The sequence below is a fragment of the Nonomuraea sp. NPDC049504 genome (assembly GCF_040676845.1).
GTDB classification, from domain to species: domain Bacteria; phylum Actinomycetota; class Actinomycetes; order Streptosporangiales; family Streptosporangiaceae; genus Nonomuraea; species Nonomuraea salmonea.
On sequence record NZ_JBFAPT010000050.1, the window covers coordinates 1 to 47,240 of the forward strand.

Sequence of the window (47,240 nt, forward strand, 5' to 3'; positions counted from 1 at the left end):
CTAATAACAAAACCCACCCCCCCTCTCTCCACAATAAAAAAAACCATATTTCTTTTTAATTTCGTTTTTCGGGGGGGGGGGGCCCCCCGGGGGGGGGGGGGGGGGGCGCCCCACCCCCCCCCCGCCGCCGCAGGTCAGTGCGTGTTCAGTGCACGTTCAGTACACGTACGGCCAGCCGGCCGAGTCCCAGCCGATGAGATTCACGCCCAGTTTCGGCGTGCCGTTGTCGTTGCGGTCGTAGTAGTGGTAGACGAGCAGGTCGCCGTCCACGTCCGACATGACGCTCTGCCCGCCGGGGCCGACGACCTGGTCATGGGTCTCCAGCACCATCGTGCCGCCGCCGCTCAGCATCGAGCGGCCTGAGCGGTCCACGTACGGGCCCGTGGGGCTGGTGGAGCGGCCCACCTTGATCTTGTACGTGCTGTCCAGGCCCGCGCAGCACCGGTCGTAGGAGGCGAACAGGTAGTAGTAGTCGCCGTGCCTGACGATGTCGGGCGCCTCCACCGCGTACGGCGCGTCCGGCCGGGTCGCCAGGTGGTAGAGCGTGCGGTCGGAGGAGTGGCGCTTGCCGGTCGAGGGTTCGAGTCTGATCATCCTGATGCCCGTCCAGTACGACCCGAAGCTCAGCCACCACCGGCCCGAGGCGTCCACGAGCAGGTTGGGGTCGATGGCGTTGTGGTCGGAGCTCGTCGTCGTGCTGTGGACGATGCCCTGGTCGCTCCACGAGCCGGGCTGGCCGGTGGGGCTGGTGGCCAGGCCGATCGCCGAGTTGTTCGAGCCGAAGCTGGAGACCGCGTAGTACATCAGGTATCTCCCGCCCTGCTGGGAGATGTCGGGCGCCCACGGGTCGTTGCCCGACGAGTACGTCCGCCACCACGACGGCGGCGTGCGGAAGGCGGAGCCGGACCTGGTGAAGTGGATGCGGTCGGTGGAGGTGCGGGCCTCCAGGTAGCCGTGGGTGGAGTAGAGCACGTAGTTGGACGAGGTGCGGATCATCGTGGGGTCGTGCACGACCACGTCGCCGGTCACCCGGCCGGGGCCGGGATAGGCGAACGCGGCTCCCATGAGCGTGAGCGCCGCCACGATGGCGGCGGCGGGACGGAACAGGCGGCGCAAGGGTCCTCCTTCGATCGGGAAAGGTGACCGCTTCGCTCCGCCGGACGCTGCGCCGGTTGCGTCGCAGGCAATGTAGGCGCGCTTTTCCGCGAGCGTCAACCCTCGGGTGGCCGGGCGTGAAACTTACACGTTCGCCGGTTCCGTGGCCCTGCTGTGAGCTCGGAAGATGCGGATGCCGGCGGGCTCGGCTCTTGACGGAGCGCCTTGACGTCCTTAGCGTTCGGGCCACTTTCGACCCGCGATGTTAGCGCTAACACAAGCTCTGGCATCAGCGCCGCCGGAAGCCGCGCCGCGTCACAGGAACCGGCCGGACGCCCCCGCGTCCGGCCGCGCTCCGCCATGTCCCATCGATCTCTAGTGGGGCGGGGGAGCGGTGGAGCGTCGGTGGATGAGCTCGATGGGGCCGGTCAGCACTTCGGCGACCGTCGCGTCCGGGTCGAGGCCGCCCAGCAGCCTCACTCCGCGCCGGCCCAGCTCGGCGAGCGGCATCCGCACGGTGGTGAGCGCCGGGTTGAGGTAGCCGGCCAGGTCGAGGTCGTGCACCGCGACGATGGACACGTCGCGCGGGATCTCCAGCCCGGCCGCCCGTACGCCCTCCATCGCGCCGATGGCGGAGGCCACGTTCGCCACGAACACCGCCGTCGGCCGCTCGCCCTCGGGCGCCTCGGCCAGCAGCCTGGCCATCGCCGCGGCCCCGCCGGCCGGCGTGTAGCCGGCCGCCGTGATCGGCCCCTCGGGCAGGCCGGCGTCGCGCATCGCCGCCGAGTAGCCGGCCGACCTGCGCGCGGCCGTGTCGGCGCGCGACGGTCCCGCGAGGTGCGCGATGCGGCGGTGGCCCAGGCGTACCAGGTGCTCGACGGCGAGCGCGGCGGCTCGCTGGTCGTCGAGGATGACGTAGCGCTTGACGCCCTGGCTGCGGTTGTTGAGCATCAGCCACGGGATCGCCGCCTGGTCGAGCTGCGCGGCCAGGTCCGCGTCCTCGCCCGTGCCGGCCAGCAGCAGCCCGTCGATGCGGCCCTGCCCGATGCGGTCCATGTACTCGCCGAGCCCGGCCCCCGTGGCGCTGCCGGTGACCAGCACGTAGCCCTGCGCGGCGGCCTCCGACTCGGCGCCCTTGATGATCTCGGCGTAGACGGGGTTGGCGAAGTCAGGGATGAACAGCCCGAACATGTGCGCCCGCGACGTGCGCAGGCTGCGCGCCGCCACGTTCGGCCGGTAGCCCAGCTCCTCGATCGCGGCCAGCACCCGCTCGCGCGTCTCCTGCCGGATGTTGAGCGTCGGATCCTTGTTGACGACGCGCGAGACGACGGCCCTGTCGACCCGCGCCATCGCGGCGACGTCGGCGAGCGTCACCCGGGCGCGCTTCATGCCGGTGATCCCGGGCGTACGCTCCGGCCGCTGTCCATCGACCGGTAGAGCGCGTCGAGCAGGCGCAGCGTGCCGAGGTTGTCGGCGCCCGACGTCTCGGGCTCGCCGCCCTCGGCGACAGCCCGCAGCAGCGACCCCATCGGCCCGGCCACCGCGTCGGGCAGCCAGCGCCGGGTCACCGGGTACGGCAGCCATCCGTCCGTCGGCAGCGCCCGGCTGCTCACCTCCAGGGTGTCGGGGCGGCCGTGCGGATAGTCGTACAGCAGGCCGAGCGTGCCCCTGATCGCGCCCTCGGCGCCGTCGATGCGGAAGGCCGCCTCGCCGTCGCCGGTGCGGTTCTCGTGGGTGGCGTGCACCAGCGCCCGCACCTCGCCGGGGTAGACCAGCGTGCTCATCGTGCGCGTCTCACCCTTGGCGACCTGGCCCGGCGTCCGGCTGCCGGTGCAGAAGACCAGCTCGGGGTCGCCCAGGACGGACCTGATCGCGTCGAGGTAGTGGATCGAGTGGTAGACGATCTCCAGCCGGTCGGTGGTGACCAGCCAGTCCCACGCGCTCCAGTCGGTGAAGATGTTCACGGTGAACGTCATCGCCGTCGGCTCGCCGATCCAGCCCCGCCGCACCATCGCGCGCGCGGCCGCGATGCCCTCGTCGAAGCGGAGCTGCTGGTTGACCGCGATCTTGCGGCCGGCCGCCGCAGCGAGGCCCACCAGCTCCTGGCCGGTGGCCACGTCGGGCGCGAACGGCTTCTGGCAGAGCAGGTGCTTGCCGGCCGCCAGCGCCTGCCGCGCGACGCCCGGCTGCGCGCCCGGCGCGACCGCGACGTCCACGACCTCGGCCCGCTCGTCGGCCAGCAGCTCCTCCAACGTCCCGTACACGCGCGGCACGCCGTGCCGGGCGGCGACCTCGGCGGCGCGGCCCGCGTCGAGGTCGAACAGCCCGGTCACCTCCAGCCCCGCCTGCCGGTAGGCGGGCAAGTGAGCCACGTCCACGATGGCCCCGGCGCCCACGATCGCGACCGGCCTGCGGTGCTCCGCCGGGATCGTCAGGTCGGCGGCGGCCGCGATGGGCGCGAACACGTCGATCACCGCTCCTCCATCCCGTAGCAGCGGGCGGCGGTGCCGCCGAGCACCTGCGCGCGGCCGGCCTCGTCCAGGCCCGACAGGGCGACCTGCGTCTCCCGCCACACCTTGGCGTAGTCGCCGGCCAGTGTGGCCACCGGCCAGTCGCTGCCGAACATCAGCCGCTCGGGGCCGAACAGCTCGATCGCGTGCTCGACGTACGGCCGCAGGTCCTCGCCGGTCCACGTCCCGGCGTCGGCCGCGGTGTTCAGCCCCGACACCTTCGCGTACACGTCAGGGCACTGCGCCGCCCGCGCCAGCAGCGACGCCCACGGCTCCCACCCCTTGTCCTTGATCGGCGGCTTGGCCAGGTGGTCGATCACCATGCGCAGCCCCGGCACCCGCTCGGCCAGCACCGGCACGTGCTCCAGATGCCGGGGGAGCACCGCCACCACGTCGAACGGCAGCCCGGCCGCCGCCAGCAGCCGCAGCCCCTCGATCACGGGCTCCTGGAGCACCCAGTCGGGGTCGGGCTCGTCGTGGATGAGGTGCCTGATCCCGGCGAACCTGGCGTGCCGCCGGTACCGCTCCAGCGCCTCGGCCGCCTCATCGGGCCGCGCCAGCGGCACCCAGCCGACGACCGCCCCGATCACGTCGTACGCGTCCGCCTGCGCCAGCATCGCGTCGGTGTCGGCGTAGGAGTCCATCGCCTGCACCAGCACCGTGCGGTCCACGCCCGCCGCGGCGAGCTGGGGCAGCAGCTCGGACGGCTCGAACGTACGGAAGATCGGCCCCGACTCCGGCGTCAGCCAGGGGTACGAACCCGTCTCCAGGTTCCAGAAGTGCTGGTGGGCGTCGATGACGGTCATCCAGCTTCCCTTCCCATGATCAATCGTTTGAGCGTCACAAGGTAGCAGGAGGTTGGACGAGTTCCAGCGTGATCTCGTCCGGGTCCAGGAAGTAACAGGCGTAACCGCCCTTGTTGACCCCCGCGGTGATCTCGGCGGGCGGGTTGACGAAGCGCACCCCGGCCGCCGACAGCCGGGCGTGCTCGGCCCGCGCGTCCTCGACGGTGAGCGCCAGGTGGGCGGCGCCGGGCAGGTGGCGGGCCGGGTCGCGGGCTTCGCCGCGCGGGCGTACGTACTCGACCAGCTCCAGGTCGTGCGTGGAGACGCCGCGCGGCTGCCCCGGCACGGCGAGCTGGGCCACCCGCAGCACCGCGCCGGGATGGCCGACCAGCCGCCGGGTGTAGGCGTTGTCCTGGGTCTGCGTGTGCACCAGCGTGAAGCAGAGCAGGTCGCGGTAGAAGGCCACGGACCTGTCGAGATCGGCCACCGTGAACGAGAAATGCCAGACGCCTCTCATCCCTTCACCAGCTCACGTACGCTCCCGGCGATCCGGGCGGCGTCCGGCACCAGCGACTCGGCCAGCACCGGCGCGGCCGGCATGCGCACGTCCGGCGTGCCGATCCTGATCGGCGGCGCGAGCAGCGGCGCCCCCGCCTCCGTGACGCGGGCGACGACCTCGGCGCCGAAGCCGCCGGTGACGTTCGCCTCGTGGACGACCGCGAGCCGGCCCGTCCGCCGGACGCCGCCGAGCACCGCGCCGACGTCGAACGGGTTGAGCCACGGCGTCTCCAGCACCTGCGCCTCGACACCCTCGGCGGCCAGCCGCTCGGCCGCCTCCAGCACCCGGTGCGTCATCGCCCCCCAGGTCACGATCGTCACGTCCGAGCCGTCGCGGCGGGTGCGCGCCCCGCCCATCGGCCTGACCGGGCCGTCGGTCTCGACCGGCTCCTTGGCGCCGGAGTACAGCGTGCGGTTCTCGATCACCAGGACCGGGTCGTCGCCGTGCACCGCCGTCACCAGCAGGTCGTACGCGTCCTGCGGCGTGCTCGGCATGCACACCCGCAGCCCCGGCACGTGCAGGAACAGCGCCTCCAGCGACTGCGAGTGCTGCGCGCACGCGCCGGGCGCGTTGCCCTGCTGGGTGCGGATCGTCAGCGGCGCCGTCAGCCGGCCGGCCGAGACGTACCGCACGTTGGCCGCCTGGTTGACGATCTGGTCCAGCGCGACCAGCGAGAAGTCGGCCCACATGATCTCCACGATCGGGCGGCGGCCGAACATCGCCGCCCCCACCGCGCTGCCGAGGATCGCCGACTCGCTGATCGGGGTGTCGAAGACCCGCTCGCCGTACTGCCTGCGCAGCCCCCGCGTCACCCCGAACACGCCGCCAGGCACGGCCACGTCCTCGCCGTAGACCAGCGTCTGCGGCAGCTCCTCCATCACCCGGTGCAGGGCCGCGTTCACGGCCTCGCCGTAGGTCAGCTCACGCATGAAGGTGCTCCCTCGCCGTCGCCGGGTCGGCGGGCGGCGCCGCCTGCGCGGCCGCCGCCGCGGCCTCCGTCTCCTCGCGGGCCCGCCGCTCCACCGCGTCGATCTCCCGCTCCGGCACGCCGTCGGCCAGCAGGCCCGCGCGCAGCCGCGCGATCGGCTCCCCGCGCCTGATCCGGTCCAGCTCGCCCGGCTGCCGGTAGGTCTCGGCGTCGCCGATGTAATGGCCCACCAGCCGCTCCGTCATGCACTCCAGCAGCGTCGGCCCGCCGCCCTCGCGGGCCACCTCCAGCGCGTCGCGCACGTGGAAGCGCACCGCCTCCGCGTCGTTGCCGTCCACACGGTGGCCCGGCATCCCGTACGCGGCGGCGCGGTCCGCGAGCCGCGGGTTGCCCACCATGCCGGCGATCGGCGTCAGCTCCGAGTAGCGGTTGTTCTCGCACACGAACACCACCGGCAGCTTGAAGGCCGCGGCGAAGTTCATCGCCTCGTGCACCGCGCCCTGGTTCATCGCGCCGTCGCCGAACACGCTCACCGCGACCCGGCCGGAGCCGTCGTGCCGGCCCGCCAGCGCCGCCCCGCAGGCCAGCGGCGCGCCCGCGCCGACGATCGAGTTCTCGCCGTGGAAGCCGTACTCGGCGGCCGTGAAGTACGCCGAACCGCCGCGCCCCCCGTTGACCCCGCTCGCCCGGCCCATCAGCTCCGCGAACAGCGGCTCCGCCGGGACCCCGCGCGCCAGCGCCCAGCCGTGCCCCCGGTAGGTCGCGAACAGCGCGTCCTGCTCCTCCAGCTCGCCGCACGCCCCGGCCGGGATCGCCTCCTGCCCGATGCACAAATGCACCGACCCGACGATCGGGCCCTGCGCCCGCAGGTCGCGCACCTTCTCCTCGAACGCGCGGATCCGCCACATGGCCAGCAGATCCGCCAGCCGCCGCTCACTCATGCCCGCTCCTCAGCACTCGTTCTTCAGGTGCTCGTTCTTCGGGTGCTCGTTCTTCGGGCGCTCGTTCCTCCTGCGCTCGCTTTCCGGGCGCCCGCTCCGGCGCCTGCCCTGCGGGCGCCTCCCTCCAGGCATTGAGCGCCGCGGCGCAGATCGCCCCGGCGTCGCCGACGTAGGACTCCGGCGGGATGGGCAGCGGGCCCAGGCTCTCCAGGTCGCCGGGCCCTGCCGTCCCGCGCAGCGCGTCGGCCAGCGCCAGGCCCTGCTCGCGCGCCTCGTGCGCCGCCCGGTAGACCAGGTCGTGCGCGCGCTCCCTGCCCAGCGCCGGCGCCAGGCGCATCATGTACGCCTCCGCCATGATCAGGCCGCCCTCCGCGTCCAGGTTGGCCCGCATCGCCTCCGGATAGACCCGCAGGCCCGCCGCCACGTCGGCGGCCGTGGCCAGCGCGCCCGCGGCCAGCTCCGCCAGCAGCGGCACCACGTACCACTCCACCTGCCACTCGCCGGCCGCCCGCTCGTGCCCCGCCTCCATCGCGCGGAACAGGCCAGAGCTGAGCGCGCCCGCCGTGCCCGACATGCCGATCACGGCCTCGCAGCCGATCGGGTTCGCCTTCTGCGGCATCGTCGAGGAGGCGCCCCTGTGGTGGCCGCCCGCCTCGCGCACCTCGCCCACCTCGGTCCTCGACAGGTCCACGACCTCCCGGGCGAAGCGGGCCGCCGTCGCCGCCAGCGACGCGCACGTCACGCCGAACTCCGCCACGCCGTCCCTCGCCACGTGCCAAGGCACCTCGGCCGTCCGCAGGCCCAGCTCGCGCGCCATGACCGCGCGGACGTCGGAGGAGCGCCCGCCCATGGCCGCCGAGGTGCCGCCCGCGCCGAACAGCGACACCACCCGCACCTGCCGCCCGGTCGCGGCCACCCGCTCGCGCTGCCGCGTCACCTCCGCCAGCAGCACCGCCATCTTCGCCCCGAACGTCGTCGGCACCGCCTGCTGCGCGTGCGTGCGGGCCGCGACGACCGTGCCCGCGTGCTCGCCCACCAGCCGCGCCACCGCGTCGCCGAACCCGCGCAGCAGCTCGGCCAGCCGGTCTAGCGCCTCGCCGAGCTGCAGGGACAGGCCGGTGTCCATGATGTCCTGGGTGGTCGCGCCGTAGTGCACGCGCCCGTCCGGCCCTTCGGGCAGCGCCGCCGCGATCATCCTGACGAGGGGGAGGATCGGGTAGCCCACGTTCACCGCCTCCGACCACAGGCGCGGCAGGTCCACCGTGGCGGGCACGCAGGCCGCGGCGATCGCCGCCGCGTCCTCTCGCGTGATCACGCCGGTCTCCGCCTGCGCCCTGGCCAGCGCCGCCTCCGTACGCAGCCAGGCCAGCACCGTGCGCTCGGCGGAGAAGATCTCGGCCATCGCGGGGTCACCGAACAGCTCGGGCAGCAGCTTGAACGTCTGCCGTGTCGGCTGCCGTGTCGTCTGGTGGGCCGTCTGGTGGGCCGTCTGGGGGATCGTCTGGGGGATCGTCTCCGGGGTCCTCCGGGGGGTCAAGTCAGTTCATCTCCAGTCCGCCGTCGACGTTGAGCGCCTGGCCGGTCACGAACGACGCCAGGTCGCTGGCCAGGAACAACACCGCCGCCGCCACCTCCTCGGGCCGCCCCACCCGCTTGAGCGGCGAGCGCTCGCCGACCTCCTTCAGGTAGCCCTCCCCGGCCCCTGGGCCGAAGTGGCGGTCGCGGTCGCTGATGATCTCCTCCCACATGGGGGTGAGGACAACGCCGGGGCAGACCGCGTTCACCCGTACGGGGGCCAGGGCCTCTGCCGCCGACCTGGTCAGCGACAGCAGCGCCGTCTTGCTCGCCGAGTAGTGGGCCGCGTTCGGCCGGCCCGAGCGGGCGGCCACCGAGGCCAGCGTCACGATCGAGCCGGCGCCCTGCCCGGCCATCCGCCGCCCGGCCGCCTGCGTCAGCCAGAAGGTGGCGTTGAGGTTGACGTCCACGACGCGCAGCCACTCGCCGGGCTCGATGTCGAGCAGCGGCGTGGTGCGCATGATGCCGGCGCAGTTGACCAGCACGTCGAGCCGGTCGAGCCCGTCCACCAGGGCTGCGGCCTGGGCGCGGTCGGTGAGGTCGGCCGGCCGCGCCGCCGCGCCCAGCTCCGCCGCCGCCCGGCTCAGGCGCGGGCTTTCGAGGTCGGAGAGCACGACATCGGCTCCCGCGTCGGCCAGGGCACGGGCGCAGGCGAACCCGAGACCGCCCGCGCCGCCGGTGACGAGCGCGGTGCGGCCGGTCAGGTCGATCGTGACAGGCATCCGTCTCCCTCTTCCGGGTCAAACGTTTGACCAGACCCTAACAAGGAGCCAGCAAACGGAACAAGGGATCGTTCAATCGTTTTTATCGGGATATTTCCCCGATTGACCAGACAGGTGAAACGAACCGCGCGGTCAGGAGGCGTGAGCCCAGCCCAGCTCCTCGTAGAAGGCCCGGCGTGCGCGCGTGAATGCCTCCCTGTTCAGCACCGCTCCCTCATAGGGGCCGGTCGTGATCGGCTCGTCGTGCAGGCGGGCCGGCAGGTCCTCGCTCAGCAGGTCGGGGAAGCCGTCAGACGCCGCGGCCTCGCGCAGCGCGTAGGCGCGCATCCCGTCCAGGCGGGCCTGGCCGGCGGCCAGCAGGTCGTCCAGCGTGAACGGCTCCCCGAGCACGGCCGTCACCAGCGTGGTCAGGCGGTCGATGGTGAGCGGGCGGGTCGGGGTGGAGGCGAAGACGCACAGGTTGAGCGCGTCCAGGCCGCTCCACAGGCGCAGCAGGCGTGCGCTGCGCCGGCCGCGCTCCTCGTTCAGCTCACCGGCCGGGGCGGGGGCGGCGCCGGCCCTGGCGGCCTCGGGGAAGCTGTAGCCGAGCCCGGCGACCGGGTCGAAGTCGAGATCGTGCTCCAGGGCGTCGTAGCGGGGGCCGCCGGGGGCGAGGGCGTACCCGAGGCCGATGCCGGGCTGCGGGCGCGGGTCGAAGCACGGCAGCTCGGCGCCCTTGGCCGTCATCGCGTACGTCCGCGCCTCGGGCCCCAGGCGCCGCGCCGCCCTGGCGGACCCCTCCGCCAGCAGGTCGCCGAGGGGGCCCGACCGGGTGGCGACGTCCTCGATCAGCTCCGGCAGCGCCGCCGCGTCCCCGAACGCCGGCCCGCCCGGCAGCAGCCCGCGCCCCGCGCACTCCATCGCGAAGGCCAGCGTGCCGCCGAGCGAGACCTGGTCGAGACCGAGGTCGTTGCAGCGGGCGTTGGCGGCGAGCACGGCGTCGAGGTCGTCGATGCCGAGATTCCACCCCAGCGACAGGAACGCCTCCTGCCCCAGCCCACCGGTCCGCCCGCCGTACACCTTGAGACAGTCGTTAGGACAGCCGGGACAGGCGCCGGTCGTGGCCACCGCCCGCCCGTCGTAGTCCCCCTCGACCGGAACCCGCAGCCCAGGCGGCCCCGGCACGGAGAAATTCCGGACGGAGGCGTACCCGGGGGCGAGCGTGTCCCCGACCCACCCGGCGAACCCCGGCACGCCGGCCTGCAGCGCGGCGAGCGGATTGGTGGCGAGCGCCCCCTGGTAGTAGGCGCCCAGCGCCGCGACGGTCCCAGGATCGGCCACCTGGGCCGGCGCACCGGACCCCACGCACACGATGGCCTTCAGATTCTTGGCCCCGAACACCGCACCCAGCCCGTAACGTCCGGCGGCGAAGGCGTAGTCGGTGACGACACTGGCGTACCGGACGAGATTCTCACCCGCCGGCCCGATCGCCGCCACGTGCGCGCCCTCGCCGTGCCGCTCCCGCAGCGCGTCGGTGGCGGCCGCCACCCCCAGCCCGCTCAGCTCACCGCACTCACGCACGCTCACCTCGCCGCCCTGGATCAGCAGGTACGACACCCGCTCGGCCCGCCCCGTCACCGCGAGAGCCCTGGCCCCGGCGGCCCGCATCCCCGCCGCGAACGGCCCCAGCGCGTGCGACTCCCCGGCCGCCCCGGTCAGCGGCGACTTGGCCAGGAACACCGCCTTGGCCAGCCCAGGCGCGTGCGTCCCACCGAGCATCCCGGCCGCGACGTACAGCAGCGCGCGCGGATCGTACGGATCGAGCCCAGCCGCCGTCCGCTCACTGAGCAACCGCAACCCCAGCACGGACCCGCCGTAGTGCCCCTTCTCCGCCGTCCGATCTTCCCTCTCGATGTTCCCGCTGCTCAGATCCACGATGAACGGCACCGCACGGCCTCCCGAACTCGGATGCTGGAATCGGGCGGCACCACATCACATACCACGGCATCTCCGCAACCCCCGCCCAGGCGCACCCCCTTTCCATCAGGTGGAAGAAGGCGGGCAAGTGGTGATAAAGAGTGATCTTCCGGGCAGTGACCGGAGTGATGTCCACCCTCGACCTCATGCTGGCGCTCGGCGGTGCCGCCGCGCTGCTCGCCGCCATCCTCCCCGACGTGCTGGCACGCCGCCCCGTGTCGCTGCCGCTGGTCTACCTGGTGGCGGGCGTGCTGCTGTTCGCGCTGCCCATCGGGCTGCCCGAGCCCGACCCGATCACCCACCGAACGGCGCTGGAACATATCACCGAGCTGTGCGTGGTCATCTCGCTCATGGGCGCGGGCCTGGCCATCAACCGGCGGACCGGCCCGCGCGGCTGGTCCACGACCTGGCGGCTGCTCGGCCTCGCCATGCCGATCACCGTCGTCATGGTGGCCGCGGCCGCCGTCGCGCTGCCCGGCTGGCCGCTCGCGGCGGCGCTGCTGCTCGGGGCAGTGCTCGCGCCCACCGACCCGGTGCTCGCCTCCGACGTGAGCGTCGGCGAACCCGTGGACGCCGAGAACGCCGACGACGAGGTCCGCTTCGCCCTCACCTCGGAGGCGGGGCTGAACGACGGGCTGGCCTTCCCCATCGTGTACGCCGCCATCGCCGTCGCCGTGTCCACCGGCGCCGGCTGGCTGGGGGAGTGGGCGCTGACCGACGTCCTCTACCGCACCGCCGCGGGACTGGTGGCGGGCCTGCTGATCGGGTACCTGCTCGGCCGGCTGTTCTTCCGCGGCGCGGCGGGCGGGCCGCCCCTGTCGGAGCGCCGCGACGGGTTCGTCGCCCTCGCGGCCACCTTCCTGGCGTACGGGGTGACGGAGCTCATCCATGGGTACGGCTTCATCGCCGTGTTCGTCACCGCCTGCGCCATCAGGAGAGCCGAGCACGGGCACGGCTACAACAACGTCCTGCACGGGTTCGTCGAGCAGCTCGAGCGGCTGTTCACCGCCTGGCTGCTGCTCCTGCTCGGCGGCTTCGTCGCCACCGGCGGCCTCGCGGCGCTCACCTGGCGCGGCGCCGCCGTCGGCCTGCTGCTCCTGCTGGTGATCCGCCCGCTGGCGGGCTGGCTGAGCCAGTGGGGCGGCCGCGCCGGGCCCCGCGAGCGGCTGGCCATCTCGTTCTTCGGCATCCGGGGGGTCGGGTCGCTGTTCTACCTGGCGTACGCGCTCGGCGTGGCGGACTTCGGCGTACCGGCGGAGGAGTTGTGGGCGGTCACCGGCTTCACCGTCGTCGTCTCGGTGGTCCTGCACGGCATCACGGCCACGCCGATCATGCGCCACGTGGACGCCATCAGAGACGGCAGCACCGCCACCTCCGACCGGTGACCCCGCCCCCTGCTCAGGACGGCCCCAGGCTGTAGACGTACACCCAGCTCCCATCGTTGGCCCCGACGACGACCGGCCGGCCGTCCAGCTCGGCCAGTGCCAGGTCATAGAGCCCATTCGCCACGCGGGGGCCGAGCAGGCCGATGGTCTCGCCGTCGTCCAGGTCGCACACCCGGACGACCACCCCATGGGGCAGGTGGGCCACCACCGCGATGGGAACGTCGCCCAGCTGTCCCGCGACCAGCGCGATCGCGCGCCGGTCCGCTGTGACCTGCCACTTCCTCCTGCGCTCTCCGGTGACCAGGTCGTACACGCGCAGGGTGGCGTCGAGATGCGTGGAGACCAGCACCGGCTCGCCCCTGTCCACGCCGCAGGCCAGCAGATCGATGCCGCCGACCTTCTCCGTCGTGAACGAGCGCAGCAGCGTGCCCGAGGACAGCCGCCACAAGCGCACCCGGTTGGCGCCGTCGCCCGTCACCATGATGTCCTCGCCGTCCACGCGGCCGAACGCCAGGCCCCTGATGCCCTGGAAGTGGCCGGTGATGGCGGGGCCGATCTGCTTGCCCGTGGTGACGTCCCACAGGCGGACCACACTGTGCAGGTCCCGTAACTGATCGTATTTCTCCGACACCGCCACCGCCCGGCCGCCCGCCACCGTGACGGCGCGAACCCTGTCCTTGACCCGGTGAGTGGCGAGCCGCCGCCCGGACAGGTCCCACAGGTTCAGCCGGCCGTTGGAATGCCCTGACATCGCGACCGTCCGGCCGTCCACGGTGCCCACCGCGACCGACGCCACCCGGTCGCCGCCGTCGCCCAGCCGGGCGATCGGTTCGCCCAGCTCCCAGCCGAGAATGACTCCGTTCTCCGTGCCGCACACCACCGTGCTCCCCGCCGCGGCCAGCGCGGTCAGCTTCCCGGCGCTGCCGCGCGGCACCTCCACCGGCTCACCGAGCTCCGTCCCGAACGGCTCCACCGCCGCCGCCGGACTCGCGGACGGCGTCGGGGTCGCGGACGGCGTCGGGGTCGCCGAGGCGCGGGCGTCCGGCGTTCCGCCGGCACGCCCCTCCGCCGCCGGACTCGGCGACAGCCCGCCGTCCGCCCGCCTCGCAGGCGTGTCGTCCGGCCGTAGCAGCACGAACGCCGACCCGCCGAGCGCCGCCGCCACGACCCCGCCGATGAGCACCCGCCGGCCGACCCTGCCATCCCGCTCCTGCAGGTCCGCGGTGTCGGGGTAGGGCCCGGGGACGGGCGGCGGGGGAACGGCTTGGGTGTTGCCAGGGGGCGGGGTAGTGGGGCGGATCAGGATGGTGAGGAGGTCGCCGGGTGAGGGGCGGGCGGCGGGATCCTTGGCCAGGCAGGAGGCGATCAGGTCGCGTAAGGACGCGGGCACCCCCGTCAGGTCGGGGTCGCCGGTCAGGATGCGGTTCATGATCACGGCCATCGCGTCGCCGCCGAACGCCGGGCGGCCGGTGGCGGCGAAGACCATCGTGCCCGCCCAGCTGAACACGTCAGACGCGGGCCCCACCCGCTCCCCGCGGAACTGCTCGGGCGACATGTACGCCGGCGTCCCCACCGCGCCCGACGTCGCGGTGGTCGCGTCGAGCGCCCTGGCGATGCCGAAGTCGATGACGACGGGCCCGTCCGGCCCCATGAGGACGTTGCCAGGCTTGAAGTCCCGGTGCACGATCCCCGCCTGGTGGATGGCGGTCAGCGCGGTCAGGGTGGAGGTCGCCAGCCGGTGTAACGCCCCGCCGGTGCGCGGCCCCGAGACGCGGACGACCGCGAGGAGCGTGTCGCCGGGGACGTACTCGCTGACGATGTACGGCCGATCGTCCAGCATCCCGACGTCCAGCACCGCCGCCGTGCAGAACGCGGCCACCCGCCGCGCCGCCTCCACCTCGCGCAGGAACCCCCGCATGACGTCGCCGTCCTGGGCGAGGTGGCTGTGCAGCAGCTTGATGGCGACCTCGCGGCCCGTGCCGTCGACGCCGCGATAGACGGTGCCCTGCCCGCCGGAGCCGAGCACGCCGACGAGCCGGTGGTCACCGATGCGTACGGGGTCGGCGGGGCGGAGCGGGCGCATGTCCGGCATCCCGCTCCTTTCACGGACCTATCGCTGTGATCCATACGATAAGCCCGCCCCCGCCGGTTCCACACGCATGCCTCGCCGCCCGCCACGCCCGCAGGACGGCCCGATACGCCGAAAGCCCCCGATCAGCGCCGGACCGAAGCCGCGCGCACCCAGGTCTCGCGATCAGCCGAGCCGTTCACAGCAGCATTCGCAGCGTCGTTGACGGGCCGTTCAAGGGGCCGTTCACAGGGCCGTTCACAGGGCCGTTCGCAGGGCCGTTCGCAGAATCGTTCATGGGGCCGTTGATGGGGGAGCCGTACGCCGCCGCGCCCTCCCCGAACGCCGGCAACTCCAGCACGGTGCCGTCGAAGGCGGGCAGCCGCTCCCGCAACCCGCCGGGCACGAGTATGGTCCTGGCCCCCGAATCACGCAGGACCACCTCGATCCTGGCCGCCGGATAATCCGGATCAAGCGGCAGATAGGCGGCGCCGGTCTTCATCGCGGCGAGCATTCCCGCCATGGTCCCGGCCGTCCGCCCCGCGACGATCGCGACCACCTCCCCGTCCTTCACCCCGCCGGCCGCCCCACCGGCCGCCCCACCGGTCGCCCCGCCGGTCGCCCCGCCGGGGACACCACCCGTGCCACCGGCCGCCGTACCACCGGCACCGCCCGAACCGGCACCGCCCGAACCGGCACCACCCGAACCGGCACCACCCGAACCAGCGGCACCGCTTTGGCCTGTGTCACTGCCAGGGCCTGTGTCACTGCCAGGGCCGGCGGCATTGCCCGGGCCGGCCTCGATGAGGCGGGCCAGGCGGTCGGCGGCGGCGTTGAGCTCGCCGTACGAGACGGTGCCCTCGCCGTCCACCACCGCCGCCCGCTCCGGAGCCTTGGCCGCCCACTCCTCGAACAGCACCACCATCCCGGCCCTCCCGGGCCTTTCGGACAGCGGTGAGGCGGCGCCGTTCGCCCCGCCGTCGTTCCTGTGCCGGATCGGGGTCTCCCCCTGCGGCATTTCGCGCATCGCGCCATCCTTCGTACGGACAGGCATGGCGGCCTCAACGCTGAGACCGGACCGAACGCCCGCTACGAGAACCTCCGTGGGAACGCTCCCAACAACTTCCAGGGTAGGGAGACAGGCGCGCCGCGGTCCAGTGGAACCGGCAGCTCCACCGGCCGGCAAGCGGAAAACGCCCCTGACATCCCGGCTGACCAGCGCGTTCGCCGGACAACGTTTTGGCAACATTGCGGCGAGCAGTACCGCGAAGAACACCGATCGCCCCCGATTTGTTGGGAGCGCTCCCACAGCGCAAGCGCCCACACCCGCCCCGGACACCGGGTAGGTTCCGGAGTCATGAAGGCACGCCGCCGGCCCCGCCGGGCACCCGCGCTCGTCACCGCCGCCGCGCTCCTGCTCACGGCGGCCTGCGGCGCCCCGGCCCGGAGCGCGGGCAGCGAGCCGTCCCCGGCCGCCGCAACCCCCACCACGCAGGAGCCGGAGGTCGACCGGCTCCCCGAGCCGGGGAAGAAGCTCCCGAAGAGCGCGGCGGACCTGGCCACCGCGATCAGCGAGACCACCGAGAGGCTCAACGAGGCCATCGACGGGTGGACGAAGAGCGGCGAGCCCGAGCTGCCCGAGGACGTCGAGCTGCTCGCCCTCTACCACCAGCGCCTCTACCGCTGGGCCGCCCGCCACCCTGAGGTCGCCTCCAAGGCCTTCGCCCGCCTGCCCAAGAAGCTCAGGGCGCAGGCCGAGGACAACACCTCGGCGCTGCGCGAACTGCTCGCCCTGACCCGGCCGATCAAGCCGTCCGCGGTGTTCAGGACCCGCGACGCCCGCCCGGCCGGCGAGCTGCTCGGCTACTTCAAGAAGGCCGAGCGCCGCTTCGGGGTCGAGTGGGAGGTGCTGGCGGCGGTCATGTTCTCGGAGACGAAGTTCGGCCGGGTGCGGTCGGACAGCCACGCGGGGGCGCAGGGGCCGATGCAGTTCATGCCGGCCACCTGGAAGGCGTACGGGCTGGGCGGCGACGTGCAGGACCCGCGCGACGCCGTCATGGGCGCCGCCAACTACCTCAAGGCCACCGGCGCTCCGCGCGACTACCGCAGGGCCCTGCACGCCTACAACCCGTCGCAGGCGTACGTGAACGCGATCCTGCTGCACGCCCGCCAGATCAAGCGCGACCCGCGCGCCTACTACGCCTATTACGCCTGGCAGGTCTTCGTCCTCACGACGGAGGGCGAACGCCGCCTGACGGGCCCGTGAGCGAACGCCGCCGCACCGCCCCGTGACGGATCAGGACAGCGCGCGGGCCGCGTGCACCAGGGGCACGTGGCTGAAGGCCTGCGGGAAGTTGCCGACCAGCCGCCCGTAGCGCGGGTCATACTCTTCGGCGAGCAGCCCCACGTCGTTGCGCAGCGTCAGCAGCCGCTCGAACAGCTCCTTCGCCTCCTCCTTGCGCCCCTGCATGGCCATCACCTCGACCAGCCAGAAGCTGCACGCGAGGAACGCGCCCTCGCCGCCGGGCAGGCCGTCCACGTCGTTGTCGGCGGCCAGCGGGTAGCGCAGCACGAAGCCGTCGGCCATCAGCTCCTTCTCGATGGCCGCGACCGTGCCCGCCACCCTGGGGTCGTCGACGGGCAGGAAGCCCACCATGGGGATCATCAGCAGCGCGGCGTCGAGCTCGGACGAGCCGTACGACTGGGTGAAGGTGTTGCGCTCGGCGTCGAAGCCCTTGTCGCACACCTCGGCGTGGATGGCGTCGCGCAGCGTGCGCCACTTCTCGACGGGGCCGACGCGGTCGAACTGCTCGACGTACTTGACGGCCCGGTCGAGCGCCGCCCAGCACATGATCTTGGAGTGCACGAAGTGGCGGCGCGGGCCGCGCACCTCCCACAGGCCCTCGTCGGGCTCGTCCCAGTGGTCCTCCACGTAGTCGAGGAGCTGGCGCTGGATCGTCCAGGCCCGGTCGTCCGGCCACAGGCCGCGGGTGCGGGCGGTGAACAGGCAGTTCATCACCTCGCCGTACACGTCGAGCTGGAGCTGCTTGACCGCCTCGTTGCCGATGCGGACGGGACGGGAGCCCTCGTAGCCGTCGAGCCAGTCGAGCATCAGCTCGGGCAGGCGGCGCTCGCCGGCGACGCCGTACATGATCTGGAGGTCCTGGGGGCGGCCGGCGATGGCGCGCAGCAGCCAGCCGCGCCAGTCGGCGGCCTCTTCGAGGTAGCCGGAGCTGATGAGCGCGTCGAGCGTCAGCGTCGCGTCGCGCAGCCAGCAGAAGCGGTAGTCCCAGTTGCGCACCCCGCCGAGGTCCTCGGGCAGCGACGTGGTGGGCGCGGCGACGATGCCGCCGGTCGGCGCGTACGTCAGCCCCTTCAGCGTGATCAGCGACCGGACCACGGCCTCGCGGTACGGCCCCTCGTAGGTGCACTTCGCCACCCACTCGGCCCAGAACGCCTCGGTCTCGCCGAGCTGGTTCTCGCACTCGATCTGCGGCGGCATCGGCTCGTGGGAGGGATGCCAGGTGAACACGAACGGCAGCCGTTCGCCCTCGTTGACGGTGAACGTGGCCCGGTGGGCGTAGTCGCCGCCCTTGAGCGGCACGGGGGAGTGCAGCCACACGGAGTCGGGGCCGCCGATGGCCTGCAGGTGGCCGTTGGTGCGCCGCACCCAGGGCACGATGCGGCCGTAGTCGAAGCGCACGCGCAGCTGGGTGGACATCTCGACGCTGCCGGAGACGCCCTCGACGATGCGGACGACGTCGGGGTTGCGGTCGCGCGGCGGCATGAAGTCGATCACCCGGACGGTGCCCGTGGGGGTGTCCCACTCGCTCTCCAGGATGAGCGTGTCGGGGCGGTAGCGGCGCCGGGTGGCCGGTCTGCGCCCGGTGGGCCCGAGCCACCAGTGCCCGTTGCGCTCGCTGCCGAGCAGCGCCGCGAAGCACGAGGGCGAGTCGAACCTGGGCAGGCAGAGCCAGTCGATCGAACCGTCGCGCGCGACGAGCGCGGCGGACTGCATGTCTCCGATCAGGGCGTAATCCTCGATCCGCATGCCTAGACGGTACTCGGCGCGGGGTGATCCCGGGTCCGGGCCGATCATGTCGCGTCAGGTCCGGCCCGGACGCCCGGGATCACGTCAGGGGGAACCAGCGGGTGAACAGCTGGACCAGCGGTCCGATGGCCAGCGCGAACACCAGGGTGCCCAGGCCCACGGTGCCGCCGAGCAGCGCGCCCGCGGCCAGCATGGTGACCTCGATGACGAGCCGGGCGACGCGTACGGACAGGCCGAGGCGGACCAGGCCGGTCATGAGGCCGTCGCGGGGACCCGCGCCCATGCCGGCGCCGATGTAGAACAGGGTGGCGAAGGCCACGGTGGCGACGGCGAGACCCACATAGACGATCTGGACGGCGAGGACATCGGGCGTGGGCAGCAGATGGAGTGCGGCGTCGGCGAACAGGCCGACGAACACCACGTTGCTGATCGTCCCCAGGCCGGGCTTCTGCTTCAGCGGGATCCACAGCAGCATGACCAGCGCGCCGGCCAGGATGATGACGGTGCCGATGGTCAGGCCGAGCTTCAGGGCGACGCCCTGGTGGAAGACGTCCCAAGGGCCGTTGCCGAGACCCGACTCGACCTGCAGGGCGAGGCCGAGGCCGTACATCGCGAGCCCGCCGTAGAGGCGGAGGAGGCGCACCGGGAAGGAGCGCGGCCGTGGGACGGTGGTTTCACTCATAGTGGCTCCACAGTGGCAGGCATCCCCTTGCACATAACAGGGCCAATGGCGGAAAGTGGCCTTATGCGGCACCTGTCCGCCACGCAAGTGGCCCGCCTCGCCGGTCTCGATCCCGGCGCCCGCCCCTACTACCGCGCACTCGCCGACCGCGTCCGCGCCCTCATCCTCGACGGCCAGATCCCCATCCGCGTCCGCATGCCCGCCGAGCGCCACCTGGCCGAGACGCTCAAGGTCAGCAGGACCACCGTCACCGCCGCGTACGACCTGCTGCGCGAGCGCGGCTACCTGGAGAGCCGGCAGGGCTCGGGGAGCTGGACCGCGCTGCCCGACCCGGCCACCACCGCCGACAACCCGTGGCTCAGCACCGACGGCGACGGCCTCGTGCAGCTGCACGCCGCCGCGCCGCCGGCCCCCTGCGCGCTCACCGAGGCCATGACCGAGGCGGTGGCCGACCTGCCCCGCTACGGCATGGGCAACGGCTACGACCCCATGGGACTGCCCGCGCTCAGGGAGCGCATCGCCGCCCGCTACACCGCGCGGGGCGTGGCGACCAGACCGGAGCAGATCCTCGTCACCACCGGCTCCCAGCACGCGCTGCAGCTCGTCTTCGGCCTGCTGGCCGGGCCGGGCGACCCGGTGCTGGTGGAGTCGCCCACCTACCCGCACGCCATCGACACCGCCAGGCGGCGCGGCGCCCGCATCGTCCCGGTCGGCGTCTCGCACGAGGGCTGGGAGCAGGATCTGGTGGCGGGGGCGATGCGCCAGGCGGCGGCGCGGCTGGCGTACCTGATGCCGGACTTCCAGAACCCGACGGGCGCGCTCATGGAGGACCCCGTGCGCGCCGCGATCACCGGCGCCGCCCGCCGGGCCGGCACCACGCTGCTGGTGGACGAGACCTGGGCCGAGCTGGCGCTGGACGAGGTGCCGCACACCTCACCGATGGCCGCCTTCGACACCGACGGCCGGGTGATCAGCGTCGGGTCGGCGTCCAAGCTGTGGTGGGGCGGGCTGCGCATCGGCTGGGTGCGCGCGGGTGCCGCGCTGATCCGCCGGCTGGCCACGTTCCGCGCGTCGGTCGACCTGGCCAGCCCCGTGCTGGAGCAGCTCGTCGTGGCGCGGCTGTTCGACCGGCTGGAGGAGACGCGCGCCGAGCGCCGCCGCGCGCTGCGCACCTCCCGCGCGGCGCTGATCGCGGGGTTGCGCGAGCACCTGCCCGAGTGGACGTTCGAGCCGCCCAGGGGCGGCGGCACCCTCTGGGTACGCCTCGCGGAAGGCACCGGCTCGGCCGCGCTCGCCGAGGCCGCCGCCTACCACGGGCTGCGCCTGGCCCCAGGGCCGTGGTTCGGCCTGGACGGCACGCTGGAGAACTACCTGCGGCTGCCGTTCACCCAGCCGGCCCAGGTGCTGGAGGACGCCGTCGTCCGGTTGCGCGCCGCGCTCGACCACGGCCCGCTGGCCGCCCCCAGACCGGGCGACTCGCTCATCGGGATGGTCTGAGGCTCACTCGCCGGCGCCCCTGGCCAGCGGCGCCCGCCAGTTGCGCCGCATCGCGGCGATCCGCAGCCCGAACGCCAGCACCGCCGCCGCCAGCGTGGCGGGCCAGCCGTGCAGCCCGTACGACGCCAGCCCCGCCATCGCCGCGGACCCCATCAGGGCCGGCACGGCGTAGAGCTGGCGGTCGTACAGCAGGGTCGGGATCTCCCCGGCCAGCACGTCGCGCAGCATGCCGCCGCCGACCGCCGAGGTGACGCCGAGCAGCGAGGCGTGCAGCGGGCTGAGGCCGTACTCCATGGCCTTGGCCGTGCCGACCGCGCAGAACAGCCCGAGCCCGGCCGCGTCCAGCACCAGGATGGCCGGCATCACCCTGGCGACGTGCGGATGCCAGAAGAAGACGATCACCGTGGCGGCCAGCGGCACCAGCACGTAGCCGAGGCTCTGGAAGGCGGCGGGGCGCACGTTCAGGATGAGGTCGCGGACGAGGCCGCCGCCCAGCGCGGTGATCTCCGCCAGCACCGCCATGCCGACGACGTCGAGGCGTTTGCGCACGCCCATGAGCGCGCCCGACAGCGCGAAGACGAAGATTCCGGCCAGGTCGAGAAGTTCGGACACGTTGGGAATGTCTACCGCATGGCCGGATCGTGGTGCTCGGCCATCATCACCCGCAGCTTCTTCGCGAACATGAACAGCGCCGCCCCCGCCACGATCGCCATCGCCGCCAGCACCAGGTAATAGGCCGGATCCGACAGCACCCGGCCGAGGCGCCCGGTCTGCCCGCCCACCGCGTCGCCCACCGACGTCGCGATGAACCACACGCCCAGCATCTGCCCCTTGAACGCCTCGGGCGCCAGCTTCGTCGTCACCGACAGCCCGACCGGGCTCAGCGACAGCTCGCCGAACACCTGCACCAGGTAGACCAGCACCAGCCACCACACCGACACCCTGCCGGTGCCCGCCAGCGCCGCCGCGAGCGCCATCACCACGAAGCTCAGCCCCACCATGACCAGCGCGAACGCGAACTTCTGCGGCGTGCTCACCCGCGTGCCCAGCTTCAGCCACAGCGCCGCGAACACCGGCACGAAGATCATGATGAACAGCGGGTTGAACGACTGCGTGGTGGCCGCCTGGATCGGCAGCCCGAACAGCGACAGGTCGGTGTGGTCGGCGGCGAAGAACAGCAGCTTGCTGGGCGCCAGGTCGTAGATCATCCAGAACACCGCGGCCGCCACGAACAGCCAGATGTAGGCCTTCATCCTGATCCGCTCGTCCTCGGTCAGGTTGTGGCTGCCGAGCAGGATGTAGGCGAAGTAGACGATCGGCACGATCAGGATGAGCACGGTGATCACCACCGTGAGCCGGTCGACCGTCAGCGTCCCCGTCGCCGCCCACACGCCCAGCGCGACCGCGACGAGCGCCACGGCGCCGAGCGCGATGCCGGTGAAACGGCGCCGCTCGCGCCGGGTCAGCCGCAGGCCGGGCCGCTCGCCGACGCCGCGCAGGCTCTTGCCGCCCCACACGTACTGCACCAGGCCCAGCGCCATGCCGACCGCCGCCGCGCCGAACCCGAGATGCCAGCGGTCGCCCGCGGCCAGCCAGCCCACGACGATCGGGGCGAAGAACGCCCCCAGGTTGATGCCGAGATAGAACAGCGAGAAGCCGGAGTCCCTGCGCCCGTCGTCGCCCTCGGGATAGAGCCGGCCCACCATGACCGAGATGTTCGGCTTGAGCAGGCCCGTGCCCGTGATGATCAGCAGCAGGCCCAGCCAGACGAAGAACGGCGTCGTCACCGGGATCGCCATGCTGATGTGCCCCAGCATGATGACGAACCCGCCCCAGAACACCGACCTGCGCGCCCCCAGGATGCGGTCGGCGACCCAGCCGCCGGGCAGCGCCACCAGGTAGATGAGCGCGCCGTAGACGCCGACGACCGCCTGCGCCGTCTCCTGCGACAGGCCGAGCCCCTGGTGGGCGGGCGATGCGGCCATGAACGTGGCCAGGATCGCGCGCAGGCCGTACCAGGAGAAGCGCTCCCACATCTCGGTGCTGAACAGCGTGGCCAGCCCCCACGGATGCCCGAAGAACGTCCTGCCGCCACCGTTACTCACGCGCGCCCCCCAGACACCATGCGCATTCTTTCGATCACTGTACGTGAACAACATGGATCTTTCTCCGCAAGCTCTTGCCGGTCCCCGCGCGCTGTGGTGCGATGCATGCCACTCGCATAAGTGATTACTGACAGGAGGCGGGTGCCATGGCCGAAGTGCTTGACGTCCGGGCCGAGATCCTGCGAGAGATCGCCGGCCGTACCGTCTGCGAGCAGCTCGCGAACGCTGCCGAGCAGCATGACGACGCACCCGCCTACTCCGACCCGGAAGGCGACGGCTGGCGCACGCTCACCTACGCCGAGGCCCGCACACGGGTGCTGGAGATCGCCGCCGGCTTCGCCGCGCTCGGCCTGCGGCCGGGGGAGCCGGTGGCGCTCATGATGGTCAACCGCAGCGAGCACGTGCTGGCCGACCTCGGCGCCGTGCACGCCGGCGGGGTGGGCTGCACGATCTACTCGACGTTCGCGCCCGACCAGATCGCGTTCGTGGCCGGCGACGTCGGCGCCCGCTACGCCGTGCTCGGCGGCCCCGCCGAGCTGGCCCGCTGGGAGCCCGTGCTCGACCGCCTCGACGGCCTGCGCAAGATCATCATGCTGGACGGCGCCCCCGCCGGAGACCGCTTCATGACCTGGGACGCCTTCCTCGGCCTCGGCCGCGAACACCTGGCCGCCGACCCCGGCGCCGTCGAGGCCCGCTGGCGCGCGGTCACCCCCGGCGACGTCGCCACCGTGCTCTACACATCGGGCACCACCGGCACCCCCAAGGGCGTGCCGCTCACCCACACCAACATCTTCTACGAGGTCGCCGCCACCGACCGGATGACCTCGCTGCCCGAGCGCGGCACCCAGATCTCCTACCTCACCTACGCCCACATCGCCGAGCGCATCCTCAGCCTCTACCTGCCGCTGGTGAAGGTCTCCCACGTGCACTTCTGCACCGACCTCGCCAATCTCGGCACCACGCTCGGGCAGGTCAGGCCGATGATGTTCTTCGGTGTGCCGCGCGTGTGGGAGAAGATGATGGCCAGGCTGCAGGCCGTGCTCGCCACCCAGCCCGACGAGCAGCAGGCCGCCGTACGCGCCGCCATGGCCGCCGGCGCCGCCTACGTCGAGGCCGGCCAGTACGGCCGCACGATGACGCCCGAGATCCAGGCCGCGTACGAGAAGGCCGACGCGTCCCTGCTGTCCGTCATCCGCGGCCTGATCGGCTTCGACCGCGCCGAGTGGACCGCCACCGGCGCCGCCCCCTTAGCCGACGAGGTACGCCACTTCTACGCCGGACTCGGCCTCAAGGTCATCGACGTGTACGGCATGACCGAGACCACCGGCGCCTTCACCGGCAACAGCCCCGCCTGCTACCGCCTCGGCAGCGTCGGCATGGCCGAGCCAGGCGTCGAGGTCCGCATCGCCGAGGACGGCGAGATCCTCACCCGCAGCCCGCTCAACACCGCCGGCTACCTCAACAGGCCCGAGGCCACCGCCGGGTTCATCGACGCCGACGGCTGGCTGCACACCGGCGACATCGGCGCCGTGGACGAGGACGGCTTCTACCGCGTCGTCGACCGCAAGAAGGAGCTGATCATCACCGCGGGCGGCGAGAACATCTCGCCCGCCGAGATCGAGAACCACCTCAAGCAGCACCTGCTCATCGGCCAGGCGCTCGCCTACGGCGACCGGCGCCCCCACACCGTCGCCATCCTCACGCTCGACGCCGAGACCGCGCCCGGCTGGGCGCAGTCGCGCGGCATCACCTTCGGCTCGCTCGCCGAGCTGGCCGAGCACCCCGAGGTGCTCAAAGAGGTGGAGGAGGCGGTACGCGCGGCCAACGAGAAACTGGCCCGCGTGCAGCAGGTGAAGAGATGGGCGCTGCTCGGCGTGGAATGGACGGCCGAGACCGAGGAGCTCACCCCGAGCCTCAAACTGAAGAGGCGGATCATCCACTCGAAGTACGCCGACATCATCGAAGGGCTCTATTCAGGCTGATCCTGGCTTTGCCATTCGGGGCGTGTGTTGTGGCTGTGCCCATTACCGGCCGGTTCCTACCGTCTCGATCATGACCACAAGCCGAAGCCTTCTTCTCGTCTCGCTCGCGGCGGGGTCGCTCACGGTGCCCGCACCGGCTGCCTCCGCCGCGACCGAGCCCGCCATCCGTGCCATCACCGTACGACCCGCGCAACCGGTGGTCGGGGCGCACGGCTCCGTCCGGCTGGTGATCGACGTGATCGCCAGAGGGGTGCGGGGTAAGGACGGCGTCACCGTCAAGGTCGAACCCGGCGCCCCACCGGCCGGCGCCCCGCAGCCACGTCCCGCCACCCCACCCGCCACCCCACCCGTCACCGCACCCCAGAACCCGCCGCCTCCCGCCCAGACCGGCTCCCCGGTGACACCACCCGGCGAGACCCAGACCCCGGACCAGGACGCGCCCGAGGAGGCGGTCCAGCAGCCGCCTCAGCAGGAGGCGCAGGAGGAGACCCAGGAAGCGGCTCAGGACGCAACCCGGTCCGACGCCCAGAGCCCCACGCAGTCCGACGCCCAGAGCCCCGCACAGGCCGGCACTCAGGCCGGCACCCAGTCTGGCGCCCAGGCCGACGCCCAGGTCCCGGTGAAGGCTCCGCCCGCCCTCGCGCCCGGCCGGCAGCCCGCCCAGCAGCCCGCGATCACCCCGGCCCGCGCGACCCAGGCGCCCGTGACCGCGCAGGCCGGCGTGCAGCAGCCCGCCCAGCAGGCCGCGTCCCAGCAGCACGTCATGAACCCGCGGCCGGTCCAGGTCGGGGTGACGGCGCCCAAGGTCGGCGTCCAGCCCCAGACCGGCGAGGTGATCCCGCCCCGGCTGGTGTGGCGCCGCATCCCGGTGCCGCCCGCCCGGATGGCCGACGGCTGGGAGACGTGGCGCTTCCTGCCGGACAAGCGCCTGAACCGCTACTACCCGGCCGGCACCTGGACGATCACCGCCACGGCCAAGGGCAAGGACGGGAAGACGGCCGTCCAGTACGCCTCGTTCGAGCTCAAGCGGGAGAGCAGGCTGTCGTCCGTACGGGCGGAGAAGTCGGCCCGCGGTGACGGCGTGCGCCTGCGCGGCTCGCTCACCAGGGTCGATCCGCGCGGCCTGACCGACTACGGCCCGTTCGCCAAGCAGCGCCTGGAGATCCTCTGGCGTCCCGACACCACCTCGGCCTGGGAGAAGGCGGGCCAGGCGACGACGGACGCGTCCGGCGCGTTCGTCCAGACGGTCCAGGGACATACCGGTGGTTATTGGCGCGTCCGCTACACCGGAACTGGACATTACGCACCAGACAATTCAAAAGCGCACCAAATCGCACAGTAGCCGGTTCCGGTAATAGACGTGCGCAAACGCGTCGTTGCCGATTCGTGATCGGATGTACTGCAACTTTTTCTTCCCCATGCGCGTCTATTGGCGGTGATGTGCCCCGCTTCGGGGGCCGTCTCGCAAACGGGGAAGGAATGTTGTTTTGAAGATGCGACGTCTAGCCGCCGGCCTGGCGGCTGCTGCCATGGGCGCGACGGTGGTGGCGACCTCCGCCGCCACGCCCGCGCTCGCGGACCCGGGCCTCGACCCGGATGTCGCGGGTGGCCACACCAGCCTCCAGCTCGACGTGAACCCCGAGCCCGCGTTCCGGGGCCGCCCCCTGCACATCGGGGGCAAGCTCTCGGTCCAGTGCGAGGAGGACTACATCAAGGGCTTCGTGTCGGTGATCCACGCCGACCGTTGCAAGAAGCAGGAGACCTGGCACCGCCTGGCCTGGAAGCGGGTCGTCATCCTCTTCCAGCCGGCCGGCAGCGGCCGCTGGGAGCACGTCGACACCGTGCGCACGCGCGGCAACGGCCACTTCGCGCTCAAGGTCCCGGCCCGTTCTTCGGGCACCTGGCGCGCGGTGTTCGAGGGCAGCAGGCACCTGGCTCCGTCCGAGGGCAAGGACTGGGTGAAGGTCATCGGCCGCCGCCACCACCGCTAGTCACCGCTCGGCGAACGCCCGGCCGCACCGGCCGGGCGTTCGTCATTCCCGGGCGAACCTCCGCGACCTCGGACGTGAGCTTGGAATCGATCTAGGGAACAATGTGTTATCGAGGCACAAGCCAGGGGATTTCCGGCCGGGCGTAAGGCCGACGTAGGCTGGCGATCTGGGCACACGAACAGGAGGTGACGCCCCGTGTTGCGAGACTCGTTCGGACGGGTGGCGACGGATCTGAGGGTGTCCCTCACCGACAAATGCAACCTGCGCTGCACATACTGCATGCCGCCCGAGGGCCTCGACTGGCTCCCGAAGCCCGAGCTCCTCACCGCCGACGAGATCGTCCGCCTGGTCACCATCGGCGTCGAACGCCTCGGCATCACCGAGGTCCGCTACACCGGCGGCGAGCCACTCCTGCGCCGCGAGCTCGTCGACATCGTCGCCCGTACCACCGCGCTCAGCCCCCGCCCGCAGGTCTCGCTGACCAGCAACGGCATCGGGCTGGCCCGCCTGGCCGAGCCGCTGGCCGCCGCCGGGCTCGACCGGGTCAACGTCTCGCTCGACACCCTCGACCCCGGCACGTTCAAGCGGCTCGCCCACCGCGACAGGCACGCCGACGTCATCGCGGGCCTGGCCGCCGCCGACGCCGCCGGGCTGCGCCCCGTCAAGATCAACGCCGTGCTGATGCGCGGCATCAACGACCACGAGGCGGTGCCGCTGCTGCGCTGGGCCCTCGACCAGGGCTACGAGCTGCGCTTCATCGAGCAGATGCCGCTCGACGCCCAGCACGGCTGGAGCCGCGCCGACATGGTGACCGCCGACGAGATCCTGCGGTTGCTCTCCGACGCGTTCGACCTCACGCCCGACGACCTCGAAGAGCGCGGCAGCGCCCCGGCCGAGCGGTTCCTCGTGGACGGCGGCCCCGACAGGGTCGGCGTGATCGGCTCGGTGACGCGGCCGTTCTGCGGCGCCTGCGACCGGGTCAGGCTCACCGCCGACGGCCAGGTGCGCAACTGCCTGTTCGCCACCGAGGAGTCCGACCTGAAGACCGCGATGCGGGCGGGGGCCTCCGACGACGAGCTGGCCGAGCGCTGGCTGGCCGCCGTGGCACGCAAGCGCGCCGGCCACGGCATCGACGACCCCTCCTTCCTCCAGCCGGCCCGCCCCATGTCCGCCATCGGTGGCTGACGACCCTGCCCCGTCACCTTCCGGCGCGGGGTTCGATGGGGAGTTCGGCGCGGGGTTCGATGCGGGGTTCGACGCGGGGTTCGACGCGGTGATCCTGGCCGGAGGGCGGGCCAGGCGACTGGGCGGAGCGGACAAGCCGGCGCTCACCGTGGGCGGCAGGCCGCTCGTCGAGCACGTCATCGCGGCCGTCTCCGGCGCCGGCGCCATCGTCGTCGCGGGCCCTGAGCGGCGGCCCGTGCCCGGTGTGGTCTACGTCCGCGAGGAGCCGCAGGGGAGCGGGCCCGTGCCCGCGCTCGCCGCCGCGCTGCCGCACGTGACCTCCGGCTGGGTGGTGCTGCTGGCGGGTGACCTGCCGTTCATGGGGGCGGGCCACGTCGCCGCGCTCCTTCGGGCCGCCCGCGAGGCGGGCGGCGGCGCCGTGCTCCTGGACGACGGCGGGCGGGAGCAGTGGCTGGCCGGCGCGTGGCCGGCGGACGAGCTGAAGGCCGGGCTCGCCGCCTATGACGGCCGCTCACTCAGGGGCCTGCTCGCCCCCCTCGTACGCGTCCGGCTCACCTTGCCAGGGCGCCCCTGGTTCGACTGCGACACAATGGACGACCTGGAGGAGGCTCGCATGAACGTGCTGCACGAATGGACCATCCTGGCCTGCGAGGAGCTCGGCGTCGACCCGGCCCGCGTGGACCGCGACCAGATCCTCGACCTCACCAAGGAGGTCGCCCACGGGGTGGCGAGGCCCGCCGCGCCGCTCACGGCGTACCTGCTGGGGCTCGCTCAGGGCGCCGGCACGGCTCCTGAGGACGCTGTGGCCAGATTGACCACATTGGCGAAGAACTGGAGCCGCGCTACCAAGGAGACCCTGACTGACGACTGACACTCGAACGAACTCTTGAAGTCAAGCTCGTCCCTTCCCTGAAGATTTCCTGTGAATAACGGGAGGGGGCGAGTGTAAACGATTTCGGGAAAGCCGCCCTATCGAACTCGGGGCGATGGCGAGCGTTGATCCAACACTGCCCGGGAAAAGGGCGACGCCGGGTGGTTACGGGGGCAAACCACCCGGCGTCGCTTCATCGGCGTTCCGACGGGGGCCCGGAACGCCGGCACCAGCACTCCGACGGGGGACCGGAGCGCTTGGCTAAAGCGTACACCTACAACCCATGGGATGCGTCAAGACTTAGTCACGACCCGATCTCGCGTCGATGCAGCGGTATCTCGCTTTGGTTAGCCTCCGGGGACTGAAAGGTAGGCGGCGGACCAGGGTTCCCCCTCTCATTGGCCCCGATTACCGCTATGTATGGCAAAAGAACCGCGCCGGCGATGAACAGCAGCCGGTACGGCCACGGCACCGGCACCACGACCGCCAGGATCAGGCAGATCGTGCGGATCCCCATCTTGATCAGGTAGCTGATCTCGCGCTTGTGTATGTCGGCCGACAGCGACGGCTTGGCGTCGGTGACCTGGTGGACTTCCGGATTCCTGCGCCACCCCTTCATACCTTCCACGGTAGTCCCGCCATGCCGAGCTCACCACCGCGCCCCGGCGGGGAGCGGGGGTCATGCGACCATGGCCTTCTAGTAAGGAGGATGTGGAGATGACGGATCGCACGTACCGCGTGACCGAGATCGTCGGCACCTCGGGGGAGAGCGTCGACCAGGCCATCCGCAACGGCCTCAGGCGGGCCTCCGAGACACTGCGGCACCTCGACTGGTTCGAGGTGACGGAGATCAGAGGGCACCTCGACGCGGGGGAGGTCGCCCACTTCCAGGTCGGCATGAAGGTCGGCTTCCGCCTCGAAGACGCCTGAGCCCGCACGAGACCACACAAACCCCTGAAGACCGTCCAGGGGCCACGGAAGGGCTCCGAAACGCCCGCGAAGCGGCCCAGCAGGCCGCGTAAGAAGAAGAGACAAGGCGGCCCCGGTCCCCTTCGGTGAGAGGAGGACCAGGGCCGCTGCCGGGGTCAGCTCGCCTGGCTGACCGTGGACATGTTGAAGTCGGGCACGCGCACCGCCGGCATGACCGTCCGCTGGAAGTAGTCGTTCCACTCCCGGGGCAGCGTCCGCTGTCCGGCACCCACCTCGCTCATCCGGCCGAGCAGGTCGACGGGGCTCTCGTTGAAGCGAAAGTTGTTGACCTCGCCCACGACCTCCCCGTGCTCGACCAGGTAGACGCCGTCGCGGGTCAGCCCGGTCAGGAGCAGCGTCTGGGGATCGACCTCGCGGATGTACCACAGGCAGGTGACCAGGAGCCCCCGCTGGGTCGAGGCGATCATGTCGTCGATGGAGGCCTCGCCGGGCCCCGCCATGATCAGGTTGTCGATGGAGGGCGTCACCGGCAGCCCGCTCAGCTCGGCCGAGTGGCGGGTCTGCAGCAGCGCCTCCAGCCGCCCGTCCTTGATCCAGTCGGTACGCGACAGCGGCAGCCCGTTGTCGAACACCGAGCTCTCCCGGCTGGACCGGTGGGCCGTCACGAACGGCGCGCACGCGATGCCGGGCGCCGTGGGGTCGCTCGTCAGCGTGACGGGCAGCCTGGCGAGCTGCTCACCGACGCGGGTGCCGCCGCCCGGCTTGGAGAACACCGTGCGCCCGTCGAGCGCGTCACGCGCCCCCGACGACCAGAACAGGTAGATCATCAGGTCGGCCACCGCGCTCGGCGGCAGCAGCGTCTCGTAACGGCCCGCGGGCAGGTCGACGCGGTTCTTCGCCCATTCGAGCCGCTGCGCCAGCGACGCGCCGAGCGCCGAGACGTCGACGTCGGTGAAGTCCTCGGTGGACACGCCCGTCCACGCCGACCGCTTGAGATCGGCGGACTTGGCGTTGACCTCCAGCCGCCCGGTCGGCTGGTCGTGGCGCAGCCGCACCCCGGCGGACGTGCCGAGGAACGTGGAGGTCACCTTGTGCTCGGCGAACCCGTACAGCCGCCTGCCGCCCGCCTCCGCCGACGCGAACGCCTCGCCCAGCGCGGGCGTGAACCGCCCGAACACCTCGATGTCGGTCGGCCGCACCTCCTCGCCCCAGTGCGGCGAAGCGGGGCCGGCCTCGACCAGCGGCCCGGCGTCCTCGGCCGGCTGCGCCTCGCGCGCCGCCGCGTCGGCCGCCGCCACCACGTCGGGCAGCTGCTCGTCGCGTACGGCCGCCCGCGACACCACGCCGACCTGCTGCCCGGAGATCGAGATGACGGTCAGCCGGGACGAGCGGGCGACGCCGTTGGTGGTCAGCGTGTTGCCCGCGAAGCGCAGGTTGGCGGTGGAGCCCTCGTCGACCAGCACCACGCAGTCGTCGTTACGGGAGAGCTCCAGCGCCCTCTCCACCATCTCCTGAGGCGTCACTTCCCGCCCTCCTGCACCGTGTTGAGGATTCGTACGCCGCGGAACAGCGCCGACGGGCACCCGTGGCTGACCGGCGCGACCTGCCCCGGCTGGCCCTTGCCGCAGTTGAACGCGCCGCCGAGCACGTAGGTCTCCGGCCCGCCGACCGCCTCCATCGACTGCCAGAAGTCCGTGGTCGTGGCCTGGTAGGCGAAGTCCCTGACCTGCCCGTCCAGCCGGCCGCCGGTGATGCGGTAGGCCCGCTGGGCCGTGAACTGGAAGTTGTAGCGCTGCATGTCGATCGACCAGCTCTTGTCGCCGACGAGGTAGATGCCCCGCTCGACGCCCGCGATCAGCTCGTCGGTCGACGGCCCGCCCGGAGCGGGCGCGAGAGAGACGTTCGCCATGCGCTGGATCGGCATGTGGCCGGGCGAGTCGGCGAACGCGCAGCCGTTGGAGCGCCCGAGCCCCTTCATCAGCGCCATGCGCCGGTCGAGCTGGTAGCCGACGAGCACGCCGTCCTTGATGATGTCGAAGCTCTGCGCCTGCACGCCCTCGTCGTCGTAGCCGACCGTGGACAGGCCGTGGGCGACGGTGCGGTCGCCGGTCACGTTCATCACGGGCGAGCCGTAGACCAGCTCGCCGAGCTGGTCGAACGTGGCGAAGCTGGTGCCGGCGTAGGCGGCCTCGTAGCCGAGCGCCCGGTCGAGCTCGGTGGCGTGGCCGATCGACTCGTGGATCGTCAGCCACAGATTGGACGGGTCGATGACCAGGTCGTATTCGCCGGCCTCGACGGACGGCGCGGCCAGCTTCTCGGCCAGCAACTCGGGCAGCCTGGCCAGCTCGCCCTGCCAGTCCCAGTGGGAGCCGGTCAGGTATTCGTAGCCGCGGCCGACCGGCGGCGCGATCGTGGACATGTCGTCGAAGCCGCCGCCCGCCGCCTTCATGGCGTTGAACCGGGGATAGATCCGGACCCGCTGCTGGGTGGTCGAGGTGCCGGCGGTGTCGGCGTAGAACTTCTGCTCCTTGACCTGCAGCAGCCGCGCCGAGACGTGGTCGGCGCCCTTGAGCAGCCCGGCCGACCAGTCGGCCAGCAGGCTCACCTTGTCGGACGCGGCCACCTCGAACGGGTCGATCTCATAGTCGGACACCCACACCGCGCCGGAGTGCACCGGCTCGGGCGCCAGCTCGATGGGCTCCCTGTTGATCGGGGCGCTCACCTCCGCCACGCGCACCGCCTGCTCGGCCACCACAGCGGCGGCCTCGGGCGTCAGGTGGATGCCGGAGGCGAACCCCCAGGTGCCGCCCTTGACCACGCGCACCGCGTAGCCCAGGTCGTCGGCGTCCATGGCCCCTTCGAGCCGCGCGTCGTAGAGGTTGAGCGACTCGGCCCTGACGCGTTCGAGCCGGAAGTCGGCGTGCTCGGCGCCGAGGTCGCGAGCGCGTTGCAGAGCGGCGTCCGCGAGCCGCCGCAACGGCAGCTCCAGGAAATCGGGATCGATCTGGCGCATGTCCACGATCCTAACCCTGTGATCTTGTGCCACCCGGACAAGCGGATACCCGCCGGTAGGGGATAGCGTCAGGTGTCATGGCACGCTCTGTACTCGTCACCGGGGGCAATCGCGGCATAGGCCTCGCGATCGCCCGTGAACTCGCCGCGGCAGGCGACGCCGTCGCGGTCACCTATCGATCGGGTGAGCCGCCCGAGGGCCTGTTCGGCGTGCGCTGCGACGTCACCAGCACCGCCGACGTCGAGGCCGCCTTCGACAAGGTCGAGGCCGAGCACGGCCCGGTCGAGGTGCTGGTCTCCAACGCCGGCATCACCAAGGACACGCTGCTGGCCATGATGAAGGAGGAGACCTTCACCGAGGTCATCGACGCCAACCTCACCGGCGCCTACCGTGTGGCCAAGCGGGCCATCAGGCCCATGATGCGGCTCAAGCGCGGCCGCATCGTCCTCATCTCCTCGGTCGTCGGCCTCAGCGGCCAGGCCGGCCAGGCCAACTACGCCGCCTCCAAGGCGGGCCTGGTCGGGTTCGCCCGCTCGCTGGCCCGCGAATACGGCTCGCGCAACATCACCGTCAACGTCGTCTCGCCCGGCTTCGTCAACACCGACATGACCGCCGAGCTCGACCACGAGGCCATCGTCTCCAACATCCCGCTCGGGCGGCAGGCGGCGCCCGAGGAGATCGCGCGCGTCGTGCGCTTCCTGACCAGCGACGACGCCTCCTACATCACCGGGGCCGTGATCCCCGTCGACGGCGGACTCGGAATGGGGCACTGACATGGGCATTCTCGACGGCAAGCGGATCCTCGTCAGCGGCGTGCTGACCGACTCCTCCATCGGCTACGCGGTGGCCAAGCTGGCCCAGGAAGAGGGCGCGACGGTCGTGCTGACCGGCTTCGGCCGGCTCAGCCTCGTCGAGCGCATCGCCAAGCGGCTGCCCGAGCCGGCGCCGGTGCTGGAGCTCGACGTCCAGAACACCGAACACCTCGCCACCCTCGCCGACCGGGTGGGCGAGCACGTCGACGGGCTCGACGGCGTCGTCCACTCCATCGGCTTCGCGCCGCAGAGCGCACTCGGCGGCAACTTCCTCAACACCCCGTGGGAGGACGTCGCGACCGCGCTCCAGGTCTCGACGTACTCCTACAAGTCGCTCGCGGTGGCCTGCCTGCCGCTGATGAAGGAGGGCGGCGCGGTCGTCGGCCTCGACTTCGACGCCTCCAAGGCGTGGCCGGTCTACGACTGGATGGGCGTCGCCAAGGCCGGGCTCGAGTCCTGCAACCGCTACCTCGCGCGCGACCTCGGCAAGCACGCCATCCGCGTCAACCTGGTCGCGGCCGGCCCGCTGCGGACGATGGCGGCCAGGTCGATCCCCGGCTTCCAGGAGTTCGAGGACAGCTGGCCCGCGAAGGCGCCGCTGGGCTGGGACCTCGCCGACACGCTGCCCACCGCCCGCGCGTGCGTGGCGCTGCTGTCCGACTGGTTCCCCGCGACGACGGGCGAGATCGTCCACGTCGACGGCGGCGTCCACGCCATCGGCGGCTGACCCTGTCCTTCACGAGACCCCCGGCTCCTGAGCCGGGGGTCTCATGCTGCCCGGGCGAGGCCTCTTCCGGTCCTGCGCGGGCCCTGCTCAGGCCAGGCGGTGGCGGCCGTTGCCGGCGCGGGCGGGCTCGAAGGGGATCGACTCGGCAGGCTCGTTGCCGTGCCGCCGCTGCTGGACGATCCGGGTCGCCAGCACCGCGGAGCCGAGCAGCGCGATGGTCAGCACGGTGCCGATCACGTCGGAGGCCGGCGGGCTGGGCCGTACGACGCGCTGGTCCTGCATCGGCACGGCCAGCTCGTGCTGGAACGGGTTGGGCCACAGCAGGTCGACCCGCGGCTCCTCGGCGTGCGCGGTCTTCTTCTTGGGCGCCGCCCGATGCACGCCGCTCTCCTGCCGCTCGGGCCGGGTCGTCCGCGGCCTGGCGGGCACCGGCTGGGGGAGCGAGGTGGCGGTGGCCGAGATGAGGCCCTCGCTGGGCTGCTCGGTGCGGGTGGCCGACGGCGAGGCGGAGGGCCGGGGCGTGAGCCGGTCGACGGTGCTCTGGTCGGTGCACGACAGCACGGACAGGCATTCCTCGTCGCGCTCGGGCTCCCGGGTCGGCCTGGGCGTGGTGGCGGGCCGCTCGTCCTCCTCCTCGGGGGCGGACTTGGCGCGCCCGGTCGGCAGCACCTCGCCGACCCGCCCGAGCACCTCGTCGGTGGTCCTGTCGAGCCCCTCGGTCACCTTGCTGGTGGTGCCGCCGGTCAGCGTGTCGACCGTGCCGGTGACGGCCTGGACGACGTCGCACAGGGTGTTGGTCACCCCCGAGAGCAGGCCCCCGTCGCGCGTGCAGTCCTGGGCGGTGGCCGATGCGGCGGGAGCCCCCACCGGGACGGCCACCAGCGCCACCGCGAGTACTCCGACCGAGATCGCGGTTCTGGTCCCCATCCGTCCCCTCCTGCGTCGCTTCCGGGAGAAATCTTGCTGGACATCGGCCGGAAGACGCAGGCTTTTCGGGGCTGAAGTTGCGATTCGGTATCGACTAGTGATACGCGAGGGCACCTCTCGTTCAGTGCGGCGGTGGCGGGCGGCCGCCTCAGTCGAGTGACGACACGTCATCGAGGGCCTCTCGGATCTCTCTCGGCAGCACGACGTCCTCGGCGGGCAGGACGCCTTTGAGCTGCGCGTGCGTACGGGCGCCGACGATGGCGGAGGCGACGCCCGGCTGGTCGCGCACCCATGACAGGGCCACGGCCAGCGGCGACACGCCGAGCCCGTCGGCCGCGGTCATGACGGACTCGACGACCCGGCGGCTGCGCTCGTCCAGATAGGGGCGGACGAAGTCGGCGAAGTGGGGCGTCGCGGCCCGCGAGTCGGCGGGGATGCCGGTGCGGTATTTGCCGGTCAGCACTCCGCGCCCGAGCGGTGACCAGGCCAGCATGCCGACGCCGAGGTGGGCGGCGGCGGGCAGCAGCTCGCGCTCGGGCTCACGGGCCAGCAGCGAGTATTCGGTCTGGGCCGCGGTGATCGGGATGCGGCCGGGGACCATCTTCTGGGTGACGGCGGCGGCGGCGAGCTGCCAGCCGGCGTAGTCGCAGACGCCGGCGTAGACGGCGCGGCCGGAGGAGACGATCGCGTCGAGCGCGGCGAGGGTCTCCTCCAGCGGCACCTCCTCGTCATAGGTGTGCAGCTGCCACAGGTCGACGTAGTCGAGCCCGAGGCGGTTGAGCGAGTCGTCGACGGCGGCGATGAGGTGGCGCCTGGAGGCGTCGCGCGGGCGGCGGCCCGCGGGCGTGACCACGGCCTTGGTGGAGATGACCAGCTCCGAGCGCGGCACGGAGTCGCGCAGCATGCGGCCGAGCAGCCGCTCGGCGTCGCCCCCCGTGTAGACGTCGGCGGTGTCGACCAGGTTGCCGCCCGCGTCGAGAAACGTGCGGAGCTGGGCCGCGGCCTCGTCCGCGTCGGTGTCACGCCCCCAGGTCATCGTGCCGAGCCCCAGCCGGGACACCGACAGGCCGCTGTGGCCGACATAGCGCTGCTCCATGATCCCGCCAGGTTACCGTTCAGGCCGATGAAACGTCGTGATCGACGCCTGCGACACTTGCGGGATGACCACGTTGCTTCTGGTCCGGCATGGGCTGACGGACCTCACCGGGCCGGTGCTGGCCGGCCGTACCCCTGGGGTGCATCTGAGCGAGGCGGGCAGGGCGCAGGCCACCGCGCTCGCCGGGCGCGTCGCGGGCGTCAGGCTCGACGCCATTGTCTCCAGCCCGCTCGAACGTTGCCGGGAAACGGCACAAGCGGTCGCCGAAGGACGCGAGCTGGAGGTGATCACCGACGAGCGCTTCATCGAGTGCGGCTACGGCGACTGGACCGGCCGGCCGCTGAAGGAGCTGGCCAAGGAGCCGCTCTGGCCGGTCGTGCAGGCGCATCCGAGCGCGGTGACGTTCCCCGGCGGTGAGTCGCTGGCGGAGATGCAGCATCGCGCGGTCGCGGCGGTCAGGGAGTGGAATCGGCGCCTGGGGGAGAAGGCTGTCTACCTCGTGTGCAGCCACGGCGATGTGATCAAGGCGATCGTGGCCGACGCTCTGGGGCTCCATCTCGATCACTTTCAGCGGATAACAGCTGATCCGGCCGCTCTCACAGTCATTCGCTATGCCCCCTTGCGTCCCTTTGTCCACAGGATTAACGATATGGGGGAATTGAAGCTTTCCGAGGATTCGGAGGAGAAAGACGGGGGAGAAAACATCACCGGGAGCGATGCCGCCGTCGGCGGCGGACCCGGAACCACGTAAGGTCAGGCTATGCCGGTCTTCGACTACGACCCACCGGAGAGGTTCGTCGCCGGTGCCCTGGGGCGGCCGGGCGCGCGGGTCTTCTTCCTGCAGGCCAGGGCCGAGGGCAGACTGACCACGGTGGCGCTGGAGAAACTACAGGTGGCGGCGCTCGCGGGCAGGCTCGACGAGCTGCTCGACGAGGTGCTGAGACTCAGCGGCGGCACCGCCCAGGTGCCCGCGCTGGCTCCCGCCGACCTGGCCGACGACGCTCCTCTCGACACGCCGGTCGCGGAGGACTTCCGCGTCGGCACCATGGCGCTGACCTGGGATGCGGAGAAGTCACAGGTGGTGATAGAAGCGCAGGAGGTCATCGACGAAGACGATCTCGACAGTCCCGACCCCGCGGTGCTGCGGGTGCGCATCAGCGCGGGGGCCGCGCGGGCCTTCACCCAGCGGGCGCTCCAGATCGTCGCGGCGGGCCGGCCCCCGTGCCCGCTGTGCGGCCAGCCGCTCGACGCCACGGGGCACGTCTGCGTCCGTCTCAACGGCTACCGCGGGGGTGAGGCGGCTTCATGACCGCTCCAGAGAGCGAACCGGCCGTCAAGCCCGCCCCACCGCCGCCCGTGCATGACGAGGAGGCCCTCACGCTGCTGCGCGACGGCACGCTGGAGGTCGCGGGGCGGCTGGTCGAGGCGACCAACATGACGCTCTACTGCTCGGTCAAGCTGGGCTCGCGCTCGGCGGCCTGCGTCTACAAGCCCGTACGCGGCGAGCGCCCCCTGTGGGACTTCCCCGACGGCACCCTCGCCGCCCGCGAGGTCGCCGCCTTCGAGGTCTCCCAGGCCACCGGCTGGCGCGTCGTGCCGCCCACGGTCTACCGTGACGGGCCCTTCGGCCCCGGCATGTGCCAGCTGTGGATCGACACCGAGCGCGAGATCGACCTCATGCGCCTGGTCAAGAGCCGCAACCCGGTCGTGCGCCGGATGGCGGTCTTCGACGCGGTGGTCAACAACGCCGACCGCAAGGGCGGCCACCTGCTGCCGCTGCCCACCGGCCACGTCTACGGGGTCGACCACGGGGTGTGCTTCTCCGTCGAGGACAAACTCCGCACGGTCCTGTGGCAGTGGCGGGGCAAGCCGCTGGCCCGCGAGGCGGTGGCGGTGCTGGCCAAGCTGGAGCGCGACATCGAGTCCGGCGACCTCGGCCGCAAGCTGCGTGAGCTGCTGACGCTGGCCGAGGTCGAGGCCACCTGGCAGCGGGTGCGGCGGCTGCTCGACACCGGCGTGCACCCCTATCCGTCGGAGGGCTGGCCGGCCATTCCCTGGCCCCCGATCTAGGGCGATCCGGGCGGGTTTACTAGCCTTTGCCCCATGTGCACGCTGATCGTGAGGACCGGCCGGGAGCTGACGCTCATGGGCGTGAGGGACGAGTTCGCCGACCGGCCCTGGGAGGGGCCCGGCGAGCACTGGCCCGACTACCCCGGCGTGATCGGCGGGCGCGACCTCAAGGCCGGCGGCACCTGGCTGGCCGTCAACCCGGCGGCCCGCCGCGCCGCCGCCCTGCTCAACGGGCACGGCAAGGCCGCCGACGAGACCACGAAGGTCTCGCGGGGCGACCTGGCGCTGCGGGCGGCGTACACCGGCGAGCCGCCCACCGGCGACCTCGGCCGCTACGACCCCTTCCACCTCGTGCTGGCCGGCCTCGACCGGGTCCTGCTGTTCAGCTGGAACGGCGAGCGGCTCACCACCTCCCCGCTGCCCGAGGGCACCAGCATGGTCGTCAACTCCGGCCTCGACCCCGAGAGCGAGCGGGTGGCCGCCTACCTGCCGCGCTTCCGCGCCGCCGGCGACTGGAGCCGGTTGGCCGCCGAGGCGCCCTCCGACGATCGCGGCGCGCTCATCATCCGGCACGAGCTGCCGGACGGCCGCGTCTTCGCCTCCCTGTCGGTGATGCGGGTCTCCATCGCGCGGGAGAGTGTGACGTACGACTTCACCGACCTGACCGCCGATCAGGACAGATAGGCTCAAAGGCATGAGATCGTGGTCTGCCCAGAACGTTCCAAAGCTCCCAGGTGAGAGCATTCCGCTGAGTCTCTACGACACGTCGGCCAAGCAGGTGCGGCAGACCGATCCCGGGCCGACGGCCAGGATGTACGTCTGCGGCATCACCCCCTACGACGCCACCCACCTCGGCCACGCCAACACCTACCTCGCCTTCGACCTCGTCGGCCGCCTGTGGCGCGACGCGGGCCACGAGGTCCACTACACCCAGAACGCCACCGACGTGGACGATCCGCTGCTGGAGCGGGCCGAGCAGACCGGCGTCGACTGGCAGGAGCTGGCCGAGCGGGAGATCGAGCTGTTCCGCGGCGACATGGAGGCGCTGCGCATCATGCCGCCCCGCGAGTACGTCGGCGTCACCGAGGTCGTCGGCCGGGTCGCCGGCCTCATCACCCGGCTGTCGGCCAAGGGCGTCACCTACGACCTCGACGGCGACGTTTACTTCAGCGTGGCCGACGCACCCAAGTTCGGCCAGGTGTCCGGCTACGACGAGCAGGAGATGCTGGCCCTGTTCGCCGAGCGCGGCGGCGACCCCGACCGGGCCGGCAAGCGCCACCCGCTCGACTGGCTGATGTGGCGGGCCGAGCGGCCAGGCGAGCCCGCCTGGGACACACCGCTCGGCCGCGGCAGGCCCGGCTGGCACATCGAGTGCACCACGATCGCCCTCGACAACCTGGGAGCCGGCTACGACGTCGCCGGCGGCGGGTCCGACCTGATCTTCCCGCACCACGAGTGCGGCGCCTCCGAGGGGCACGCGGCGACCGGCGAGTGGCCGTTCGCCAAGTTCTACACCCACGCCGGGATGGTGGGGCTAGACGGCGAGAAGATGTCGAAGTCGAAGGGCAACCTCGTCTTCGTCTCCAAGCTGCGCGAGCGGCACGACCCGATGGCGATCAGGCTCGTGCTGCTGGCCCACCACTACCGCTCCGACTGGGAGTACACCCCGGACCAGCTCGAGGCGGCCGAGGCGCGGCTGGCCCGCTGGCGCTCGGCGGTCGCGCTGCCCTCAGGCCCGCCCGCCGGCGACCTGCTGGCCACGGTGCGCGAGCGGCTGGCCGACGACCTCGACGCGCCGGGCGCGCTGGCCGCGATCGACGCCTGGGCCGACGCCGCCCTGGCCGCCCCCGGCTCCGACCCCGCCGACCCCGCCGCCCCCGCCCTCGTCAAGGACCTCACCGACGCCCTGCTCGGCGTCGCACTCTGATCCCACCCCGCAACACCTGACTCCCCGCCCGGCCGTCCCGTGATCGGCCGGGCGGTGCGCGTCACACCTGGACGCCTTCGAGCTGCTCGATCGCGGCCAGTTCCGCCGCGAACCACTCGATCGTCCTGCGCAGCCCCTCCTCGGCCGGCACCCGCGCCCGCCACCCCAGCAGCTCGGCCGCCAGCGTCGTGTCGGGCCGCCTGACCTTCGGGTCGTCGGCCGGCTTGTCGATGAAGCGGATCTCCGACGACGACCCGGTCAGCTTCTTGACCAGGGTGGCCAGCTCCAGCATGGTCAGCTCGTCGGGGTTGCCGATGTTGACCGGCCCGGCGAAGTCACCGGCCGCCATGGCGAGGATGCCCGAGACGGTGTCCTCGACGTAGCAGATGGAGCGGGTCTGCCTGCCGTCACCGGTGATCGTGATGGGCTCGCCGGTCAGCGCCTGCCGGATGAACGTCGGGATCGCCCGGCCGTCGAACGGCCGCATGCGGGGCCCGTAGGTGTTGAAGATGCGCACGATGCCGGTGTTCGTGCCGCGCGACTGGCGGTAGGCCGTGGTCAGCGACTCGGCGAAGCGCTTGGCCTCGTCGTACACGCTGCGCGGCCCCACCGGGTTCACGTTCCCCCAGTACGTCTCCTTCTGCGGGTGCTCCAGCGGGTCGCCGTACACCTCGCTGGTGGAGGCGAGCACGAACCTGGAGCCCTTCTCCCTGGCCAGGCCCAGCGCGTGCAGCGTGCCGACGCTGCCGACCCGCAGGGTCTCGATGGGGTAGCGCAGGTAGTCGGCCGGCGAGGCGGCCGAGGCGAAGTGCAGGACGAGGTCCAGCCGGTCGGGCACGTGCACGTATCCGGTCAGGTCGCACTCGATGAGCCGGAACTCCGGCCGTTCCAGCAGGTGCTCGACGTTGCGCGGCCCGCCGGTCAGGAAACTGTCCATGCAGATGACGTCCGCGCCCTCGTCCAGCAGCCGCTCGCACAGGTACGAGCCCAGAAAACCCGCGCCCCCCGTGACCAGCGCCCTCATGATGTGACCTCCATGGCAGCCTCCACGACTTCCGACACCTCGATTTCGAGCAGGCCGGGGTCCGGCCGCTCGCCGTGCGGGTCGCCGTGGTGCCCCGTCCACAGGGCGACGTGCCGCCAGCCGGGCGGCGGGCCCCACAACATCGGCGAGACCGGCCCGAACAGCACCACCGACGGCACGCAGAACGCCGTCGCGAGGTGCGCCACCCCCGTGTCCCCGCACACCACCAGCCGCGACCGGCTGACCAGGTCGATCAGATCGGCCAGGCGGGTACGCCCGGCCAGCATGCGCTCGGGCGGCAGCCCCGCCAGCTCGGCGACCCGGGCCGCGATCGGCACCTCGGCCGCGTTGCCCGTGACCACCACGTCGTCCAGCGCGGCCGCCACCTCGGCGAACCGCTCGGGCGGCCAGCGCCGCGCCGGGTAGGCGGCGCCCGGGTGCACGATCGCGGGACCCGTACGGTCGGAGATGCCGAGCGTCAGGTCAGCCGGATCGGCCGGGATGCCGTGCCACTCCAGCAGCCCGCACCAGCGCCGCACCTCGTGCACGCCGTCCTGCCAGGCGGGCCCGGTGCCGAAGCTGATCAGCCGCCCCGGGTCGGTGCGCCGCAGCGCCTCGATGCTCTGCGGCCCCTTGCCGTGCAGGTTGACCGCGACGTCGGGCCGCTCGAACGGCACCGGCCCCGGCCCCGCGACGTCCACCTGGTCGTCCACGGCGCCGGTCAGCGGCAGCAGCGCCTCCAGCGCCCGCGGGGCCGCCAGCGTGATGCGATGCCCGGGGAAGGCCTGGCGCAGCGCCCGCAGCGCGGGCACGGCCGTGAGCAGGTCGCCCAGGCCGAGCCCGCGCAGGGCCAGCAGCTCTAGGGCCATGACGTCTCCGTGGACGGGCAGACGACCAGCTCTCTCACCTCGCATCCGGCCGGCTGCCGCAGCGCGAACACGATGGCCTGGGCCACGTCGGCCGGGTCGTTCAGCCCGGCCTCGGGCCCCGGCTTGTACTGCTCGGGACGGCCGTCGAAGAAGCTCGTCCGCATGCCGCCGGGGATCAGCAGGGTCACCCCCACCTCCCCGCGCAGCTCGATCGCGAGCCCCCGGGTGAAGCCGACGACGCCGAACTTCGACGCCGAGTAGGCCGACGCGTCGCTCAGCGGCCGCAGGCCCAGCGTGGACGCGCAGGTGACGACCTTGCCGCGGGTGTGCTTGAGGTACGGCAGCGCCGCCCGTACGACCGAGGCCGTGCCCAGCAGGTTGACCTTGATGACCCGCTCCCAGTCGTCGGCCGGCACGTCCTCCAGCCGGCCGCAGGCGTCGATGCCCGCGGCGGTGACGACGCCGTCGAGGCCGCCGGCCCGCTCGGCCAGCTCGCGTACCGCGCGCTCGGCCTCGCCCCGGTCGGCGAGATCCGCCGTCACGTGCTCGAAGCGCTGGTCCGGCGCGCGCACGTCGACGACGAGCGCCTTCCAGCCCTCTTTCTCCACCGCCTCGGCGGTGGCCAGGCCGAGCCCGGACGCGCCCCCGGTGATCAAAATGTTCACTGGATCTCCCTGATCAGGTTGGTTGTCGATCGCCCCGGCAGGGTGCTCAGCACGACGATCTCCGCGCCGAGCCTGCCGAGTACCTCGGATTCGGGCAGCGTCTCCCCCTCGTAGTCGCCGCCCTTCACCCACACGTCAGGCCGCAGCCGCTCGATGGCCGCCGCCGGGGTGTCCTCGTCGAACACCAGCACGGCGTCCACGCAGCCCAGCGCCCGCAGCACCTCCACCCGGTCGCGCACGTCCACGATGGGCCTGGCGGGGCCCTTCAGCCGGCGTACCGAGTCGTCGGAGTTGACGCAGACGACGAGCGCGTCGCCGAGCGCCCTGGCCCGCCGCAGCAGGCTCACGTGCCCCGCGTGCAGCAGGTCGAAGCAGCCGCCTGTGGCGATCAGCCGGCCCCCCTGGGCGCGGGTGAGCCCGGCCACCTCCAGCGCGGTGCGCGGACGGTCGCCGAGCCGCTGCTCCTGCACCTTCACCGAGGCGGCGCCGCCGCGTTCGACGAAGCGGGACGCCTCGCCCACGCCGGCGGCCACCGCCTGCGCGGCGTCCGCGCCGTCGCGCATGGCCAGCGCGGCGGCGCCGGCGAGCCGGTCGCCCGCGCCGCACGCGTCCTGGCCGCCCGCGCGCACCGGCGGCGGCACCGTGGTCAGCGGGCCGCCCGCCACGGCCAGCGCGGCTCCGCGCTCGCCGGTGGTGACGGCCACCGCCCTGGCCCGCAGCGCCCGCACCAGGCGGCGGGCCGCCTGGTCGGGGCCCTGGTAGCCGGACGGGCACAACATCTTCGCCTCCGCCTCGCTCGGCGTCAGCAGCGCGCAGCCCGGCATCGGCTGCTCGCCGCGCGGATGCGGGTCCCAGATCACCGGTACGGACACATCGCGCAGCAGCTCGCGGGCCATCCTGGCGACGCCCCTGCCGTAGTCGGACACCAGCACCGCGCCGGCCCGCAGGATCGCCTGCGCCGCCTCCTCGGTGGGGGAGAAGCGCGCGGTGCCGTCGCCGGTGTCCAGCCTGACGAGCGTCTGGCCGCGCGACCTGATCCGCGTCTTGCGCACGGTGCCGCCGCGCAGCGGCAGGCGTACCAGGTCGAGCTCCTCCGACAGCAGCCCGCACAGGCGGTGCCCGTCCTGGTCGTCACCGACCGCCGTGATCAGCACCACGTCGGCGCCGTCGCGGGCGGTCAGTAGCGCCGCCAGCCCCGCCCCGCCGGGCCTGGCCCGCTCGGACGAGACGTCCACCACGGGCACGGGGGCGTCGGGGCAGAGGCGGTCGGCGTCGCCCTCGACGTCCACGTCGAGCAGCGTGTCACCGATGACGACCAGCGGGCCCGGCTTCACAGCGCCTCCTCCACGGCGTCGCACAGCAGGTGGATCATCGCGAGATGCACCTCCTGGACGGTGGCCGTCTCGCCGGGCACGGCGACGGCCTCGTCGCAGAGGTCGGCCAGCGCGTTCGGCCCCGGCCCCGTCATGGCCCAGGCCGTCACGCCGCACTCGCGCGCCGCTGCGGCGGCGGCCAGCACGTTGGGGCTGCCGCCGCTGGTCGACAGGCACACCAGCACGTCGCCTGGACGGCCGTGCGCGCGCACCTGGCGGGCGTAGACCTGGTCGGGGCCGAAGTCGTTCGCGATGGCCGTCAGCGAGGAGCCGTCGGCGTGCAGCGGGATCGCCGCGTACGGGCGCCGGTCCTCCCTGAACCTGCCGACCAGCTCGGCCGTCAGGTGCTGGGCCTCCGCGGCCGAGCCGCCGTTGCCGCAGGCGAGCAGCCGGCCCCCGGCCGACAGCACGCCGGCCAGCCGGCCGCCCCAGCCCCGTACGGCGGCCGCCTGGTCATCGACCTTCTCCAGGGCGTTCCAGAGCTTTTCCAGATGCGCATCCATGATCAACCCCCCAGGACGGCCAGCCGGCCGACCTTGCCGTCGATGACCTGCGTGTACACGGCCTCGGTGAGCTCGGCGACGCGCGGCCAGCCGTAGCGCTCGCGGGCCCGGCGGGCGCCGGCCGCGCCGATCTCCGCGCGCCGCCGAGGGTCGCCGAGCACGTCCTTGAGCGCCCTGGCCAGAGCGCGGGGCCTGCGCGGCGGCACCAGCACGCCGCAGCCCGCCACCGTGTCGAGGTGGCCGCCGACCGCCGAGGCCACGACGGGCACCCCGCACGCCATCGCCTCGACGGGCACCATGCCGAACGGCTCGTACCAGGGCACGGTGACCACGACGTCGGCCGCGCGCATCAGCGCGGGCACGTGGCGCCTGGGCACGCTGCCGATGACGTGCACGCGGTGGCCCATGCCGTAGCCGTCGGCCAGGTCCCTGAGCCTGGCCGCCTCCTCGTCGCCCGGCCCGCCGCCGGCGATCACCAGCTCGGCGTCGGGGAGCTGGCGCATCGCCCTGATCAGCGTGTCCACGCCCTTGCGCGCCACCATGCGGCCGATGCTCAGCACCATCGGCCCGTCCGTGCGCGGCGCCACGGGCCCGTCGGGGCGGAACGCCTCCAGGTCGACCCCGCACGGGACGACCGAGACGCGCTGCTCCGGGATGCCCATCGCGCACAGCTCGCTCACCTCGTCGCTGCAGGTGGCGAGCACCGCGTCGGCCCGCTTGCCGATCTCGCGCTCGGTGTCGATCCGGTGCGCCGGGCTGGTGTCCGCCTCGCCCTGCCAGCGCCGCTTGACGGTGCCGAGCGCGTGGAAGGTCTGCACCACCGGCAGCCCGCCGGCCGCCTGCAGCGCCGCCTGGCCGCTCATCCAGAAGTGCGCGTGCACGATGTCCGGCGGGCGCGCCGCCCAGCGCTCGGCCAGTCGTTCGGTGAACTCCGGCATGTACGGGGGCAGCTCGTCCTTCGGCACGGGGGCCGCGGGACCAGCGGTGACGTACTCGACCGTGACGCCCGGCGCCAGGCGCACGGACTCGGGTTGCTCCTCGGAGGAGCGGCGGGTTTGCACGGCGACCGTGTGCCCGCGCTCGGCGAGGGCGACGGCCAGCGCGGCGACGTAGACGTTCTGGCCGCCGGAGTCGACGCCGCCGACCGCCGCCAGCGGGTCCGCGTGCTCCGAGATGAGATCGACCTTCACTGAGTCAGCTCCCTCACTGCCTTGACCACCTGCTCACTCGTCACCTGGGACAGGCACGGGTGCCCCGGCACCGGGCAGACGCGCGCCCTGCTTCCACGGCAGGGCGCGTGCTGGTCGCCCAGCACGACGGAGGGCACGCCGTACGGGGCCCACCGCACCAGCGGGACCACGGGGGCGAACAGGCTCACGACCGGCGTACCGACCGCCGCGGCCAGGTGCGCGGGACCGGTGTTCCCGGCCACGAGCACGCCGGCGCGCTCGATGACGGCGGCCAGTTCCGCGAAGGTGGTCACTCCGCCCAGATCGGCCGCGACGTCGTCGGCCACGTAGGCGGTGAGGTCACGTTCTGTGCCGGTCACGACGACCCGGTGCCCGTCCTCGGCCAGCTCCCGCACCGTCTGACGGTGCCGATCAGCGGGCCAGGTACGGGCGGGCGCCGAGGTCCCCGGGTGCACCACGACATACGCGCCTTCACCGGCATCGGCGCCGGCGCCTAGCAAGTGCCCTGTTTCCGGGCGGATATCCGGCAATGGCCGCCGAACTGCGAGAACGCCGTCATCGCCCGGTGGCAGCGTGAATCCGGCCGCCTGCGCGACCGCGAGCATGCGTTCGGCCTCCGGCACGTCCACGCTCTCGTCCACGACGTGCCGCACGTCCAGCAGCGCGCCGGGGTAGTCGTTGCTGATCGCGGTGATCCGCGCCACCCCGGCCAGCCTGAGCAGCAGCGCCAGCGGCAGCGCCGACTGGTGGAACGAGGTGAGCAGCACCGCCTCGTCCACGTCCCCGACGCGGCCGATCAGGTCCTCGACCTGGTCCCTGGTGACGGGCGGCGGCGTGTGGTCGATCCACGGGGCGTGCCAGGTCTCCACCCGGTCCACGCCGGGCAGCAGCTCGGCCGCCGCCCTGCCGTTCGGGCCGGCCAGGAAGACGACCTCGGCGGCCCGCGTACGCACGGCGCGCACGGCGGGCCCGGCCAGCAGCACGTCACCGGCATCGTCCAGCCGCGCCACCAGCACCCGCCCCCGATCGGGTCCCGGGTCCGGTCCGCGGTCTGCGGGACCTGTCATCGCCGCACTCTCCATTCCCCCCGCAACCGGTGCGCGCAGGCGACCGGCGGGATCAGCACACTGGATAACCGGTAGCGATAGCTGTTGGAACCCCCGCAGTCCGCCGTGATCAGCAGCCGGTTCGCGTTCGGGTAGTCCAGGCTGCCGCGACCGTGCCAC

Annotated in this window: 44 protein-coding genes and 1 pseudogene; 16 read left to right on the top strand and 29 right to left on the bottom strand. The window is 72.5% G+C overall.

What is annotated here, in order from left to right; genetic code table 11:
* Positions 1-156: 156 nt before the first annotated feature.
* From AB0K28_RS48860 to AB0K28_RS48905, 10 genes are all read right to left on the bottom strand, one after another.
* Positions 157-1,116: an arabinan endo-1,5-alpha-L-arabinosidase gene (locus AB0K28_RS48860; protein ID WP_345386002.1), complete on the bottom strand. Its 960-nt coding sequence runs from the start codon at positions 1,114-1,116 to the stop codon at positions 157-159.
* Positions 1,117-1,470: 354 nt separating this feature from the next.
* Positions 1,471-2,484, bottom strand: a complete 1,014-nt coding sequence (locus AB0K28_RS48865) for a LacI family DNA-binding transcriptional regulator (protein WP_364384732.1) — start codon at positions 2,482-2,484, stop codon at positions 1,471-1,473.
* On the bottom strand, positions 2,481-3,569 hold the full coding sequence (locus AB0K28_RS48870) for a Gfo/Idh/MocA family oxidoreductase (protein ID WP_364384735.1): 1,089 nt from the start codon (positions 3,567-3,569) through the stop codon (positions 2,481-2,483). The genes AB0K28_RS48865 and AB0K28_RS48870 overlap by 4 nt, the downstream gene beginning before the upstream one ends.
* The gene (locus AB0K28_RS48875) at positions 3,566-4,411 is read right to left on the bottom strand and encodes an amidohydrolase family protein (protein WP_364384738.1); all 846 of its coding nucleotides are present in this window, start codon (positions 4,409-4,411) and stop codon (positions 3,566-3,568) included. The genes AB0K28_RS48870 and AB0K28_RS48875 overlap by 4 nt, the downstream gene beginning before the upstream one ends.
* A gap of 34 nt (positions 4,412-4,445) precedes the next feature.
* On the bottom strand, positions 4,446-4,907 hold the full coding sequence (locus tag AB0K28_RS48880; protein ID WP_345385996.1) for a VOC family protein: 462 nt from the start codon (positions 4,905-4,907) through the stop codon (positions 4,446-4,448).
* Positions 4,904-5,878, bottom strand: coding sequence for a transketolase C-terminal domain-containing protein (locus AB0K28_RS48885; protein WP_364384743.1), 975 nt, complete (start codon positions 5,876-5,878; stop codon positions 4,904-4,906). Before AB0K28_RS48885 ends, AB0K28_RS48880 begins: the two co-directional genes overlap by 4 nt.
* On the bottom strand, positions 5,871-6,818 hold the full coding sequence (locus AB0K28_RS48890) for a thiamine pyrophosphate-dependent dehydrogenase E1 component subunit alpha (RefSeq protein WP_364384746.1): 948 nt from the start codon (positions 6,816-6,818) through the stop codon (positions 5,871-5,873). The genes AB0K28_RS48885 and AB0K28_RS48890 overlap by 8 nt, the downstream gene beginning before the upstream one ends.
* Positions 6,811-8,355: an adenylosuccinate lyase family protein gene (locus tag AB0K28_RS48895; RefSeq protein ID WP_364384749.1), complete on the bottom strand. Its 1,545-nt coding sequence runs from the start codon at positions 8,353-8,355 to the stop codon at positions 6,811-6,813. The genes AB0K28_RS48890 and AB0K28_RS48895 overlap by 8 nt, the downstream gene beginning before the upstream one ends.
* A 1-nt stretch (position 8,356) precedes the next feature.
* Entirely contained in the window at positions 8,357-9,115 is a 759-nt protein-coding gene (locus AB0K28_RS48900; protein ID WP_364384752.1) for an SDR family NAD(P)-dependent oxidoreductase, read from the bottom strand.
* 132 nt (positions 9,116-9,247) lie between these two features.
* Positions 9,248-11,041 carry an aldehyde ferredoxin oxidoreductase C-terminal domain-containing protein gene (locus AB0K28_RS48905; RefSeq protein WP_364384755.1) on the bottom strand — a complete coding sequence of 598 codons (1,794 nt, stop codon included), beginning with the start codon at positions 11,039-11,041 and terminating at the stop codon, positions 9,248-9,250.
* A 146-nt stretch (positions 11,042-11,187) separates the two neighbouring features.
* Between AB0K28_RS48905 and AB0K28_RS48910 the strand changes: the two genes are divergently transcribed.
* Positions 11,188-12,456, top strand: coding sequence for a cation:proton antiporter (locus AB0K28_RS48910; RefSeq protein ID WP_364384758.1), 1,269 nt, complete (start codon positions 11,188-11,190; stop codon positions 12,454-12,456).
* A 13-nt stretch (positions 12,457-12,469) separates the two neighbouring features.
* Here the strand turns inward: AB0K28_RS48910 and AB0K28_RS48915 are convergent, their stop codons facing one another.
* Entirely contained in the window at positions 12,470-14,548 is a 2,079-nt protein-coding gene (locus tag AB0K28_RS48915; protein WP_364384761.1) for a serine/threonine-protein kinase, read from the bottom strand.
* A 175-nt stretch (positions 14,549-14,723) separates the two neighbouring features.
* A complete protein-coding gene (locus AB0K28_RS48920) occupies positions 14,724-15,551 on the bottom strand; it encodes an AMP-binding protein (RefSeq protein WP_364384764.1) in 828 nt (275 codons plus the stop codon).
* A 330-nt stretch (positions 15,552-15,881) separates the two neighbouring features.
* On the opposite strand from AB0K28_RS48920, the gene AB0K28_RS48925 reads away from it, so the two are divergent.
* A complete protein-coding gene (locus AB0K28_RS48925; RefSeq protein WP_364384767.1) occupies positions 15,882-16,790 on the top strand; it encodes a transglycosylase SLT domain-containing protein in 909 nt (302 codons plus the stop codon).
* A gap of 30 nt (positions 16,791-16,820) precedes the next feature.
* Here the strand turns inward: AB0K28_RS48925 and AB0K28_RS48930 are convergent, their stop codons facing one another.
* Together AB0K28_RS48930 and AB0K28_RS48935 are read right to left on the bottom strand one after the other, a co-directional pair.
* The gene (locus AB0K28_RS48930) at positions 16,821-18,575 is read right to left on the bottom strand and encodes a glycoside hydrolase family 15 protein (protein ID WP_364384770.1); all 1,755 of its coding nucleotides are present in this window, start codon (positions 18,573-18,575) and stop codon (positions 16,821-16,823) included.
* A gap of 79 nt (positions 18,576-18,654) precedes the next feature.
* Positions 18,655-19,257: a hypothetical protein gene (locus AB0K28_RS48935; protein ID WP_364384773.1), complete on the bottom strand. Its 603-nt coding sequence runs from the start codon at positions 19,255-19,257 to the stop codon at positions 18,655-18,657.
* Positions 19,258-19,320: 63 nt separating this feature from the next.
* On the opposite strand from AB0K28_RS48935, the gene AB0K28_RS48940 reads away from it, so the two are divergent.
* Positions 19,321-20,754 (top strand): PLP-dependent aminotransferase family protein, encoded by a 1,434-nt coding sequence (locus AB0K28_RS48940; RefSeq protein WP_364384776.1) that lies wholly within the window; start codon positions 19,321-19,323, stop codon positions 20,752-20,754.
* 3 nt (positions 20,755-20,757) lie between these two features.
* Here the strand turns inward: AB0K28_RS48940 and AB0K28_RS48945 are convergent, their stop codons facing one another.
* Together AB0K28_RS48945 and AB0K28_RS48950 are read right to left on the bottom strand one after the other, a co-directional pair.
* On the bottom strand, positions 20,758-21,366 hold the full coding sequence (locus AB0K28_RS48945; RefSeq protein WP_345385969.1) for a trimeric intracellular cation channel family protein: 609 nt from the start codon (positions 21,364-21,366) through the stop codon (positions 20,758-20,760).
* 11 nt (positions 21,367-21,377) lie between these two features.
* The gene (locus AB0K28_RS48950) at positions 21,378-22,859 is read right to left on the bottom strand and encodes an oligopeptide:H+ symporter (protein WP_364384780.1); all 1,482 of its coding nucleotides are present in this window, start codon (positions 22,857-22,859) and stop codon (positions 21,378-21,380) included.
* 146 nt (positions 22,860-23,005) lie between these two features.
* Between AB0K28_RS48950 and AB0K28_RS48955 the strand changes: the two genes are divergently transcribed.
* The 5 genes from AB0K28_RS48955 to AB0K28_RS48975 all read left to right on the top strand — a co-directional run bounded on the left by AB0K28_RS48955 (position 23,006) and on the right by AB0K28_RS48975 (position 28,888).
* Entirely contained in the window at positions 23,006-24,841 is a 1,836-nt protein-coding gene (locus AB0K28_RS48955) for an AMP-dependent synthetase/ligase (RefSeq protein ID WP_364384783.1), read from the top strand.
* A gap of 70 nt (positions 24,842-24,911) precedes the next feature.
* Positions 24,912-26,183: a hypothetical protein gene (locus AB0K28_RS48960; protein ID WP_345385961.1), complete on the top strand. Its 1,272-nt coding sequence runs from the start codon at positions 24,912-24,914 to the stop codon at positions 26,181-26,183.
* A gap of 151 nt (positions 26,184-26,334) precedes the next feature.
* Complete coding sequence (locus tag AB0K28_RS48965) at positions 26,335-26,832, top strand: hypothetical protein (protein ID WP_364384786.1); 498 nt, start codon at positions 26,335-26,337, stop codon at positions 26,830-26,832.
* A gap of 195 nt (positions 26,833-27,027) precedes the next feature.
* Positions 27,028-28,017: a GTP 3',8-cyclase MoaA gene (gene moaA, locus AB0K28_RS48970; RefSeq protein ID WP_364384789.1), complete on the top strand. Its 990-nt coding sequence runs from the start codon at positions 27,028-27,030 to the stop codon at positions 28,015-28,017.
* Entirely contained in the window at positions 28,010-28,888 is an 879-nt protein-coding gene (locus AB0K28_RS48975; protein WP_364384792.1) for an NTP transferase domain-containing protein, read from the top strand. The genes moaA and AB0K28_RS48975 overlap by 8 nt, the downstream gene beginning before the upstream one ends.
* Positions 28,889-29,192: 304 nt before the next feature.
* Here the strand turns inward: AB0K28_RS48975 and AB0K28_RS48980 are convergent, their stop codons facing one another.
* Positions 29,193-29,507 (bottom strand): DUF3099 domain-containing protein, encoded by a 315-nt coding sequence (locus AB0K28_RS48980; RefSeq protein ID WP_364384795.1) that lies wholly within the window; start codon positions 29,505-29,507, stop codon positions 29,193-29,195.
* 98 nt (positions 29,508-29,605) lie between these two features.
* Between AB0K28_RS48980 and AB0K28_RS48985 the strand changes: the two genes are divergently transcribed.
* Entirely contained in the window at positions 29,606-29,818 is a 213-nt protein-coding gene (locus AB0K28_RS48985) for a dodecin (protein ID WP_344873910.1), read from the top strand.
* 155 nt (positions 29,819-29,973) lie between these two features.
* Here AB0K28_RS48985 and AB0K28_RS48990 read toward each other — a convergent pair whose 3' ends face one another.
* A complete protein-coding gene (locus AB0K28_RS48990; protein ID WP_364384799.1) occupies positions 29,974-31,341 on the bottom strand; it encodes a metallopeptidase TldD-related protein in 1,368 nt (455 codons plus the stop codon).
* The gene (locus tag AB0K28_RS48995; RefSeq protein WP_345385948.1) at positions 31,338-32,831 is read right to left on the bottom strand and encodes a TldD/PmbA family protein; all 1,494 of its coding nucleotides are present in this window, start codon (positions 32,829-32,831) and stop codon (positions 31,338-31,340) included. Before AB0K28_RS48995 ends, AB0K28_RS48990 begins: the two co-directional genes overlap by 4 nt.
* Before the next feature lie 77 nt (positions 32,832-32,908).
* On the opposite strand from AB0K28_RS48995, the gene AB0K28_RS49000 reads away from it, so the two are divergent.
* Positions 32,909-33,604, top strand: coding sequence for a beta-ketoacyl-ACP reductase (locus AB0K28_RS49000; protein WP_355429537.1), 696 nt, complete (start codon positions 32,909-32,911; stop codon positions 33,602-33,604).
* 1 nt (position 33,605) lies between these two features.
* Entirely contained in the window at positions 33,606-34,370 is a 765-nt protein-coding gene (gene fabI / locus AB0K28_RS49005) for an enoyl-ACP reductase FabI (RefSeq protein WP_345385946.1), read from the top strand.
* An 87-nt stretch (positions 34,371-34,457) separates the two neighbouring features.
* Here the strand turns inward: fabI and AB0K28_RS49010 are convergent, their stop codons facing one another.
* Together AB0K28_RS49010 and AB0K28_RS49015 are read right to left on the bottom strand one after the other, a co-directional pair.
* A complete protein-coding gene (locus tag AB0K28_RS49010) occupies positions 34,458-35,297 on the bottom strand; it encodes a hypothetical protein (RefSeq protein WP_364384804.1) in 840 nt (279 codons plus the stop codon).
* Positions 35,298-35,445: 148 nt separating this feature from the next.
* Positions 35,446-36,393, bottom strand: coding sequence for an aldo/keto reductase (locus AB0K28_RS49015; protein ID WP_345385942.1), 948 nt, complete (start codon positions 36,391-36,393; stop codon positions 35,446-35,448).
* A gap of 64 nt (positions 36,394-36,457) precedes the next feature.
* On the opposite strand from AB0K28_RS49015, the gene AB0K28_RS49020 reads away from it, so the two are divergent.
* From AB0K28_RS49020 to mshC, 5 genes are read left to right on the top strand one after another with little or no spacing between them, the layout of a single operon-like run.
* Entirely contained in the window at positions 36,458-37,144 is a 687-nt protein-coding gene (locus AB0K28_RS49020) for a histidine phosphatase family protein (protein ID WP_364384807.1), read from the top strand.
* A 9-nt stretch (positions 37,145-37,153) separates the two neighbouring features.
* Complete coding sequence (locus AB0K28_RS49025) at positions 37,154-37,702, top strand: DUF3090 domain-containing protein (RefSeq protein WP_355429523.1); 549 nt, start codon at positions 37,154-37,156, stop codon at positions 37,700-37,702.
* Positions 37,699-38,463 carry an SCO1664 family protein gene (locus AB0K28_RS49030; protein ID WP_355429520.1) on the top strand — a complete coding sequence of 255 codons (765 nt, stop codon included), beginning with the start codon at positions 37,699-37,701 and terminating at the stop codon, positions 38,461-38,463. Before AB0K28_RS49025 ends, AB0K28_RS49030 begins: the two co-directional genes overlap by 4 nt.
* Before the next feature lie 33 nt (positions 38,464-38,496).
* The gene (locus AB0K28_RS49035) at positions 38,497-39,147 is read left to right on the top strand and encodes an NRDE family protein (protein WP_364384811.1); all 651 of its coding nucleotides are present in this window, start codon (positions 38,497-38,499) and stop codon (positions 39,145-39,147) included.
* A gap of 10 nt (positions 39,148-39,157) precedes the next feature.
* Positions 39,158-40,390, top strand: a complete 1,233-nt coding sequence (gene mshC, locus AB0K28_RS49040) for a cysteine--1-D-myo-inosityl 2-amino-2-deoxy-alpha-D-glucopyranoside ligase (RefSeq protein WP_364384814.1) — start codon at positions 39,158-39,160, stop codon at positions 40,388-40,390.
* A gap of 61 nt (positions 40,391-40,451) precedes the next feature.
* Here mshC and AB0K28_RS49045 read toward each other — a convergent pair whose 3' ends face one another.
* The 8 genes and pseudogenes from AB0K28_RS49045 to AB0K28_RS49080 all read right to left on the bottom strand — a co-directional run.
* Positions 40,452-41,414 (bottom strand): UDP-glucuronic acid decarboxylase family protein, encoded by a 963-nt coding sequence (locus AB0K28_RS49045; RefSeq protein WP_345385932.1) that lies wholly within the window; start codon positions 41,412-41,414, stop codon positions 40,452-40,454.
* On the bottom strand, positions 41,411-42,283 hold the full coding sequence (locus AB0K28_RS49050) for a glycosyltransferase family 9 protein (protein ID WP_345385930.1): 873 nt from the start codon (positions 42,281-42,283) through the stop codon (positions 41,411-41,413). Before AB0K28_RS49050 ends, AB0K28_RS49045 begins: the two co-directional genes overlap by 4 nt.
* Positions 42,274-42,948, bottom strand: coding sequence for an SDR family oxidoreductase (locus AB0K28_RS49055; RefSeq protein ID WP_355429507.1), 675 nt, complete (start codon positions 42,946-42,948; stop codon positions 42,274-42,276). The genes AB0K28_RS49050 and AB0K28_RS49055 overlap by 10 nt, the downstream gene beginning before the upstream one ends.
* Entirely contained in the window at positions 42,945-44,282 is a 1,338-nt protein-coding gene (locus AB0K28_RS49060; RefSeq protein ID WP_364384819.1) for a PfkB family carbohydrate kinase, read from the bottom strand. The genes AB0K28_RS49055 and AB0K28_RS49060 overlap by 4 nt, the downstream gene beginning before the upstream one ends.
* Complete coding sequence (locus tag AB0K28_RS49065; protein WP_345385926.1) at positions 44,279-44,824, bottom strand: SIS domain-containing protein; 546 nt, start codon at positions 44,822-44,824, stop codon at positions 44,279-44,281. Before AB0K28_RS49065 ends, AB0K28_RS49060 begins: the two co-directional genes overlap by 4 nt.
* A gap of 2 nt (positions 44,825-44,826) precedes the next feature.
* Positions 44,827-46,014, bottom strand: a complete 1,188-nt coding sequence (locus tag AB0K28_RS49070; RefSeq protein ID WP_364384823.1) for a glycosyltransferase — start codon at positions 46,012-46,014, stop codon at positions 44,827-44,829.
* Positions 46,011-47,081, bottom strand: a complete 1,071-nt coding sequence (locus AB0K28_RS49075) for a glycosyltransferase family 9 protein (protein WP_364384826.1) — start codon at positions 47,079-47,081, stop codon at positions 46,011-46,013. The genes AB0K28_RS49070 and AB0K28_RS49075 overlap by 4 nt, the downstream gene beginning before the upstream one ends.
* 68 nt (positions 47,082-47,149) lie before the next feature.
* Positions 47,150-47,240: pseudogene (locus tag AB0K28_RS49080) on the bottom strand (hypothetical protein); the annotation flags it as partial.

Bases quoted from the DNA above. Each gene is read 5' to 3' on its own strand.
- mshC (WP_364384814.1), top strand. From the start codon at position 39,158: ATGAGATCGTGGTCTGCCCAGAACGTTCCAAAGCTCCCAGGTGAGAGC.
- AB0K28_RS48885 (WP_364384743.1), bottom strand. From the start codon at position 5,878: ATGCGTGAGCTGACCTACGGCGAGGCCGTGAACGCGGCCCTGCACCGG.
- AB0K28_RS48890 (WP_364384746.1), bottom strand. From the start codon at position 6,818: ATGAGTGAGCGGCGGCTGGCGGATCTGCTGGCCATGTGGCGGATCCGC.
- AB0K28_RS48920 (WP_364384764.1), bottom strand. From the start codon at position 15,551: ATGCGCGAAATGCCGCAGGGGGAGACCCCGATCCGGCACAGGAACGAC.
- AB0K28_RS48985 (WP_344873910.1), top strand. From the start codon at position 29,606: ATGACGGATCGCACGTACCGCGTGACCGAGATCGTCGGCACCTCGGGG.
- AB0K28_RS49015 (WP_345385942.1), bottom strand. From the start codon at position 36,393: ATGGAGCAGCGCTATGTCGGCCACAGCGGCCTGTCGGTGTCCCGGCTG.
- fabI (WP_345385946.1), top strand. From the start codon at position 33,606: ATGGGCATTCTCGACGGCAAGCGGATCCTCGTCAGCGGCGTGCTGACC.
- AB0K28_RS49030 (WP_355429520.1), top strand. From the start codon at position 37,699: ATGACCGCTCCAGAGAGCGAACCGGCCGTCAAGCCCGCCCCACCGCCG.
- AB0K28_RS48995 (WP_345385948.1), bottom strand. From the start codon at position 32,831: ATGCGCCAGATCGATCCCGATTTCCTGGAGCTGCCGTTGCGGCGGCTC.
- AB0K28_RS49065 (WP_345385926.1), bottom strand. From the start codon at position 44,824: ATGGATGCGCATCTGGAAAAGCTCTGGAACGCCCTGGAGAAGGTCGAT.
- AB0K28_RS49020 (WP_364384807.1), top strand. From the start codon at position 36,458: ATGACCACGTTGCTTCTGGTCCGGCATGGGCTGACGGACCTCACCGGG.
- AB0K28_RS48935 (WP_364384773.1), bottom strand. From the start codon at position 19,257: ATGAGTGAAACCACCGTCCCACGGCCGCGCTCCTTCCCGGTGCGCCTC.
- AB0K28_RS49075 (WP_364384826.1), bottom strand. From the start codon at position 47,081: ATGACAGGTCCCGCAGACCGCGGACCGGACCCGGGACCCGATCGGGGG.
- AB0K28_RS49000 (WP_355429537.1), top strand. From the start codon at position 32,909: ATGGCACGCTCTGTACTCGTCACCGGGGGCAATCGCGGCATAGGCCTC.
- AB0K28_RS49050 (WP_345385930.1), bottom strand. From the start codon at position 42,283: ATGGCCCTAGAGCTGCTGGCCCTGCGCGGGCTCGGCCTGGGCGACCTG.
- AB0K28_RS48900 (WP_364384752.1), bottom strand. From the start codon at position 9,115: ATGCCTGTCACGATCGACCTGACCGGCCGCACCGCGCTCGTCACCGGC.
- AB0K28_RS48915 (WP_364384761.1), bottom strand. From the start codon at position 14,548: ATGCCGGACATGCGCCCGCTCCGCCCCGCCGACCCCGTACGCATCGGT.
- AB0K28_RS48875 (WP_364384738.1), bottom strand. From the start codon at position 4,411: ATGACCGTCATCGACGCCCACCAGCACTTCTGGAACCTGGAGACGGGT.
- AB0K28_RS49045 (WP_345385932.1), bottom strand. From the start codon at position 41,414: ATGAGGGCGCTGGTCACGGGGGGCGCGGGTTTTCTGGGCTCGTACCTG.
- AB0K28_RS48980 (WP_364384795.1), bottom strand. From the start codon at position 29,507: ATGAAGGGGTGGCGCAGGAATCCGGAAGTCCACCAGGTCACCGACGCC.
- AB0K28_RS48960 (WP_345385961.1), top strand. From the start codon at position 24,912: ATGACCACAAGCCGAAGCCTTCTTCTCGTCTCGCTCGCGGCGGGGTCG.
- AB0K28_RS48930 (WP_364384770.1), bottom strand. From the start codon at position 18,575: ATGCGGATCGAGGATTACGCCCTGATCGGAGACATGCAGTCCGCCGCG.
- AB0K28_RS48965 (WP_364384786.1), top strand. From the start codon at position 26,335: ATGCGACGTCTAGCCGCCGGCCTGGCGGCTGCTGCCATGGGCGCGACG.
- AB0K28_RS48865 (WP_364384732.1), bottom strand. From the start codon at position 2,484: ATGAAGCGCGCCCGGGTGACGCTCGCCGACGTCGCCGCGATGGCGCGG.
- AB0K28_RS48925 (WP_364384767.1), top strand. From the start codon at position 15,882: ATGAAGGCACGCCGCCGGCCCCGCCGGGCACCCGCGCTCGTCACCGCC.
- AB0K28_RS49010 (WP_364384804.1), bottom strand. From the start codon at position 35,297: ATGGGGACCAGAACCGCGATCTCGGTCGGAGTACTCGCGGTGGCGCTG.
- AB0K28_RS48880 (WP_345385996.1), bottom strand. From the start codon at position 4,907: ATGAGAGGCGTCTGGCATTTCTCGTTCACGGTGGCCGATCTCGACAGG.
- AB0K28_RS48955 (WP_364384783.1), top strand. From the start codon at position 23,006: ATGGCCGAAGTGCTTGACGTCCGGGCCGAGATCCTGCGAGAGATCGCC.
- AB0K28_RS49035 (WP_364384811.1), top strand. From the start codon at position 38,497: ATGTGCACGCTGATCGTGAGGACCGGCCGGGAGCTGACGCTCATGGGC.
- AB0K28_RS48940 (WP_364384776.1), top strand. From the start codon at position 19,321: ATGCGGCACCTGTCCGCCACGCAAGTGGCCCGCCTCGCCGGTCTCGAT.
- AB0K28_RS49025 (WP_355429523.1), top strand. From the start codon at position 37,154: ATGCCGGTCTTCGACTACGACCCACCGGAGAGGTTCGTCGCCGGTGCC.